This is a genomic window from Streptomyces sp. AC602_WCS936 (assembly GCF_019049125.1).
Taxonomy (GTDB): Bacteria; Actinomycetota; Actinomycetes; order Streptomycetales; family Streptomycetaceae; genus Streptomyces.
On record NZ_JAGMUF010000002.1, the window covers coordinates 1 to 55203 of the forward strand.

General features: G+C 72.2%; 54 protein-coding genes and 1 pseudogene (1 of these 55 only partly in view). 24 read left to right on the top strand and 31 right to left on the bottom strand.

Features of this window, described 5'->3' with window-relative positions:
* Positions 1-279: 279 nt before the first annotated feature.
* Positions 280-1056 (bottom strand): pentapeptide repeat-containing protein, encoded by a 777-nt coding sequence (locus KUM03_RS39150; RefSeq protein ID WP_374225241.1) that lies wholly within the window; start codon positions 1054-1056, stop codon positions 280-282.
* Positions 1057-1095: 39 nt separating this feature from the next.
* On the opposite strand from KUM03_RS39150, the gene KUM03_RS00700 reads away from it, so the two are divergent.
* Positions 1096-1401: a hypothetical protein gene (locus tag KUM03_RS00700; RefSeq protein WP_217244847.1), complete on the top strand. Its 306-nt coding sequence runs from the start codon at positions 1096-1098 to the stop codon at positions 1399-1401.
* An 878-nt stretch (positions 1402-2279) separates the two neighbouring features.
* On the opposite strand, the gene KUM03_RS00705 is transcribed toward KUM03_RS00700, so the two are convergent.
* From KUM03_RS00705 to KUM03_RS38045, 5 genes are all read right to left on the bottom strand, one after another.
* Positions 2280-2579, bottom strand: coding sequence for a hypothetical protein (locus tag KUM03_RS00705; protein ID WP_217244848.1), 300 nt, complete (start codon positions 2577-2579; stop codon positions 2280-2282).
* On the bottom strand, positions 2576-3307 hold the full coding sequence (locus KUM03_RS00710) for a GntR family transcriptional regulator (RefSeq protein ID WP_217244890.1): 732 nt from the start codon (positions 3305-3307) through the stop codon (positions 2576-2578). Before KUM03_RS00710 ends, KUM03_RS00705 begins: the two co-directional genes overlap by 4 nt.
* Positions 3308-3315: 8 nt before the next feature.
* Positions 3316-3540, bottom strand: a complete 225-nt coding sequence (locus KUM03_RS38040; RefSeq protein WP_308406217.1) for a hypothetical protein — start codon at positions 3538-3540, stop codon at positions 3316-3318.
* Positions 3541-3739: 199 nt separating this feature from the next.
* The gene (locus KUM03_RS00715) at positions 3740-4051 is read right to left on the bottom strand and encodes a hypothetical protein (RefSeq protein ID WP_217244849.1); all 312 of its coding nucleotides are present in this window, start codon (positions 4049-4051) and stop codon (positions 3740-3742) included.
* 12 nt (positions 4052-4063) lie between these two features.
* The gene (locus KUM03_RS38045; protein ID WP_224291030.1) at positions 4064-4342 is read right to left on the bottom strand and encodes a hypothetical protein; all 279 of its coding nucleotides are present in this window, start codon (positions 4340-4342) and stop codon (positions 4064-4066) included.
* Positions 4343-4421: 79 nt separating this feature from the next.
* Between KUM03_RS38045 and KUM03_RS00720 the strand changes: the two genes are divergently transcribed.
* Complete coding sequence (locus KUM03_RS00720) at positions 4422-5177, top strand: GntR family transcriptional regulator (RefSeq protein ID WP_217244850.1); 756 nt, start codon at positions 4422-4424, stop codon at positions 5175-5177.
* 531 nt (positions 5178-5708) lie between these two features.
* Here the strand turns inward: KUM03_RS00720 and KUM03_RS00725 are convergent.
* Positions 5709-6377, bottom strand: a complete 669-nt coding sequence (locus tag KUM03_RS00725; RefSeq protein WP_217244851.1) for an NAD(P)-dependent oxidoreductase — start codon at positions 6375-6377, stop codon at positions 5709-5711.
* Entirely contained in the window at positions 6268-7341 is a 1074-nt protein-coding gene (locus KUM03_RS00730; protein ID WP_254398623.1) for an EamA family transporter, read from the bottom strand. The genes KUM03_RS00725 and KUM03_RS00730 overlap by 110 nt, the downstream gene beginning before the upstream one ends.
* A gap of 80 nt (positions 7342-7421) precedes the next feature.
* On the opposite strand from KUM03_RS00730, the gene KUM03_RS00735 reads away from it, so the two are divergent.
* The gene (locus KUM03_RS00735) at positions 7422-8321 is read left to right on the top strand and encodes a LysR family transcriptional regulator (RefSeq protein ID WP_217244891.1); all 900 of its coding nucleotides are present in this window, start codon (positions 7422-7424) and stop codon (positions 8319-8321) included.
* Here KUM03_RS00735 and KUM03_RS00740 read toward each other — a convergent pair.
* Positions 8318-9961 carry an MFS transporter gene (locus KUM03_RS00740; RefSeq protein WP_217244892.1) on the bottom strand — a complete coding sequence of 548 codons (1644 nt, stop codon included), beginning with the start codon at positions 9959-9961 and terminating at the stop codon, positions 8318-8320. The two genes, KUM03_RS00735 and KUM03_RS00740, sit on opposite strands and share 4 nt — an antisense overlap.
* A 149-nt stretch (positions 9962-10110) precedes the next feature.
* Here KUM03_RS00740 and KUM03_RS00745 point away from each other — a divergent pair, with 149 nt between their 5' ends.
* Entirely contained in the window at positions 10111-11004 is an 894-nt protein-coding gene (locus tag KUM03_RS00745; protein WP_217244852.1) for a virginiamycin B lyase, read from the top strand.
* A 58-nt stretch (positions 11005-11062) separates the two neighbouring features.
* Here the strand turns inward: KUM03_RS00745 and KUM03_RS00750 are convergent, their stop codons facing one another.
* Positions 11063-12175: a PP2C family protein-serine/threonine phosphatase gene (locus KUM03_RS00750; protein WP_217244853.1), complete on the bottom strand. Its 1113-nt coding sequence runs from the start codon at positions 12173-12175 to the stop codon at positions 11063-11065.
* A 153-nt stretch (positions 12176-12328) separates the two neighbouring features.
* Positions 12329-13546 carry an MFS transporter gene (locus tag KUM03_RS00755; protein ID WP_217244854.1) on the bottom strand — a complete coding sequence of 406 codons (1218 nt, stop codon included), beginning with the start codon at positions 13544-13546 and terminating at the stop codon, positions 12329-12331.
* Positions 13547-13639: 93 nt separating this feature from the next.
* Here KUM03_RS00755 and KUM03_RS00760 point away from each other — a divergent pair, with 93 nt between their 5' ends.
* The 3 genes from KUM03_RS00760 (at position 13640) to KUM03_RS00770 (ending at position 16104) form a co-directional block, all read left to right on the top strand.
* The gene (locus KUM03_RS00760; protein ID WP_217244855.1) at positions 13640-14638 is read left to right on the top strand and encodes a helix-turn-helix transcriptional regulator; all 999 of its coding nucleotides are present in this window, start codon (positions 13640-13642) and stop codon (positions 14636-14638) included.
* A 9-nt stretch (positions 14639-14647) separates the two neighbouring features.
* Entirely contained in the window at positions 14648-15169 is a 522-nt protein-coding gene (locus tag KUM03_RS00765; protein ID WP_254398625.1) for a glutathione peroxidase, read from the top strand.
* Between the two features lie 74 nt (positions 15170-15243).
* Positions 15244-16104: a MerR family transcriptional regulator gene (locus KUM03_RS00770; RefSeq protein WP_308406218.1), complete on the top strand. Its 861-nt coding sequence runs from the start codon at positions 15244-15246 to the stop codon at positions 16102-16104.
* Positions 16105-16192: 88 nt separating this feature from the next.
* Here KUM03_RS00770 and KUM03_RS00775 read toward each other — a convergent pair whose 3' ends face one another.
* The 3 genes and pseudogenes from KUM03_RS00775 to KUM03_RS00785 form a co-directional block, all read right to left on the bottom strand.
* A complete protein-coding gene (locus KUM03_RS00775) occupies positions 16193-16384 on the bottom strand; it encodes a DUF397 domain-containing protein (RefSeq protein WP_217244857.1) in 192 nt (63 codons plus the stop codon).
* Between the two features lie 176 nt (positions 16385-16560).
* The gene (locus tag KUM03_RS00780; protein WP_217244858.1) at positions 16561-17418 is read right to left on the bottom strand and encodes a helix-turn-helix transcriptional regulator; all 858 of its coding nucleotides are present in this window, start codon (positions 17416-17418) and stop codon (positions 16561-16563) included.
* 160 nt (positions 17419-17578) lie between these two features.
* A pseudogene (locus KUM03_RS00785) lies at positions 17579-18325 on the bottom strand (GPP34 family phosphoprotein); the annotation flags it as partial.
* Between the two features lie 189 nt (positions 18326-18514).
* On the opposite strand from KUM03_RS00785, the gene KUM03_RS00790 reads away from it, so the two are divergent.
* From KUM03_RS00790 to KUM03_RS00800, 3 genes are all read left to right on the top strand, one after another.
* A complete protein-coding gene (locus tag KUM03_RS00790) occupies positions 18515-21304 on the top strand; it encodes a D-alanyl-D-alanine carboxypeptidase (protein ID WP_254398627.1) in 2790 nt (929 codons plus the stop codon).
* A 191-nt stretch (positions 21305-21495) separates the two neighbouring features.
* Positions 21496-23385, top strand: coding sequence for an MFS transporter (locus KUM03_RS00795; RefSeq protein ID WP_217244859.1), 1890 nt, complete (start codon positions 21496-21498; stop codon positions 23383-23385).
* Between the two features lie 225 nt (positions 23386-23610).
* Entirely contained in the window at positions 23611-25194 is a 1584-nt protein-coding gene (locus tag KUM03_RS00800; RefSeq protein WP_217244860.1) for a sodium:solute symporter family protein, read from the top strand.
* A 59-nt stretch (positions 25195-25253) separates the two neighbouring features.
* On the opposite strand, the gene KUM03_RS00805 is transcribed toward KUM03_RS00800, so the two are convergent.
* The 3 genes from KUM03_RS00805 to KUM03_RS00815 form a co-directional block, all read right to left on the bottom strand.
* On the bottom strand, positions 25254-25664 hold the full coding sequence (locus KUM03_RS00805) for a VOC family protein (RefSeq protein WP_217244861.1): 411 nt from the start codon (positions 25662-25664) through the stop codon (positions 25254-25256).
* Positions 25665-25729: 65 nt separating this feature from the next.
* Positions 25730-26845 (bottom strand): ADP-ribosylglycohydrolase family protein, encoded by a 1116-nt coding sequence (locus KUM03_RS00810; RefSeq protein WP_217244862.1) that lies wholly within the window; start codon positions 26843-26845, stop codon positions 25730-25732.
* 75 nt (positions 26846-26920) lie between these two features.
* Positions 26921-27820 carry a LysR family transcriptional regulator gene (locus tag KUM03_RS00815; RefSeq protein ID WP_217244863.1) on the bottom strand — a complete coding sequence of 300 codons (900 nt, stop codon included), beginning with the start codon at positions 27818-27820 and terminating at the stop codon, positions 26921-26923.
* Positions 27821-27904: 84 nt separating this feature from the next.
* Here KUM03_RS00815 and KUM03_RS00820 point away from each other — a divergent pair, with 84 nt between their 5' ends.
* Positions 27905-28252 carry a DoxX family protein gene (locus KUM03_RS00820; protein ID WP_217244864.1) on the top strand — a complete coding sequence of 116 codons (348 nt, stop codon included), beginning with the start codon at positions 27905-27907 and terminating at the stop codon, positions 28250-28252.
* 91 nt (positions 28253-28343) lie between these two features.
* On the opposite strand, the gene KUM03_RS00825 is transcribed toward KUM03_RS00820, so the two are convergent.
* Both KUM03_RS00825 and KUM03_RS00830 read right to left on the bottom strand, forming a co-directional pair.
* Positions 28344-29189: a helix-turn-helix domain-containing protein gene (locus KUM03_RS00825; protein WP_217244865.1), complete on the bottom strand. Its 846-nt coding sequence runs from the start codon at positions 29187-29189 to the stop codon at positions 28344-28346.
* Between the two features lie 225 nt (positions 29190-29414).
* Positions 29415-29855 (bottom strand): ATP-binding protein, encoded by a 441-nt coding sequence (locus KUM03_RS00830; protein WP_217244866.1) that lies wholly within the window; start codon positions 29853-29855, stop codon positions 29415-29417.
* 116 nt (positions 29856-29971) lie between these two features.
* Here KUM03_RS00830 and KUM03_RS00835 point away from each other — a divergent pair, with 116 nt between their 5' ends.
* Complete coding sequence (locus tag KUM03_RS00835) at positions 29972-30784, top strand: helix-turn-helix transcriptional regulator (protein ID WP_217244867.1); 813 nt, start codon at positions 29972-29974, stop codon at positions 30782-30784.
* Positions 30781-30972, top strand: a complete 192-nt coding sequence (locus KUM03_RS00840; RefSeq protein ID WP_217244868.1) for a DUF397 domain-containing protein — start codon at positions 30781-30783, stop codon at positions 30970-30972. The genes KUM03_RS00835 and KUM03_RS00840 overlap by 4 nt, the downstream gene beginning before the upstream one ends.
* Positions 30973-30976: 4 nt before the next feature.
* Here the strand turns inward: KUM03_RS00840 and KUM03_RS00845 are convergent, their stop codons facing one another.
* Positions 30977-31690 carry a hypothetical protein gene (locus tag KUM03_RS00845; protein ID WP_217244869.1) on the bottom strand — a complete coding sequence of 238 codons (714 nt, stop codon included), beginning with the start codon at positions 31688-31690 and terminating at the stop codon, positions 30977-30979.
* Positions 31691-31742: 52 nt separating this feature from the next.
* Here KUM03_RS00845 and KUM03_RS00850 point away from each other — a divergent pair, with 52 nt between their 5' ends.
* A complete protein-coding gene (locus tag KUM03_RS00850) occupies positions 31743-32249 on the top strand; it encodes a DUF2165 domain-containing protein (RefSeq protein ID WP_217244870.1) in 507 nt (168 codons plus the stop codon).
* Here KUM03_RS00850 and KUM03_RS00855 read toward each other — a convergent pair.
* Both KUM03_RS00855 and KUM03_RS00860 read right to left on the bottom strand, forming a co-directional pair.
* Positions 32233-32796 carry a hypothetical protein gene (locus tag KUM03_RS00855; protein WP_217244871.1) on the bottom strand — a complete coding sequence of 188 codons (564 nt, stop codon included), beginning with the start codon at positions 32794-32796 and terminating at the stop codon, positions 32233-32235. The two genes, KUM03_RS00850 and KUM03_RS00855, sit on opposite strands and share 17 nt — an antisense overlap.
* Before the next feature lie 71 nt (positions 32797-32867).
* Positions 32868-35462 carry a bifunctional FO biosynthesis protein CofGH gene (locus KUM03_RS00860; protein WP_217244872.1) on the bottom strand — a complete coding sequence of 865 codons (2595 nt, stop codon included), beginning with the start codon at positions 35460-35462 and terminating at the stop codon, positions 32868-32870.
* 186 nt (positions 35463-35648) lie between these two features.
* Between KUM03_RS00860 and KUM03_RS00865 the strand changes: the two genes are divergently transcribed.
* Positions 35649-37172 carry a CehA/McbA family metallohydrolase gene (locus KUM03_RS00865; RefSeq protein ID WP_217244873.1) on the top strand — a complete coding sequence of 508 codons (1524 nt, stop codon included), beginning with the start codon at positions 35649-35651 and terminating at the stop codon, positions 37170-37172.
* Here the strand turns inward: KUM03_RS00865 and KUM03_RS00870 are convergent.
* Complete coding sequence (locus tag KUM03_RS00870; RefSeq protein ID WP_217244874.1) at positions 37144-37971, bottom strand: endonuclease/exonuclease/phosphatase family protein; 828 nt, start codon at positions 37969-37971, stop codon at positions 37144-37146. The genes KUM03_RS00865 and KUM03_RS00870 overlap by 29 nt on opposite strands.
* Positions 37972-38068: 97 nt before the next feature.
* Here KUM03_RS00870 and KUM03_RS00875 point away from each other — a divergent pair, with 97 nt between their 5' ends.
* The 3 genes from KUM03_RS00875 (at position 38069) to KUM03_RS00885 (ending at position 41961) form a co-directional block, all read left to right on the top strand.
* A complete protein-coding gene (locus KUM03_RS00875) occupies positions 38069-38518 on the top strand; it encodes a nitroreductase/quinone reductase family protein (RefSeq protein WP_217244875.1) in 450 nt (149 codons plus the stop codon).
* 90 nt (positions 38519-38608) lie between these two features.
* Positions 38609-41581 (top strand): BTAD domain-containing putative transcriptional regulator, encoded by a 2973-nt coding sequence (locus KUM03_RS00880; protein WP_217244876.1) that lies wholly within the window; start codon positions 38609-38611, stop codon positions 41579-41581.
* 203 nt (positions 41582-41784) lie between these two features.
* Complete coding sequence (locus tag KUM03_RS00885) at positions 41785-41961, top strand: hypothetical protein (RefSeq protein WP_217244877.1); 177 nt, start codon at positions 41785-41787, stop codon at positions 41959-41961.
* A 111-nt stretch (positions 41962-42072) separates the two neighbouring features.
* Here KUM03_RS00885 and KUM03_RS00890 read toward each other — a convergent pair whose 3' ends face one another.
* Positions 42073-44502 carry a PQQ-binding-like beta-propeller repeat protein gene (locus tag KUM03_RS00890; protein WP_217244878.1) on the bottom strand — a complete coding sequence of 810 codons (2430 nt, stop codon included), beginning with the start codon at positions 44500-44502 and terminating at the stop codon, positions 42073-42075.
* Between the two features lie 192 nt (positions 44503-44694).
* A complete protein-coding gene (locus KUM03_RS00895) occupies positions 44695-45441 on the bottom strand; it encodes a VOC family protein (RefSeq protein ID WP_217244879.1) in 747 nt (248 codons plus the stop codon).
* A gap of 145 nt (positions 45442-45586) precedes the next feature.
* On the opposite strand from KUM03_RS00895, the gene KUM03_RS00900 reads away from it, so the two are divergent.
* Positions 45587-46222 carry a TetR family transcriptional regulator gene (locus KUM03_RS00900; protein WP_217244895.1) on the top strand — a complete coding sequence of 212 codons (636 nt, stop codon included), beginning with the start codon at positions 45587-45589 and terminating at the stop codon, positions 46220-46222.
* Between the two features lie 45 nt (positions 46223-46267).
* Here the strand turns inward: KUM03_RS00900 and KUM03_RS00905 are convergent, their stop codons facing one another.
* The gene (locus tag KUM03_RS00905; protein ID WP_217244880.1) at positions 46268-46720 is read right to left on the bottom strand and encodes an Lrp/AsnC family transcriptional regulator; all 453 of its coding nucleotides are present in this window, start codon (positions 46718-46720) and stop codon (positions 46268-46270) included.
* A gap of 82 nt (positions 46721-46802) precedes the next feature.
* On the opposite strand from KUM03_RS00905, the gene KUM03_RS00910 reads away from it, so the two are divergent.
* The 3 genes from KUM03_RS00910 to KUM03_RS00920 all read left to right on the top strand — a co-directional run bounded on the left by KUM03_RS00910 (position 46803) and on the right by KUM03_RS00920 (position 48717).
* Positions 46803-47477 (top strand): LysE family translocator, encoded by a 675-nt coding sequence (locus tag KUM03_RS00910; RefSeq protein ID WP_217244881.1) that lies wholly within the window; start codon positions 46803-46805, stop codon positions 47475-47477.
* A 103-nt stretch (positions 47478-47580) separates the two neighbouring features.
* Positions 47581-48006 carry a pyridoxamine 5'-phosphate oxidase family protein gene (locus tag KUM03_RS00915; protein ID WP_217244882.1) on the top strand — a complete coding sequence of 142 codons (426 nt, stop codon included), beginning with the start codon at positions 47581-47583 and terminating at the stop codon, positions 48004-48006.
* A gap of 27 nt (positions 48007-48033) precedes the next feature.
* A complete protein-coding gene (locus KUM03_RS00920) occupies positions 48034-48717 on the top strand; it encodes a pyridoxal 5'-phosphate synthase (protein WP_217244883.1) in 684 nt (227 codons plus the stop codon).
* Positions 48718-48748: 31 nt separating this feature from the next.
* Here the strand turns inward: KUM03_RS00920 and KUM03_RS00925 are convergent, their stop codons facing one another.
* Positions 48749-49354, bottom strand: coding sequence for a GNAT family N-acetyltransferase (locus tag KUM03_RS00925; RefSeq protein WP_217244884.1), 606 nt, complete (start codon positions 49352-49354; stop codon positions 48749-48751).
* A 129-nt stretch (positions 49355-49483) separates the two neighbouring features.
* Here KUM03_RS00925 and KUM03_RS00930 point away from each other — a divergent pair, with 129 nt between their 5' ends.
* On the top strand, positions 49484-50692 hold the full coding sequence (locus KUM03_RS00930; protein WP_217244885.1) for an NAD(P)/FAD-dependent oxidoreductase: 1209 nt from the start codon (positions 49484-49486) through the stop codon (positions 50690-50692).
* On the opposite strand, the gene KUM03_RS00935 is transcribed toward KUM03_RS00930, so the two are convergent.
* A complete protein-coding gene (locus KUM03_RS00935) occupies positions 50689-52023 on the bottom strand; it encodes an MFS transporter (protein WP_217244886.1) in 1335 nt (444 codons plus the stop codon). The two genes, KUM03_RS00930 and KUM03_RS00935, sit on opposite strands and share 4 nt — an antisense overlap.
* Before the next feature lie 71 nt (positions 52024-52094).
* Between KUM03_RS00935 and KUM03_RS00940 the strand changes: the two genes are divergently transcribed.
* Positions 52095-53120, top strand: coding sequence for a GlxA family transcriptional regulator (locus KUM03_RS00940; protein ID WP_217244887.1), 1026 nt, complete (start codon positions 52095-52097; stop codon positions 53118-53120).
* 313 nt (positions 53121-53433) lie between these two features.
* Here the strand turns inward: KUM03_RS00940 and KUM03_RS00945 are convergent, their stop codons facing one another.
* From KUM03_RS00945 to KUM03_RS00955, 3 genes are all read right to left on the bottom strand, one after another.
* Positions 53434-53910, bottom strand: a complete 477-nt coding sequence (locus KUM03_RS00945) for an ATP-binding protein (protein ID WP_217244896.1) — start codon at positions 53908-53910, stop codon at positions 53434-53436.
* 450 nt (positions 53911-54360) lie between these two features.
* Positions 54361-54873 (bottom strand): EF-hand domain-containing protein, encoded by a 513-nt coding sequence (locus KUM03_RS00950; RefSeq protein WP_217244888.1) that lies wholly within the window; start codon positions 54871-54873, stop codon positions 54361-54363.
* A 114-nt stretch (positions 54874-54987) separates the two neighbouring features.
* On the bottom strand, positions 54988-55203 hold the 3' portion of the coding sequence (locus KUM03_RS00955; RefSeq protein WP_217244897.1) for an STAS domain-containing protein. 165 nt of this gene lie beyond the right edge of the window; 216 of the gene's 381 nt are visible here — the last part of the coding sequence; its start codon lies off the right edge, out of view; it ends in the stop codon at positions 54988-54990.

The following is a 55203-nucleotide window of genomic DNA, read 5'->3' on the forward strand; positions in this document are numbered from 1 at the left end:
AGAGGCCCTTCTTCCATGCCTGCCGACCGGCCAACTCACCCGAATCAGCATGCTGTTCGAACCCCGCCGACCACGCGAGCGGATAGCGAACAGCCAGTTAGGCAGCCACTTTGGGGCGAGCCTCTAAGATCATGGCCCCAACGTCGTGCTTTAACGGGCAGGTCCACAGACTGCCCGACGCGCCGGAAGCTTACGGGGCCATGATCACTCGCCCCAAAGCAGCTCCAGCCCAAAGCCGCTCCGCCGACCTTGTGGAATTCTCCAGAAGGAGTCTGCGACCTAACTTGTCCAACGTGGATCAGGTGTTTGCCCCTGCCTTGGGTAAGGGGGTCGGCGATTCCGTGCAGCCCCCAAAGATGAATTGCCGTTTTCGCTCACGATTACCCGACTCGTATCTCCCTCCTCGACGGTCCACCCGGTTGGCGGCATGACCGCTTCCGAAGTATTCAACACCCTTGCATTAGTGAGATCTATTCCAGCATGAAAGATTGGCGCACTCCCAGGGAAGGCGGGATTCACGAACCGGGCATCTGCGTAAAATACGGAGTCAGTAAACCACACCTGGCCCGCGAATTCTTCTCGCGCCAAGTAGAATTGACGATGAAATGCGCCCCCTCTGAAGTCCGCTATGTCTTCATATGCTGCATCATGTGAAAACAGGTGGCCGAAAAACTCTGCGCCGTCGAATGCGGCGTAGCCGTCGAATCTGGCGCGAGCGAAACCAGCCGTTCCATGGAAGGTTGCTCCAGAAAAGCGCGCCTGTCCAGTGAATCTGGCTCCCTCGAATTCAGGCTCGATAAAGTGGCATTCTGAAAAATCTACTTCGAGTAGTACGGCGGAGCGTAGATTCACGGTGACTCCCGGCCAGTACGAGGCGAGGACGTCTGTCGGAGCGGCTGCGCTCCGGTGGAGGCGGCTGCCGGGAGGGCTCTTGCGTAGATGCTTAGCCAAGATTTCTTGTGCGGCTCGCCGAACTTGCCACTCTTGCTGGGCCTCAGGATCCGGGTGTGGTGCCGCGGAGTCGTCCCGAGTGGGCTCAGGTGGAGTATAGGGCATTCGGAGGTAAGCACAAATTACTTCAACAACTACCTGGCGATGCTCCGCATTTTGCTGAGCCAATCGCTCAAGAGAGTAAAGGCCGCCGAGTCGAACGGTCGCTTTTTCGTGCCCCAGTTGATCTACTGCCTGACTATAGAGTTCCGTCACTCTGCGTTCAGTCGCGTCATGCATGGCGGCATCGGCCACTACTTCGGCGTGTGCCTGAACTCGCTCTGCGCGCTCGCTAGCGATCTCGTCCAAGCGCTGACGCCGGTAGGCGGTGACCAATGCGACCAGGGCGCCCACGCCAGCGACTGTGGCGAATACGAGCTTCAAGAGTTCCAGCTGTGCGGCTGTGTCTAGCGGCTTTGGGTTTGCCTTAGGGGGTGAGCCCAAAAACCAAGAGATAAAAAGCCAACTGCAAGCCAGCAGTGCCGCAGAGGCGATTAGGGAAACTATCAGCGCTCGACGAATAGACCAAAGCCCCAGGGTGCGATGGGCATCTCTAGGGACAGGACTCGAAGTGAGGGGTGATCCAGACACGGTAGAGAGCGTGCCAGAGATCTTGCGGTTGGGTGGTGTCGAGCGTCGGATCGGCCAGCTTGACTTCTGCCAAGACGCCGCCCGGGCCTCTCCATCGAGAGTGCCCGTGCCTTCCTGCTGCGCCCGAACGACCGGGAACCAGGGCGCCAGACGAACAGCCAGTGATTGCCACAGCTCAGCCTCTGGGCCGTCGCTGGGCCGTCCGAGGCCGACCAACGCTGACAGTCGGCGCCAGCGGATGACCCGCTCTGACCTGGGCTCCCTGAGTTGATCTGCGGCACTGGGAGGGTTACGCCTGCACCCGGAGAACTGAGCTGAGGTGCGCTGATCCCGTGCTCCGGGTGAGTGTCTAACTGCGTGACAACGCCGGCGAACAGCGGCGGACAACCGCGGACGTCTACGGACCGGCAGCGCGAGTGAACGCTGCACCGGCCCAAGGCGGCACCACTCTCCAAGTTGCTTCGGGACGAAGAGGTCGTGGCCTTCTGGCCGGTGGAAGCCGAGGGCGGATCCTGGGCCGTCCCGGCCGTCCACGGTCACCCGACACTGGCCGGCAACGACAGCAGCCCACGGCATCTGAACTGGTCAGAGCCGTGGGCTTCTTCAGCCACGCTGGTCAGCGGAGCCGGTGATCAGTAGACGGGCTTCTGAGCACTGACAGGAGGGCCACCTCAGGGACGCCGCCTTGACCGTGCCCTTTAGGACTGGAGTTCGCTCACCGCCAGGAGGTGACTGCGGCTGGTTGCCACGCGGACCACGTCTCGTAGGGCTCGGGTCACTTCAGTCAACATGAGCCGCAGGTCATCGCGTCCAGCGTCCTGGTCGCCGAGGACTCCCGCGGCCATCTCCAGAAGATCGGTTGCCATCCCGAGCTGTACCGCTTCGATGTTGTCCGCCAGGCGGGACATGTAGCCGCCGCTGTCATCGGTGCTCAGGTAGCAGGGCTTGCCGTCCGGCCCCGACCACGGGAGGAGTCGCAGTTCGTTCTGCGGCGTCATCTGTGCGCCTGCCTTTCTTCAATCACGTGGTGGGTACTGAAGACGGCGTCGACGCGATCCCCAGGGAACACGAGTAGTGCCGCCTCAACGACTCGCCCGGTGCTGTCTGCCGCAACGCGAGTGATCGCAAGGACGGCCAAGGCTGTGTTGATCCGCAGGGTCGACGCCTCATCCGGCGTAGGGAGTCGGGCGCACACCGTCTCGTGCACCTCGGCCGGCGGCGGATCCGGCACAGAAAAGCTGGCTTCCGCCCACTCCCTTGACGGCCGGTCGCCGAGCGCTGTGGTCGGTGTCAGGTCTCGCGGTACGTAGACGCGGGCCAGGCTATGTGGGGACTCCCCCTCATAGCTGAGTAGGAGGAATTCGGTCAGTGGGCTTCCGTCATCCACCTTGAGAAGCGCTGTCAGGTGGCCCAGCGCTGGGAGTGCCGTAGTGCGGACTGTCACACGGAGGTCCACGTCTGCGGCGGTCCGAGGATCCAGCGTGCCCCACCCGCCGACGTAGGTGACCTTGCGCAGCGGGCGGCGGACGAAGTTGCCCTTGCCATGGATCTTTTCGACGAGGCCTTCTCCCTGGAGAACAGCGAGGGCGCTTCGCAGTGTGGCCGTGCTGACCTTGTACCGGTCGGCCAAGGCGGACTCAGACGGGAGCCGTTCACCGGGTCCGATGCGGCCGGTCGTGATCTGGCGTCTCAGGTCGTCAGCGACGACGAGGCGGCGAGACGTCATGGACTGCGTCACCGCCTTCTCGTCATCCGCACGGCGACGAGCCGGGTCCGCCCGTTTATGGTCAGCAGCTCTCCCGACTCGAACAGGAGTTGCTTCGCCCCCTGGGGCAGCTGGAAGAGGTCGCTCACCCGGCATGCACGACCGCCGACTTGGATGATGTCGCCCCGTAGAACGGTGGCCGCCGTGATCTCGACGTTGGATGCCAGCGCACACCCAGGGGCCCAGTGGCTCACCGCTTCACCGCCGGTCGCGTGGAGTGGTCCGGCGCGGGGTGGCAGGGGCAGGCGCACGTCTCGTAGATCACCGGCAGGTCGACCGGCGCAAGGGATGGCGACGCTTCCGTACAGATTGCGTGAGTGCCGACCCGGCAAGCGGTCGACCGGTAGGCAGCAGCCGCGGCTTCCGAAACGTGAAGGCGTTGACGAGGGGGCATCAGCGAGCACCTGCCAGGGCCGAGAACGCCTCAGCCGACAGTCGCGGCGCCACGACCACCGAGCGCTGGCGTGCACGCTGCCGCTCCCAGGCCAACACGTACGGACGGACGAGCACGTTGTCCTCGCCCAGGAGCAGGTGAAGGCGGTCAGCGGTGTCCGGCATCCAGTCCGGGACGGCCGGTGGTTCCACGGCGAGCGCGGGAGGCGTCGCCACGGCCGCCCGGGACGGCGTTAAGGCGCGGCGATGCCTGCCCTTGGGGAAGTACCGCGCTCTGGCGAGCGAGACGGCACGGCGGATACGGTTGAGCACGCTGTTCAGCTCCTATCGCTGATGGCTCGGTCCCCCGACATCGCCCGTCGTGGGGGCCGCTTTGCGTACGACCGCCCAAAGGGTGCGGCCGTTCAAGCTGGTGGCGTGGAGCCCGAATCGATCGGCCTCCGCCAGGACTTCCAGGACCTCCCGCCATGACTCGGCGGAGAGCGATTCCGGTACCTCCGCCTCGACCGACGTGCACCGGTCGTGCTCCTCCACGCGTGTGGTGAGCCCGACCGCCGATAACCGGGCGGCGATGGCCTCCGCGCTCACTCGCGAAGCGGGCACAGGGAAGCCTCCGTCACTCGGCGATCACTTTGAGTGAAGCTAGTTAACTAGATTAGAGCTAGTGGACTAGATTTTCCATATGCCTGAGCAGCCGCCCTATCTCCGCATCGCCGACGAGCTACGGCAGCGGATCGCGGAGCATGTGTGGGAACCGGGGGACCGGCTTCCCTCCCGCGCGCAGATCGGCCAGGAGTGCGGCGTAGGCGAGAACGTCGTCCGCAGGGCTCAGGAGCTGCTGATCTCCCAAGGCGTATTGGAGGGCCGAGCCGGTTCGGGCACCTACGTCGCCGAGCCCCGGCAGCGCGTACGTGTGGTGCGGTCGTCGGCGCGCGAGCAGCCCGAAGGGTCGCCGTTCCGGGCGGACATGAAGGCCGTCGGCAGGCAGGGCGACTGGGAGAGCAGGACCGACGCCAAGGTGCCGGCCCCGGCGGAAATCGCCGCCCGACTCGGGATCGCCGAGGGCGAGCTGTGTATCCGAACCGCGTACGAGTTCCTGGCCGACGGCAGGCCCGTGCAGCTCTCGACCAGTTGGGAGCCGTACGACCTCACCGCCGGCACTCTCGTCGTCCTCCCCGAGGGAGGGCCGCACGCCGGGGCGGGCGTCGTGAACCGCATGGCGGCGATCGGCATCACGGTCAGCCACGCCGTGGAGCAGCCGGAGCCGAGGCAGGCGACCGCCGAGGAGGCGTCGCTACTCGGCATCCAGAAGGCCGCACTGGTCACACACATCCGACGGACGTACTACAGCGACGACGGTAGGCCCGTCGAAACGGCGGACATCGTGGTGCCCGCGGCTCACTGCGAGATCGTCTACGAGATCCCGATCAACCGCTAGCCCGGCCTAGGGTTCGCCGTATGGCCGACGACGCCCAGCTCTGTCCCGAGTGCGGCCAGCCACTGAAGTCCGGCGGTCTCGTGCTGTCCAGGCGAGACGACGACGGCCGGAGGGCCTGCCGCTCTCTGTGGCGATGCATCGACCGGCATACCTGGTGGCAGTGGGCGGATCGGCCGGAGGAGGCATTGGAGGTCTGCCCAGTTCCGGAGCTGTGTCGCTGACATCCAACGCTGACATCAACGAGGCCGGACGGCGGCATACGGCAGCACCCCTGGACGACCGCCGGACCAGCCGCCGACGGCCCCGGGGACGGGTGTAGATCGAACTCCTAAAGCGGGTGTCGCAGGTTCGAATCCTGCCGGGGGCACAGCACTAAGGGCCGGTTCAGGGGCTTGATCCCCTCGAACTGGCCCTTTGCCGTGATCGCAGCCATGCCACACACGTGCCGCAAGGTCCGCCAAGGGAGCTACCGAGTCCGTCCAGAGCCGCATAGCGCCCGGCTGCCCGCCTGCCAGGGGCCTGCCGGGGGCACTACCGTTCGCCGTGGTGGGCGACCGTGATGAGGGGGTCGGGGCCAGGGGTCTCGAGTTCGTCGATCACGGCGGCGGCCAGGTCCTCGGCGCTGATCCAGGACTGGCCGTCGGCCCCGACGAGCAAGGTGTCGGTGCCGCGCCGGTAGCGGCCGGTTCGTACGCCGGGTTCCAGCAGGGCCGGTGGGCTCAGGTAGACGTAGTCGGCATCGGCGTGGGACTGGCAGGTTCGCAGCTGAGCGATTCCGGCGGCGGCGACGGCCTTGATGTCGGCAGGTACGTACGCCGGGTTGTCGGCGACCAGCAGCTCGGGAGCGCCGGGGCTGCGCAACGCACCGGCGCCGCCGACCACGAGGACGCGGACCCCGAGCTGGGCTGCGATGTCCAGCACCTTACGGGTGGTGCCGACCAGGAACTCCTCGTCGACCGGTACGGTCCGCACGGTCAGTACGACGGCGTCCGACGCGCCGTGGGAGGCGCAGCCCGCGAGCGCCTCGCGTACGGCGTGCGAGTCGTTCGCGTCGACCGCGACCGGCGTCACGTTCGGGTTGCCCGCATTCTCACCCGCGGGCTTGCGGGACAGGGCGATTACCTGGTGTCCGCGTGCACTGGCCTCGTTGATCACCCGGCTGCCGACCATCCCGGTGGCGCCCAGTACGGCGATCGTCATGCCTGTCTTCATCGGATCCGTCCTTCTCGTGCGGGGTGGTCAGGCCGTCCGGTCTTCCAGGACCGCGTTTCGGGGGATTGAGCTGCGCCGCGAGCAACGCGGCCAGGGCGAGGACGAAGCCGAGGGTCTGCGACGCGCTCAGTGACTCGCCCAGCGCGACGCCGATGACGGTCGCGACGAGCGGGGACAGCAGCACCAGCGGTGCGGACGCGCCGACCGACAGCTTTCCGATGCCGCGGAACCACAGCGTGGACGCGATCAGTCCGCCCACGCTGCCGAGCCACAGGTATCCGCCGGCGGCTCCGGCGTCGATGCGCGGCGGCGCCCCCTCGGCCGCGAGCGTGAGGGGCAGCAACAGCAGTCCGCCCGCCGCCAGTTGCCAACCGGTCAAGGCCAGTGGACCGACCCCCGCGGGAAGGCCCCAACGCTTGGTGAGGACGATCCCGGCGGCCATGGTGGCCGTACCGCCGAGACCGGCGAGGACGCCGACGGCGTCCAGCCGGGCCTGCGGCCCCAGTACGACGAGTCCGACGCCGACCACGCCGAGCACGCCCCAGGTCAGTCGCCAGGCCGTCGGCCGGACGCGGAGCAGGACGACGGCCAACCCCGCGACGATCAGCGGCTGGGTGGCGCCGAGGGTGGCGGCGACACCGCCGGGGAGCCGTTCGGCCGCGACGAACAAGAGGGGGTACAGGGCACCGATGTTGAGCGCGCCGAGGACGGTGGCCTTCCACCACCAGTCCCCGCGCGGGAGCACTCGGGTGAGCGCCAGCGCGAGCAGCCCGCCGGGCAGGGCGCGGAGCATCCCGGCGAACAGCGGATGCCCGGGCGGAAGCAGTTCCGTGGTGACCACGTACGTGGTGCCCCAGGATGCGGGAGCGAGTGCGGTCAGTGCGACGGTGGCCAACTGTGGCGCGTACGGGATCCGCGGCGGGCCAAGGGCCCGCTCGGTCGAGGTATCCATGTGATGAAGTCTCAGGACCGGACTCGCCATGAGTCCAACACATGCTTGTCATCGCAACCATGAATCAGAACGATGACTGTGTGGATCTCCAGCAGATGCGTTACGTCGTCGCCGTCGCCGAAACCCGCAACTTCACCCGCGCCGCGGAGCGCTGCTTCGTGGTGCAGTCGTCACTGAGCCACCGGATCGCCGGCCTGGAGCGGGAGCTCGGGGTCAAGCTGTTCGCACGGTCCAGCAGGCGCGTCGAACTGACGCCTGCGGGAACCGCGTTCGTCGCCGGCGCGCGCGAGTGTCTGGCCGCCGCCGACCGCGCGGCCGCCGATGCCGCGGCCGCGACCGGCACGGTACGCGGCCGGCTCGCCGTCGGAGTGATCGTGACGACGGCCGCCGTCGACGTACCCGAGCTGCTGCAGCGGTACCGGGCCCGGCATCCGGAGGCCCGCGTCGCCCTGCGCTCCGGACGCAGCGATGAACTGGCGGCTGCGGTCCGGAGCGGCGACCTGGACATCGCCTTCCTCGGCGTGCCGGAGAGCGAACCGCCTTTCGGTGTGGAGACCGTTGTCCTCGGTCACGACCAACACGTGCTGGTGGTGCCGACCGGGCACTGGGTGACGGGCGTTTCCCGGGTCACGCTGCAGGAGATCGCCGAAGAGACGTTCGTGGACTTCGTGAGCGGGACGCCCGCCCGGGCCCAGTCCGACCAGGCGTTCGCCGCCGCGGGCCTGATGCGCGACGTCGCCTACGAGGCCGGCGTCGTGGAGCTCATCACCCAGCTGATCGCGCGCGGGCTCGGCATCGCGCTGCTGCCGTCGGCGTTCATCCGACCGCGGGCCGCTGACAACCCCGACCTGGTGCTGGTCCCGGTGGTCGACGGACCGCGTCGGACCGAGTACCTGGTGTGGAGCCGCTTCAACCCCAGCCCGGCCACCCGGGCGATGCTCGACGTCCTCGGAGTGGGAGCACCGTCGGCAGTGTCCTAGGCGTCGTTCTCGGGCCGGGATGCTCGGGCACTGTCCGGGGGGCCGGGTGGCCCCGCCGGGGTCGTGCCGTCCTGTGGGGCCACCCGGCCCCCCGGGTGCCGCAGTGCGCAGAAGTAGCCGATGGCCAGGGCTATGGCCATGCCGTAGAAGATCCACTGGTTGGCCTCGGCGAAGTCCATGCGGATGGCGGGCATGGCCTCCCGCATCGTCGTCTCCAGGGTGCCGTCGCCGCTGGGGGTGCGGGTGTCCGCGTTGCCGGTGATCGCCTGGGTCACGTCGCGGGCGACGGAGTGGTCCGTGCCCGGGGGGACGCCGCGGGTGCTGAGGGTTTCGGTGACCCGGTCGGTCATGGTGTGGGTGAGGACGGTGCCGAAGACGGCCAGGCCCACGCTCGCCGCGTAGTTGCGGACGGTCTGGGTGATGCCCGTGACCTCGCCGTAGGACGCGTCGATCGAGCGGTTGACCGCGTCCGTCGAGGCCGGGGCCAGGATGAAGCCGATGCCCGCGCCGGCCAGTGCGGCGTAGGGCCACTGGTCGTGCATGGAGAGGTCGGTGAGTTTGCCCGCCCAGAGGGCGAAGCCCGCGGCGCCCAGTGCGCAGCCGATCTTCATCGCCGGGCGGGCGCCGCGTTTGTCCAGGATGCGGCCGCCCCACTGGGAGGCGATCGCGAAGCCGGCGAAGAAGTAGAGGAGGTAGAGGGCGGCCTGGTTGGGGGACGCGCTCAGGGAGACCTGGGCGTAGACCGAGGCGAAGAAGAAGACCGGGACGAAGGCCAGCATCGCGAAGAAGAGGACGAGTGTGTCGGTGGTGAAGCCGCGGTCGCGGAAGACGGACAGGTTGATCAGGGGGTGGGCGGGGGTTCGGAGTTCGTAGCGGGTGAAGGCGTAGAGGAGGGCCAGGCCGCCGGCTATGCAGGCCCAGGTCGCCGCGCTGTCCCAGCCCCACGCCGACGCCTGCTGGAAGCCGAGGACGCTCAGGCCCATGCCGGCGACGATCAGCAGGGCGCCCCGCACGTCCAGGGTCTCCTCGCGGCGGCGGCCGGGGACGTGGGCCAGAGCCGTGAGGATCAGGGCGATGATCGCCACGGGGACGTTGACCCAGAAGATCGCCCGCCAGGTCCAGGCCGTCAGCCAGCCGCCGAGCAGGGGACCTACGGCGGTGAGGGCGCCGGTGACGCCGAAGAAGAGGGCGAGGGCGCGTCCACGGCGCTCGACGGGGAACACCGCCACGACCACGGCGAGTGCGGCCGGGAAGAGCAGGGCGGCGCCCAGACCCTGGGTGGCGCGGAAGACGATGAGCCAGGTGAGGGCATAGTCGCCGGCCGGTACGCAGCCGCACAGTACCGAGGAGATGACGAAGATCAGGGTGCCCGCGACGACCACGCGGCGTGGGCCCCACAGGTCGGCCAGGCGGCCGCCGAGGGCGAAGAAGGCGGCCAGGGCCAGCAGGTAGGCGTTGATCACCCACTGCATGCCCGTGGTGGAGAGGCCGAGTTCGGAGACGATGTCGGGCGCCGCGATCGACACGATGGTCTGGTCGATGAAGGTCATCGCCACCGCGAACATCATGGCCGCGAGTGCCAGCGGCTGGGAGGCGGCGCGGGCCGAACCGGGGGCCGGCTCACCCCGTTTGGTGCGCATTTCGCTCACTCAGTCAGTCTGCGTCCGTCCGGGTGGCGTCGCATCCGGAGGCACCCTCGGGGCCGGGTCGTCACGCCCCGTGGGCGGTCGCACGTTTGTGGTAATTCCGCGTCGATTGGGCGAGTATGCCGGGAGTAAAGTTGCTGCCGATGAATGAGATTCGGGAAGTCTCCGCAGCCGTAAGGGAGTTCGCCGTCAGCGGCCGGGGCTCCGGCCCCTACGCCCTCGCCGAAGGGCCGGACGGCGCCCTCTGGTTCACCCTCGTCCACCAGGGCGCCGTCGCCCGCCGCGACCCGGGCGACGGGAGCGTCACCGTCCACCCGGTCGGGGCCGGACCGACCCTCGTCGCGGCGGGTCCGGACGGGGCCATGTGGTTCACCGAGTACCGGGCGCACCGCATCGGACGGATCGCGCCCGACGGCTCCTGCTCCTCCTTCACGCCGGTGACGCCGGCGGGCGGACCGTTCGGGATCGCGGCCGGGCCGGACGGGGCGATGTGGTTCACGCTCACCGCCGCCGACCGGGTCGGCCGCCTCACCATGGACGGCGAGGTCACCGAGTACCCGTCCCCCGGCGCCTTTCCGTCCGCGATCACGGCGGGCCCGGACGGGGCCCTGTGGATGACCCTCAACCAGCACGACGCGATCGGACGGATCACCACCGACGGCACCCGCACCGTCCATTCCCTGCCGACCGGAGGCGCGGCGCCAGTCGGCATCGCGGCGGGGCCGGACGGCGCGCTGTGGTTCACGGAGATCGGGGCCGGGCGGATCGGCCGGATCACCGTGGCCGGTGAGATCACCGAGTACCCGCTGCCCGACCCGGCGTGCCGGCCCCACGCCGTCGTCGCCGGGCCCGACGGGGCGATGTGGTTCACCGAGTGGGGCAGCGGCCGGGTCGGGCGGATCACCGTCGAGGGGGTCGTCACCTCGTACGCCCTGTCCCGCTCCGACAGCGAACCGCACGGCATCGCCCCGCACGACGGCGCCCTGTGGTGCGCCCTGGAATCCGGCTCCCTGGCCAGGATCGAGGTCAGCGCCTGACCCACCGGTCCGAGACCCACCGGTCCGAGACCCACCGGCCCGAGACCCACCGGTCCGTTCAGCCGGCCGGATCGGCAGCGGCCGCGACGGCGGCGGCCGGTCCGGCGCCGGCGTGGCCCTGGTAGCGCAGCAACAGCATCGCGGCGTCGTCGTGGTGCGGTCCGGCCGCGTGCCGGACCAGGTCCTCGCGCAGGGCGTCCAGCGCGCGGTGGACGTCGGCATCCTTGAGGAGGTGGGCGCGCTCGGCGAGCGGGTAGAAGCCGCCCTCCTCGTCCCGGGCCTCCGTGACACCGTCGGTGTAGAGGAGCAGCTGGTCGCCGGGGACGAAGGGCACCGGGAAGGGGTCCGGGCCGGGGCCGCCGTGGGCGGACAGGCCCAGCGGGAGGGCGTAGGCGGGCGGCTCCGGGAAGTCGGCGGTGCCGTCGGGGTGGACGACCATCGGGGCCGGGTGGCCGTAGTTGAGGAGGACGACCTGGTGGTCGTGGCCGATCTCGGCGAGGATCGCGGTCACGAACTTCTCGTCCTCCAGCTCCCGGGCGACGCTGCGCTCCAGCCGCTCGCCGAGCTTGACCAGGTCCTTCTCGTCGTACGCCGCCTCCCGGAAGGCGCCGAGGACCCGCGCCGCCGTCTCCACCGCGGCCAGACCCTTGCCCTGCACGTCGCCCACGATCACCCGGACGCCGTGCGGCGAGGCCACCACCTCGTACAGGTCACCGCCGATACGGGCCTCGGCGAGCGCCGAGGTGTACGAGACGGCCGCGTGCAGCGGGCCCGCGGTCAGCGGCACCGGGCGCAGCAGCACCCGCTGCGCCGCCTCCGCGATCGACCGGACGCTGGCCAGCTCCGCCTCCCGGCGCGAACGCGCCACGGCCGCCGCGATGCCGACGCCGGTGACGCCGGCCACCGACACCATGGCGGTGTAGCCACGAGGCTGGTCGAAGAGCCCGTTGTAGAGGCCGAGGCCCAGGCAGAGCAGCAGCGCGGCCAGCCCGATCACCGCCGTGCGCCGCCAGCCGCCGACCAGCCCGGCGAACGCCGGCCCCAGCGACACCAGCGGCAGCAGCCCCACGTCCGGACCGGCCGTGAGGTCGACTACGGCGACCACGGTCATGGCCGCCACGGGCATCCAGGCCAGCATCGTGGAACTGGACGGCGACTTCTTCACGGTCATGACTACTCCGGTGTCGCAGCGCTCAAGAGCCGCCCTCTCCTGTTCTCAGGCGTCCCTCCCCAGTCTCTTAGCCTATGCAAGGGTCTGATCGCGCAGGAGTCACCGGGCGGTCCTTAACCCAATCGAGGCCGAGCGGCCTGACGGGCCCGGCGGTCACGCCGCTTCCGGCACCCGCCTCGGCAGCAGCCCGCCGTCCGCCCCCGCGTCCCGGCGGCTCACCACCGTGAGCGTGAGGGTCACCGCGAGGGAGACGAGGGCCGTCGCCGTCATCGCCGTCGCCGGGGAGGTGAACTGGGCCACCGTGCCCGCCAGGGCCGCGGCGAGGCCCTGCGCCGTGAGCATCCCGGCCGAGTGGAGGCCGAGGGCGTGGCCGGTCAGCTCGTCCGGGGTGAGGGCGACCAGGCGCTCCTGCTGCACCAGGCTCGCGCCGAAGCCGACGGAGGCCAGGGCGACCAGTACGGCCGTCACCGGCAGCGGCGGGCGCAGGAAGAGGGCGAGGTACGGGGCGGCCAGCAGCACCAGCAGGGGGACGCCGAGGCGCGGGCGCAGCCGGGGCGGCAGCAGGCGGCCGACGGTCACGTCCCCGGCGAGCATGCCCAGCGCGGCGCAGGCGAACAGCGTGCCCGCGGCGCGGGGGTCGTAGGAGACGTACAGGGACTCGCAGCCGACGACGAGGCCGCCCGGGATCCACAGGGCCAGGTAGACGTGGCGGCGGGGGCGGGCGGACCACAGCCGGGCGTTGGCGCGCCAGGTGGCGGCCACGGAGGGGCGGCCGGCGGCGCGGGGCGGGCGGCGGGTCAGCAGGAGCGCGAGCGCGGCCGCCGCTCCGTAGAGGCCGGCCGCGAGCAGCAGGCACAGGCGCGGCGACAGCACGGTCACCAGGACTCCGCCGGCCGCGTAGCCGGCGATCTGCGTGACGCCGTTCATCATGTTGAAGAGCGAGCGTCCCGCCAGGTACCCGTCCTTGGTGAGGATCTCGTTCAGCAGGCCCCAGCGGACCCCGCCGCCGAGGGAGGCGATCAGGCCCTCGACGAGGACGACGGCGAGCATCGCCCAGATGGGCAGGCCGGGCAGCGCGAGCGCCGCGGTGGCCGCGGCGAAGGCCAGCGAGAGGCCCGCCAGCGTCGCCCGCGGGGGCAGCCGGTCCGCGCCGGAGAGGAAGAACGTGGCCCCCAGCACCTGGGCGAGCGCCGGGCCGAACATGCTCAGCGCCGACAGCAGCGGCGAGCCCGTCGCCCGGAACACGAGCGTGCCGAGCGCCAGGCCGCTCACCGTCTGGGCGGCGACGTTGGCGGAGGAGGAGAGGAAGAGGGGGCTGAACTCGGGCGTTCGGAAGAGGTCCGTGTAGCTCTTGCGGGGCGTGTCCGGCATGCGGGGAGTCTGGGGCGGGGCGCGGGACGGCCGTTAACGTTTCGCGCGGAGGCGAAACATCAGGAACGGAACAGGGAACGGAACGGGGGCCGCATGGGCTGGTGGCAGGTCAACGCCGACACGCTCGCCCGCAGCCGTTTCGTCGTCTCGCCGCTCGCCGAGACCTTCGCGTGCCTGAAACTGCTGCACGCCGGTGCGGCCGCGCACCCCGGTGAACGGGCCTGGCTCGGCACCCACCTGCCCGCGCACCGGCGCCGACTGGCGGACGACCCGGTGACCGGGCTGCTCGTCCGCTCGGGCGTCGGCCGGGAATGGATCGCCGACTTCCTCACCCCCACCCCGGCCGAGGGCGAGAGTTTCGAGGAGGGCGTCGCCCGCGTCCGGGCGACCCGTCCCGAACGGGCCCGCGCCGACCTGGCCGTCTCCCTCGGGGGCCCGCTGCCCGCCGCCCTGGACCGCGACGACCTGCCCGAGCGGGCCGCCGCGCTGCTTGAGGACGTCTGGGCCGAGGCGGTACGGCCGTACTGGGACCGGCGCCGCCGGGTCCTGGAGGCCGATGTGGTCGCGCGGACCGCGCAGGTGAGCCGGGGCGGCTGGGCGGCCGTGCTGGACGCCCTGCGGCCCGGCACCCGCTGGCTGGGCGACAGCCGGCTCCAGATCAACCCGAACCCCTACCCGCCCCGCGACGTGTCCGGCGCCGAGCTGGTCCTCGTACCGGTCACTCCGCAGCGGCACGGCTGGGTGGCGTGGGAGGAACCGGAGCGGTACGCGGTGGTCTACCCGTGCGCGGGTGCCCTCGCGGACGACGGTGCCCGGCACGTGCCGGCCGCGCTCGGCGCGCTGCTCGGACCGGCCCGCGCGGGCGTCCTGACGCTGCTCGGCTCGCCCATGAGCACCAGCCAGCTGGTCGGCCTGACCGGGCAGGGGCTCGGTTCGGTCGGGCGGCACCTGCGGGTGCTGCTGGACGCGGGGCTGGTGCGGCGACGGCGGGCGGGACGGTCGGTGCTGTACTCGCGGACGGCTGCAGGGGAGGTGCTCGTCGAGTCGAGCGGACCGCGGGCGGGCGGGGCACGGGACATGTTGCGGGGCTAGCATCCGCCCATGACGACCTCACAGAACGCGCGTGACAACGACAGTCTTCCCCTCGACGTCGAGATCGGTGCCCTCCAGGGCGGGTCCGCGGACCTCTCCCAGTACGCGGGCCGGGTGGTACTGGTGGTCAACGTGGCCTCCAAGTGCGGGCTCACTCCGCAGTACTCGGGCCTGGAGCGGCTGCACGAGCGGTACGCGGAGCAGGGGTTCACGGTGCTCGGCGTGCCGTGCAACCAGTTCATGGGGCAGGAGCCGGGCAGCGCCGACGAGATCGCCGAGTTCTGTTCGGCGACGTACGGCGTCACCTTCCCCATGACGGAGAAGGCGGAGGTCAACGGGGAGGGCCGGCATCCGCTGTACGACCGGCTGACGGGCTTCGCGGACGCCGAGGGGCACAGCGGGGACATCCGCTGGAACTTCGAGAAGTTCCTGATCGGTCGGGACGGCAAGGTCGCCGCCCGGTTCGCGCCGCAGACCGAGCCGGAGGCGGCCGAGGTCGTGGCGGCCGTGGAGGAGCGACTGGCGGGTTGACCTTGCCCCTGGGGCAGGCCCGAGCGTCTCCGTCGCCGGGCGGAACGGACCGCCCGGTGACGGAGGATGACGGCGTGGACGACGAACACGACGACGGGTTGCTGACCATCGGGGCGTTCGCCGCGCGGGCCCGGCTGTCGGCCAAGGCTCTTCGGCTGTACGACCGTATGGGCCTGCTGGTGCCCGACCACGTGGACGAGGTCACCGGCTACCGCTACTACCGACCCGGGCAGGTCGAACGCGCCCGGCTCGTGGCCCTGCTGCGCCAACTGGACATGCCGCTGGCGAAGGTCGCGGAGGTGGTGCGCGCGGACGGGCCGGGCGGCGCCGAACTGCTCGACGCCTACTGGTCCGGGGTCGAGGCCCGGGTGGCCGGGCAGCGGACGCTCGCCGACTACCTCCGTGGACGCCTTTCTGGAAGGAGTTCCGGGATGAACGGGAAGTTCGTGGTCGAGACGGTGGACGTGCCCGGGCAGGTGGTGATCAGCGAGACCCGGCACACGCTGGCGGACGAGCTGCCGGCCTGGATCGGCGCGTCGCTGGGGCGGCTGGAGGAGGCGGCGCGGAGCTGCGGGGGCGTGACGGCGGCGCCGTTCGTCGTGTACCACTCCGAGGTGTCGGAGGAGAGCGACGGTCCGGCCGAGTCGTGCGTGCCGGTCGCCGACGAGGCGGCGGCCCGGGCGTGGTGCGAGGAGCGGGGGCGGGCCTGGCAGACACGGGTGCGGGTGGAGCCGGCCCAGCGGCTGGCCTGCACCCGGATCACCAAGGCTCAGGTGGCCCATCCGCAGATCCTGGCCGCGTTCGAGGCGGTGGAGGAGTGGATCGCGGCCCAGGGGCTGACGGTGGCGGGGCCGTGCCGTGAGGTGTACTTCGCCGACTGGGAGGCGGCGGGCCCCGGGGACCCGGTGTGCGACATCGCGTTCCCCGTGAGCTGAGCCGAACTGAACAGAGCCCTCTCGGCAAGGTCGGCGAACTGGTCGAGAGGGCTCCGTCGGCGGTACTGCCGGGTGGCGCGTGGAGCCGTTACTCCTTGACCGAGGTCACGAAGGCGTTCCACGCGTCGGCGGGGAAGGCCAGCGTCGGCCCCCCGGGGACCTTGGAGTCACGGACGGCGAGTGCCGCCACGACCGGCGACTTGACCTCGACGCACGCGCCGTTTCCTCCGGAGTAGGAGGACTTGGTCCACGATTCCTGGGCGCCCTGGAGAATTGCCATGTCTGCTCCGATGGTGAGTCGCTGAGTGTGGTTCACGCCAATGACGCTTGATCTTTGGCGTGATCGACGCTACTCGCTGACCTCGCCGTACGGAGCAGCCATTCACCCGACCGGGTGGCATATTCCAGGTGACTCTTCCTGTACTGCGCACCAGGGCTGTAACATCCGCCACCGCGTCAGCGGGCGTACTCCTTCGCCACATCCTCGATGCGCCGCCGGGACTCGTCCACGTTGAGGGCCTGCGCCCGCAAGTGCTCGTACATCACCGTGTACTTCTGCACGTCCGGGGCCTTCTCCAGGTACAGGTCGCTGGTGACGCCCTCGATGTAGACGACGCTGGAATCGGCGGTGTCGGCGAACTCCAGGATCGAGTACTGACCGTTGATGCCGGGGTGCCCCCCGACGTCGAACGGCAGCACCTGCACGGTGATGTGCGGCAGCTGCGACATCTCGGCGACGTGCTCCAGCTGCTCGCGCATCACCTGCTTGCTGCCCACCACCCGGCGCAGGCTGGCCTCGTCGAGGACCACCCACAGCCGCAGCGGGTTGGTCTCCGCCGTGATGCGCTCCTGACGCCGTATCCGGACCTGTACGCGTTTCTCCACGTCGGCGACCGGCGTCTCGGGCAGGGCGCCCTGGATCAGCGCCTCGGCGTAGGACCGGGTCTGCAGCAGACCGGTGATGATCTGGGGTTCGTAGGTCCGCAGCGACTCGGCGTCGGTCTCCAGGCCGATGTAGACGCTGTACGGGATGTCGCCGAAGGCGTGCCACCAGCCCTGCTGGCGGGAGTCCTTCGCCATCTCCATCAGCGAGTCGACCATCCGCTGGTCCTCGACCTCGTACACCCCGCACAGGTCGCGGACGTCGCGCTGGCTGATGCTGCGCCGGCCGTTCTCCAGACGGCTGATCTTCGACTGCGAGACCAGCAGCCGCTCCGCCACCTCCTCTGCCGTCATGCCCTTGAGCTCACGGAGCCGGCGCAGCTCCTGGCCCAGCCGGCGCCGCCTGACGGTGGGATTGACATTGGACGCCACGGGACGTGCACCTCCGGCTGCGTGACTCATACCTGCCACTTTGCGTATCTGCTGCTGAGCAGACTGCCACCAAGGTGCTTTCCACCGCTGGGAAACGGTCGATATGCGCCGCGTACACGCCAGTTCGGGGCGCCACCCGCACACCTGGCCGCCACATGGCCGCGCGGGCCATGGTGCCGTGGCGTGGTTGCGCCGGAACACCGCGGGCGGGTTCCGGGGCCGTCCTGGCGCCCGGCCCCGCGGCCTGGCGGCCGGCCGGTGCCGGACTGCGGCGTGGCTGGGCCGCCGCGCCGTTCTGGACGTCCATCACCGCGTGCGCCACCAGGCCGCCCATGGGGTCGTGCCTGATGAGGTCCCGCAGCCGGGACCGTGACGAGCGACCTTCGTTGCCCGGGTAGAGGTGCTTGCCGAGACCGACCGCGTGGGCCAGCGCGGCGAGCGCCGCGGTCCGCGGGTCCGGCGGTACGCCGGTGCGGATCGCCGAGTCCAGCCGGGCCTTGATCTCCCTGCTGATCGCCGTGTCCGTCGCCTGGTAGCGAGTCGTCGGCAGCACCCCGCACATCTGGCCCTCCACGGCATGCACCATGCCGCATCGCTCCAGATGCGAGAGGTAGGTCTGGCGCAGCCCCAGGCGGGGTCCGCCAATCCAGTTGACCGCCCGTACGGGAGCGCCGCGCCTTCGCAGCAACTCCAACGCGCAGTCCAGTGTTGGATCTCCTGTCGGCCGTGGGGCCACCACGGCGATACGATCCCCGTCTGGGGCTATACGTCCGGCCAGCGCCAGCTCCACCAGCTGCGCTCCGGCCAGACCGAGGTCGAGCGACTGCGGCTGCGCGGTGGTACCCGTGGTCGGGTCCAACGCCAGCAGCAGAAGCTCCTCCGGAAGTGTTCTGCGGCTCCTGCCCATCCATGCCTCCCCGCGTGGATGACAGACAGGGTGACCCCTCTCACATTGGTCTGTCGAGGGTGCGTGACCGCTTCGTAGTGGAACCAGTAGGTATGTCGTTCTCGTCTACCGCGTGGGTTCCACCCGTACACAGGACACTGGTACATGGTTTCGGTACGGGTTCGGTAGCGCACACGAGGCGTGCGGCGCATGGAGGAGGCATCGGTGGCGGGCGAGTCCCCCGACAGGTCGAAGCAGCACGAGTCGTCGGAAGAACCGACGTCGGGGAGCGCGGGTCCGGTTCCCGAAGCCAGGACCGGGGCGAGCGAGACGCGTGATCCGCGGCTGTCGGTGGCGCGGGAGGCCGCGAAGCCTTCGGCGTCCGCCGGGTCCGGGAAGTCGCGCGGCGGGGTCGACACGGCCACCCGGGTGCTGTCGGTCCGCGACGCGCAGGCCGAGGACGCGGAAGCCGACGCCGACGCCGACGCGGAGAGCGCCGGGTCCTCCACCGCGTCCGAGGACTCCGACGCCGCCGAGGACGCACCCGCAGGCCCCGCCGCGAGCGACGGACGGCTGAGGGACGCCGTCGCGGCGTGGGTGGCGACCGCCGAGGAGCGGGCCGCCGCGAACGCGCGGCGCGAGGACGCGGAGGACGACGCGGAGGACGACGCGGAGAGCGACGCCGGGGACACGCCGGGCGCGGGGGCCGCAGGGGGCGTCAGGCCTGACGCCGGGACGGCCACGGACACCGACGAGGCCCCGGACGGGTCCGGTGGCACGGCTGCGGACGCCGACGCCCCCCGGGACACCGGCGCGCTCGCCACCACCGGGCAGGAGACCGACGGCGAGAACGGCGCGCCCGGCGACGGCAAGACCCCCGCAGGCGGGCGGGACACCGCCGCCACGGACGCCGACGAGGCACAGGACGGTGGCGCGGCTGCGGACGCCGGCGCACTCGTCACCGCCGGGCAGGAGAGCGGCGCGCCCGGCGACGGCAAGACCCCCGCGGGCGGGCGGAGCACCGCCGCCACGGACGACGACGAGTCCGGTGGCACGGTCGCGGACGCCGACGCGGACGCCGAGGGGCCGCAGGACGGGGCGAAGCCCTCGGCCGGCCACGGTGCCACGGCGGACGACGAGCCGGCCCCCGAGGACGACGCGGACCGCCCCGTCGGCGGGAGCGCGAAGGCGTCGCGGGACGCGGAGAGCCGCACGGACGAGCGCGCCGACTCTGACACCGACGGCGAGACGCCCGCAGGCGAGCGCACCGGCGCGGTCGCCGGCGGGGAGCCCGGCGGCGGCTCTGACGCGCCCCGTGACGGCAAGAAGCCCTCGGACGGCGAGGGTGGGGCGGGCAGCGACGGCCCCCGGGGCTCGGACGCTGACGGGGACAGCGGCACCGGCAAGGAGGCCGGTGGTGATCAGCCCACCGCCGTTTTCAAGGCGCTGCGGCCCTCCGCGCCCGAGGTCGACCAGCCGACGACCATGCTGAAGCTGGGCGACGCCGCCGCGCCGAGGAAGCCCGACGGGAGCGCCGAGAGCGACGCCGAGCGGACCAGCAAGTTCGTGGCGCTCCGGCAGTCGGACGACCCGGCGACCCGCAAGCCCCCGCAGAAGGCACCGGCCGCGCCCCCCGAGGCGCCGCGAGCCCCCCGTACCGGAACCACCACCGCCGTACCGCACGTCGGGCCCGAGCGGACCACCCAGCAGCCGCTGCCGCCGAAGCCGCCGCTGGACCTGCTGGCGGAGCTGACGAACACGCCGCCGCCACCGGAGACCCCGCTGCGCACGACGGTGCGCCGGGTCAAGATCTGGACGCCGCTGGTCCTGCTCCTGGTGGTCGTCCTCGGCGTGGTGCAGTCCATGCGCGCGCTGCCCGCGCCGGAGCTGGACCTCACGGCGCAGGAGAGCTTCACGTTCGAGGGCGGCAAGCCCGAGATCCCGTGGCCGTCCAGCGGGCAGGCGGCGCTGGACGTGCAGGGCATCGGCACCTTCGGCTCGTCCGGCGAGCAGAAGCCCGTGCCGATCGCGAGTGTCGCCAAGGTCATGACGGCGTACGTCATCCTGCGCGACCACCCGCTCAAGAGCGGCGCCGAAGGCCCGATGATCGAGATCGATCAGGCGGCCGAGGACCAGTCGGACGCCGGAGACGAGTCGACCGTGCAGGTGTACGCGGGCGACAAGATCTCCCAGCGCGAGGCCCTGGACGCCATCCTCATCGCGTCCGCGAACAACGTGGCGCGGCTGCTCGCCCGCTGGGACGCGGGGTCGGAGAAGGCGTTCGTGGAGAAGATGAACGCCGCCGCGAAGGACCTCGGCATGACCAACACCACGTACACCGACCCGTCCGGCCTGAACAACACGACGGTGAGCACGGCCGTGGACCAGGTGAAGCTGGCCAAGGCGGCGATGGAGTCGGTCGCCTTCCGCGAGGTGGCCCAGAAGATGTCGTACGACGACTACAAGGGCGTGAACCACTCCAACTGGAACCAGCTGGTCGGTCACAACGGCGTCGTCGGCATCAAGACGGGCACCACCACCTCCGCGCTCGGCAACCTCGTCTTCGCGGCGAAGAAGGAGGTCGGCGGCGAGACCCGGACCATCGTCGGGGCCGTGGTGCGCCAGCCGGCGACCGCGGACAAGGGCATCCTCGCCGCCGCGCTCGACTCCAGCGACAAGCTGATCCGGGCCGCGCAGGACGTCCTGGAGTCGTCGACGATCCTGAAGAAGGGGGACGTCGTCGGCTACGTCGACGACGGTCTCGGCGGCCGGACGCCGGTCGTCGCCACCGAGGACGTCAAGGCCGTCGGCTGGCCGGGCCTGACGGTGAAGCTGACGTTCGAGGCGGACGAGGTGCCGCACACGGCCGCCGCCGGCACGAAGGTCGGCACCCTGACCGTGGGCGACGGCGGCGCGGCGGGCGCGGTGAAGGTTCCCGTCGCCCTCCAGAAGGATCTCGTGGAGCCCGCCTTCACGGACAAGCTGACCCGGCTGGGCTGACGGCCCGCCCACCCGGGCCGTACCGATGTGACGCCCCCCGCGGCCGCCCGGCCGCGGGGGCGTTCGCTTTCCACAGGGGAACGAGCGACGGTGCGGGCCTGCGTGCTAGCGTCACGAAACGGGGCAGGTCGCCGGTCGCGGGAACGGGACACGGCCGAAATCAGAAGACGGGACACGGGGAGTGCCTTCAGGTGGCCACTGCGGAGCCGACACGCGCCGACGACGCCGATCCGGGCCCGGGAGCCGGCCCGCGCCCACGCGTACCCGCGCCCCGCGCGGACGGCGGCCGTGACGCGGACCGTACCGGTGACGGTCACGGTGGCGGGCGTCGCGAGCCGGAAGCGCCGTCCGCGGTGAAGGCGGCGTTCTGGGCCCTGCGCGAGCGCATGCTGCGCCACCCCGTGCTGTCCGTCACCGCCCTCGCCGGGGTCCTCCACATCGCCTGGTTCTTCACGTTCGCGAACAGTGGCGGCGACCTGGCGGCGCAGGACGCGTGGGCGGAGTTCGTCGGCCGGCACCCGGACTCGGCGTACAACCTCGCCTGGTACGGCGGCATGCACCCGGTGTCGTACAGCGTGGTCTCGCCGTACCTGATGTCGGTACTCGGCGTGCGTACGACGATGATGATCGCCGGGACGCTGTCGGCCGGGCTGCTGACGATGATCCTGATCCGCAGCCGGGTGGTCCGCAATCCGCTGTGGGCGTCGCTGGCGGGCCTGTTCGGGCTGATGGGCAACGCCGCGTCGGGCCGGGTGACGTTCGGGCTGGGCATGATGTTCGGGCTGGGCGCGGTCGCCGCTGTGTTCTGCTGGCCGCACCGCTGGCGGCGCAAGCGCTGGGCGAAGGGGCTGTGCGCGGCTCCGCTGGCCGCGCTGTCCACCATGGCGTCACCGGTCGCGGGCCTGTTCGTGGGCCTGGTGGCGGTCGCCCTGTTCCTGCAGAAGCGCCGTCCGGGCGCCTGGTCGCTGGGGCTGGCGCCGTCCGCGGTCGTCGCGCTGTCGGCCGTGCTGTTCCCCTTCTCCGGCACCCAGCCGATGGCCTTCGGCTCGGCGGTCCTACCGGTCCTGTACGCGGGGCTGGTGTTCTGGTTCGTGCCGAGCACCTGGACGACGGTGCGGATCACGTCCGCGGTCTACGGTCTGTCCGTGCTGCTGGTCTGGCTGATCAGCTCCCAGATCGGCTCCAACATCACGCGCCTGGCGATGCTCTTCGCCGGGGCGGCGCTGGTGGCCGCGCTGCCGTTCACGGTGCCGAAGTCCCGCAAGTGGTACGCGCTCGTGGTCTCGCTCGTCGGCTTCGTCGGCTGGATCGGCTTCAAGTCGGCCGACGACGTCATCCACACCCAGCCGACCGCTTCCTGGGCGCGCGAGCTGGCGCCGCTCCTCAACGAGCTGCAAGAGGTCGGCGCCGAGAAGGGCCGGGTGGAGGCCGTACCCGCCCGTTCCCACCGGGAGGCCTCGGCGCTCGCGCCGTACGTGAACCTGGCCCGCGGCTGGACCCGCCAGGCCGACATGGAGCGCAATCCGCTCTTCTACGACGACACGCTCAACTCGGCGAACTACCACGAGTGGCTCAAGCGCTGGGCCGTGCACTACGTGGTGCTGCCCAAGGGCGAGCCGGACGGTGACGGCGGCAAGCGCGAGCGGGAGCTGCTGCAGCGGGGCCTGCCGTACCTGAAGCAGGTCTGGGGCGACGCCAACTGGCAGCTGTTCCAGGTGCTCGACCCGACGCCGCTGGCCGAGCCCCACGCCGTCGTCCAGAGCACCGGGCAGGACAAGTGGACGATCGACGTGAAGGAGCCGGGCCGCATCCTGGTCCGGATGCCGTACTCGCCGTGGCTGAGCCTCGTCGACGACGAGGGCAACAAGCTGGAGCCGCCCCAGGAGACCGAGGCCTCCAAGAACGCTCCGGAGGGCACGCCGAAGACGTACGACAACGTGAACGGCTGTCTGATGGAGACGGAGGAGACCGCCGAGGGCGACAAGTGGACGACGCTGATCGCTCCCGAGGCGGGCACCTACCGGCTGGCTTCGCCGTACGGGCTCAAGCGCGGCACGCCCTGCCCCGACGAGCTGAAGTAGCCCGCCGCGCCCGCCGCGCCCGCCACGCCAGTCGTTCATGTAGGTGAACCGAGGTCAGCAAGCCGAACCTTTTTACTCGCTCTTGACCTTCCCCTTCCTTGTCGTGCCCGCGTCGTCGCACCCACGATGAGCGGGCACTTCGCGGCCTGCCACGCCCCTACCCCGCTCGTGCGAAGTGCCAACCGGCTGAGCGGCGTTCACAAGGCGGACCCCGGAAGGGGGCACATGAACGGTCTCGACTGGTCCGTGCTCATCGGCTACTTCGCCGTGATGGTGGCCATCGGCGTCTGGTCGCACAAACGCGTGGACAACGTCAGCGACTTCTTCACGGCCGGCGGCAAGATGCCCTGGTGGCTCTCCGGCATCTCGCACCACATGTCGGGCTACAGCGCGGTGATGTTCACCGGGTACGCGGGCATCGCCTACACCTACGGCGTGACGTCGTTCGTGACGTGGTCCTTCCCGATCGCCCTCGGCATCGCCATCGGCTCCACCCTGTTCGCGCCGCGCATCAACCGGCTGCGCTCCCGGCTGCACGTGGCCTCCCCCCTGGAGTACCTGAAGAACCGGTACAACCTGCCCACCCAGCAGGCCCTGGCCTGGTCCGGGATGCTGCTGAAGATCGTGGACGTGGCCGCGAAGTGGGCGGCCATCGCCACCCTGCTGTCGGTCTTCACCGGCATCTCCCTCAACCAGGGCATCCTGATCACCGGCATCGTCACGGGCGTCTACTGCACGATCGGCGGCCTGTGGGCGGACGCGCTGACCGAGCTGGGCCAGTTCGTCATCCAGTTGCTGGCCGGCATCGCGATGTTCGTCGCCGTCGTCGCGAAGCTCGGCGACCACGGCGGCTTCTTCGGCGTCTGGGACGAACCCGAACTCCAGGGCCACGCCGAACCGCTGGTCGGCCCGTACGGGGCGGTGTTCCTGCTCGCCTACCTCTTCATCAAGCTCTTCGAGTACAACGGCGGCATGCTCAACCAGGCCCAGCGCTACATGGCCACGAGCAACGCCCGCGAGGCCACCCGCTCCGCGCGGCTGTCGGCGGTGCTGTGGCTGGTCTGGCCGCTGGTGCTGTTCTTCCCGATGTGGATGTCGCCGCTGCTGGTGGAGTCGCAGAAACCGGACGGCTCCGACTCCTACGCCCTGATGACCGAGCAGCTGCTGCCGCACGGACTGCTGGGCCTGGTCATCGTCGGCTTCTTCTCGCACACCATGGCCATGTGCTCCTCGGACGCCAACGCCATCGCCGCCGTCTTCACCCGTGACGTGGCGCCGGTGCTGTCGGCGCGGGCGCGGGCCTGGGGCACCCGGTCCGGGCTGCTGGCGGCCCGCCTGACCACGGTGGTCTTCCTCGGACTGTCCATGGCGGTGGCCACGCAGGTCGACTCGCCGACGTTCAAGGACATCATCACCGTCGTGATCAAGTGGGTGGCCGGGCTGATGGGCCCGATCGCGATCCCGATGATGCTCGGTCTGCTGCGGCCCTTCCGCCGCTCCGGCCCGACGGCGGCGCTCACCAGCTGGGCGGCCGGTCTGCTCGCCTTCTGGCTGGTCAACTACCCGATCCACTGGAACGTGGAGGGCGGGGTGCCGCTGGAGTACCAGGTGTCGATCCCGCTGGCCGTGTCGCTTGTCCTGTACGTCCTGATCGGCTACCTCAAGCCGGAGGACACGCCGGAACGGCTCGCGATCATCGAGCGGGTCAACACCGACGGCGACGACGACGCCTCGGGCGCGGCGGCCGCGATCCCGACGCCGGCGGGCGGCGCGGAGGAGTCGGTGGCGCGGTCCCGGGTGGGTGATTAGGGGATCGCGGTTTGTGGGTGCGGACGGTGTCCCGGGCGAGGCCGGGGCACCGTCCGGGCTCAGCGCAGTTCCTGGATGCGGATCTGGTTGCCGGCGGGGTCGCGGAAGGCGCAGTCGCGGACGCCGTACGGCTGCTCGGTCGGCTCCTGGACGATCTCGGCGTCGTGACCCCGCACCTTCTCGAAGGTGCCGTCGAGGTCCTCGGTGGCGAGCAGGATCCACCCGTAGGTGCCCTTGGCCATCATCTCGGTGATGGTGCGGCGCTCGGCGTCGGTGATGCCGGGGTCCACGGCCGGCGGCGCCAGGAGCAGGCAGACGTCGGGCTGGTCGGCGGGCCCGACCGTGATCCAGCGCATCTTGCCCTGCCCGACGTCCTTGCGTACCTCGAAACCGAGGACGTCCCGGTAGAAGGTGACCGCCGCGTCCGGGTCGTCGTGCGGGAGGACGGTGGTGTGAATGCTGAGGTCCATGGCCTTCACGCTAGCGGCGGCCGTCGGCCGGTGCTTCTCGATTCCTGACCTGTCTTCAGCCGCGTTCAGCCGCGCGGGTAGCGGGCCAGCCACCCCGGGGACGATCCCGCCGGGCCGTGCAGGGCGGGGCCCTGGGTCATCTCCATGGCGAAGTCGTCGGCCAGTTCCAGCATGGTCGGGCGGCCCTCCAGCTCGGCCAGCCAGGCGGGCGGGAGCGCCGTCTCGCCGTGCAGGGCACCGAGCAGCCCGCCGGTCAGGGCGCCGACCGCGGCGGAGGGACCGCCGTGGTTGACGGCGAGCCGCAGCCCGTGCCGTACGTCCTCGCCGACGAGAGAGCAGTACACGGCGGCCGCGACGAGGCCTTCCGCGGTCCCCTCGCCGATCAGCTCGGTCACCCGCTCCGCCGTCGGCAGCCCTTGCCTGACCGCGCCCAGCGCGTGCTGGAGGGCGGCCGCCACCGGCTCGTGTCCGGGCCGGGCGGCGAGCAGGGCGAGCGCCCGCTGCACCGCCGCGTCCAGGCTGTCGCCGCGCGCCAGCCCGTGCACGATCACGGCGTACGCGCCTGCCGCCAGGTAACCGACGGGGTGGCCGTGGGTCTGCGCCGCGCACTCCACGGCGAGCTGGTCGACCAGCTGCGGCTCCCAGCCGACCAGCAGCCCGAACGGCGCCGAGCGGGCGGCGGCCTCGGCACCGCGCTCACCTGGGTTCTTCGGCGCCTGGGGCGTGCCCATCGTCTCGTCGCCGAGTCCGAGCAGCAGGGCCCGGGGCGCGTCCCGGCGGGCGTACAGCCACTCCTCGCGGGCCAGCCAGCCGTCGTCCTTGCGCCGCAGGTCGGGGCCCCAGTCGCGCTGGGTGGCGGCCCAGCGCCGGTACGCCCGGTGCAGGTCGGTCGGCGGGTGCCAGGCGCCGGTGTCCCGGCGTACCTGGGCGCGGATCAGCCCGTCCACGGAGAACAGGGTGAGCTGGGTGAGGTGGGTGACCGCGCCGCGCCGGCCGTGGGCGGGGGCCGGGTCGGTCAGGCCCTCCGCGCCGTGCTCCTGACGGATGCCGTCGAGGTCCAGCCCGTCGACGGGGGCGCCGAAGGCGTCGCCGACGGCCACGCCGAGCAGTGTCCCGCGCACCCGGCTGCGGAAGTCCTGCTGCTCGGCACGTCCCCAGACGGCACCGGTTGTCGCGCCCACCCGGACCCTCCCTTCGGCACCGACACGGTCCGTACGTACGACGCCCAGCACTGTATTCGAACGAGGTCGGTCGGATCAGGGCCGGGCGGGGTGTGCTTCGCGACAGCAGCGGACGAAGTCCTGGACGACGGGATCGTCGTCGTCGGCAGGGGCCCAGGCGACCGCGACCTCACTCGGGCCGACTCCGGTGACGGGGCGGTAGACGACGCCGGGACGGGTGTAGAAGCGGGCGGCGGACTCGGGCGCGAGGGCGACGCCGTAGCCGTTGGCGATCGCGGTGAGCCAGTCGTCCGGGTGCTCGGTGACGGCGCCGACACGGGCCGGGTGGCCGTCGCGCTCGTCGGCGGCCAGCCAGTACTCCCGCCAGCGGCCCGTCTCGGGCGGTGCGGCCACGAAGGGCTCGTCGCACAGTTCGTGGAAGGCGATCGTCCCGCGGGCCGCCAGAGGATGGGACTCGGCCAGCGCCACGCAGCGCGGTTCGCTGAACAGCGGCAGCACCCGCAGTGCCTCCTGGCCGGGGAACGGCAGCCGCACCAGGGCGACGTCGACGTCCGAGTCGGCGAGTCCGGCGGACGGGTTCGACCAGGCGGCCTGCCGCATCTCGGCCCGCCACCCTGGCCGGCGCCGGGAGAACTCGGCGATGATCGGCTGCGTCGCCTCGTTGGCGGCGCTGGCGAGGAAGCCGACCCGCAGGACGCGGGCCGCCCGGCTCGCCACGGCTCTCGTCTCCCGCAGCGCCGCCTCCCACCCGGCCAGCAGAGCGGGGACCCGTTCCGCCAGCGCCCGGCCCGGCCCGGTGAGCGTCATACCGTTGCGCGAGCGGACGAACAGGTCCGTGCCCAGCACGGTCTCCAGCTGCCGGATCTGCTTGGTCAGCGCGGGCTGGGACACGTACAGCCTCTGTGCGGCCCGGGTGACGCTGCCTTCCTCCGCCACGGCCGCGAAGTACCGCAGCAGACGCGTGTCGACATCCATGCCGCCAGGTTATGGGTGCAGGTATTGGACGGCGCGGTGCGGTACGGCGAGGCTGAGTGCAGGGGACGGCCGGAAGGAGAGCCCGTGTACACCGCTTACGTGATCGTCACCGTCGCCGCGATCGTCGCCGATGCCGGGATCGCCGTCGCGGACCTGCTGCGGGCCCGGTTCGTCCTCGCCAACTCGGCCGAGGTGGCGGTCCCCGAGTCGTGGCTGCCGGGGCTCGCGGCGCTGAAGGCCGCCGGGGCGGCCGGGCTCCTCATCGGCCTCCTGGGCTTCCGGCCCCTCGGCATCGCCGCCGCGGCCGGCCTGGTCCTCTTCTTCGTCGGCGCGGTCGCCGCGCACGTCCGCGCGCGGGTCTTCCACAACATCGCGTTCCCCGCCGGGTACCTGGCTCTGAACTCGGCCGCGCTCGCCCTGGTGGCCGGGTGAGTGGAAAAGCGTGAGCAGTTGGACCGGATCTGTCATCCGGGCGCTCATGTGAGGGGGCGGAGGACAGTTTCCGGCCGAGTGTTCGCGCTTTTTAGGCGGCAATGTGTGCCGAGGGGGGCAGCTCGCGGCAGTCACGGCAGCGGCCCGGACCGGGGGCCCGGAAGGCACGTTCGCAGCCGTCGCAGGTCTGGAGGGGATCGGGGCGGCGCGGGGCGGGGGCCGACGGGCGGGGAACGGCGGGGAGGGCCGGAGGGAGGTCGGCGGTGAGCCGGCGTTCCAGGAAGGCGGCGGGGTGACGGATGGGTTCCTGGGGCAGTCCGGCCGTCAGGGTCCGCTCCACGGCCGTCGCGGGTACACCGCGCTCCAGCCACTCCGTGACCGCCGGGGCCAGGCGCCGGACATCGCGCTCGGTCAGCAGCAGCCGGGAGTCCTGCACGCGGAGTCGGGCGAGCAGGACCGCCGCCGGGCCGACCGGGTCCGTCACCGCAACAGGGTCGACGCGTCCGGTCGTGGTCGGGGCCGGGGCCGGGGAGACCGGCTCGTCGGCGGCCGGGCGGGCGGCTTCCGCCACGGCCGCGAACGCCGCGCGCGGCTTGTTGCGGAAGACCGTCCGGGTCACGACTCGGCCCGATTGAAGACGCTCCTTGGTGCGTACGAGGTAGCCGTGCTCCTCCAGCTCCCGCAGGGCGGCGGCGATCCGGATCTCGCCCTCGGGGAACTTGCCCGCCAGCGTCTTGATCCCGACCGGGGCCCCCGCGGGCAGCGACTGGATGTGCACGGCCAGACCGATCGCCGTCAGGGACAGCTCGGAGTGCTGGAGGAGGTGGTTGCCGACCACGGTGAAGTTGTCGTGGTGGGGGTGGTTCTCGTGCTCGACGCCGCCGGGGCGACGGCCGGACGCGGAGCGCGCGTGCGCGCTAGGGTTCTGCTCAGTCATCAGGAAGCCTCACTTCCTCGGTGATCAGGCCCTCGCAGTGGGATCGCACTCCCGGCGGGGGCCGAATCATGTCTGGGGTTTGCTGCGGCTGACGCTGCACCATGAACGCCTCGCCGCGCCAGCCGAGTTGGCGATGTTCACTCCGGAGGGTGACCGACGGGGGCGGCGGGGGCTGGTCCGGTTCTTTCCCCGGTTCTTTGGTCTTTGGCGTCGCGTCCGACCGGGTCACGTCCGGCCACGACCCGGTGACAGTTCGGCCCAGACGGTCTTGGTCGGAGCCGGCCCCGCGTCCACGCCCCAACGGTCCGCATACGCCGCCACGATGACCAGTCCACGTCCGTCCTCCGCACCCTCCGCGCCTTCGGTGACCGGGGCGTGGGCGCGCGGGACCCGGTCACCCCGGGCGTCGGTCACCTCGACCCGGAGGACACCGCCGGGCAACAGCCGCAGGGCCAGCCGGAAGTCCCGCCCCGGCACCCGGCCGTGCAGCACCGCGTTCGCCGCCAGTTCGGCGACGACCTGGACCGCCTCGCCGGACGGCACGCCCCAGTCGTCGAGTTGCCGCTCGGTGAGCAACCGCGCGAGCCGGGCGCCCCGTCGCGTCGCGGACAACTGGACCGCGAAATGCGGTGCGTTCGGAGGGGCCGATGGGTCCAATTTCTGCATCACGTCACCCAGAGTGGCCGCCCGTCCCTACCCTGAACAGCGACGAACACGGTACCGAGGGTGACTGTCCGGATGCCCGCCGTGGTCGTACGGGTCGCACACCGGGAGGGGAAGACGTGGAGGACGAGGAGACCACGGCCGTGCTCAAGACGGTCGGGCGGCAGATCAAGGTGTGGCGCGAAGCGGCCGGGATGCGCCAGGCGGAACTGGGCGCCGCCATCGGGTACGGCGAGGACATGGTCTCGTCGGTCGAGCGCGGACGGCGCGTACCCAAGCCGGACTTCCTGGACAAGGCCGACGAGGTACTGGGCGCGGGCGGCAAGCTCTCCACCATGAAGGAGGACGTGGAGAAGGCCCGCTACCCGAAGAAGGTCCGCGACCTGGCCAAGCTGGAGGAGGAGGCGGTCGAGCTGGGTGCCTACGCCAGCCTCCAGATTCACGGGTTGCTGCAGACGCCGGAGTACGCACAGGCCCTGTACGAGACTCAGCAACCCGCATACTCAGAGGACGAGATCGAGCGCCACGTCGCCGCCCGGATGGCTCGCAAGGCCGTCTTCGAACGGTCGCCGCGCCCGATGATCACCTTCGTACAGGAGGAGGTGGCTCTGCGGCGGCCAGTAGGCGGCAGAAGGGTGCTGCGCGACCAACTCGAACACCTCCTGGAGGTCAGCCAGTTGCGGCACGTCGAGCTTCAGGTCATGCCGACAGACCGGGAAGACCACACGGGTCTGAGCGGTTCGTTCCGAGTGCTGAAGCTTCGGAACGGCACGACGGTCGGATACACGGCAGCCCAACTGCACAGCCGGGTGATCAGCGATCCCAAGGACGTGCTGACCTTGGAGATGCGCTATGGCAGGATCCGGGCACAGGCGCTCTCGCCCCGCGAGTCACGGGACTTCATCGAGAAGGTATGGAGAGAACAGGCATGACCTCTGCGCTGAAATGGTTCAAGAGCAGCTACAGCGGCAGCGACGAGCCCGACTGCGTCGAAGTCGCCATAACCCCCGCCGACGCCACCGTCCACGTCCGCGACTCCAAGAACCCCGAGGCCGCGCGCCTCTCCTTCACCGACGGGTCCTGGACCTCGTTCCTGGCGTTCACCGGCAGGCAGGCATAAGGGCTCAGCGGCGGAGCGACTCGCGCCACGCGTCGGCCAGCGCGTCGAGGTCCCTGCGTCGCTCGTTCCTCAGCTCACGCGCCTCGTCCGTCCTGGGATCCAGGAGGTGGCCGAGCGGCCTGGCACGCCGCCGGAATCCGACGCTCTCCCACAGCGCCGCGATCTTCTCTTCTGCCCGCCGATACTCGGCCTCGGGCCTGGGACGGTCCGGGAACTCCGTGGGGTGGGTGTCCGTGATGACGGCACTGCAGCCGTCGGCCAGGGTCCAGACCGCCTCGGAGACGAGGACCGGCCCCAGTCCGAAGCCCCGCCACGCCTCGTCGAGGCGTACGTCGAAGAGGACCAGGAGGTCCCCGTCGGCGGACGTCATCGCGTCGCGGAACTCCTGGCGGTAGCCGCCCCTGCCGAGGTCGTAGACGCCCAGGACCATGTTGGACAGGCCCGTGTCATAGCTCTCGGCGTCGGCGAACGGGAAGGGGCTGAACCTGTCGTCCATCCGCAGGCGGAACAACCGCATCGAACCGATGTCGTCCTGGACGGTCTTCGCCGCGGACCACTTGGGCCGGTCCAGGAACCGGTTCGACCAGATCGACACGTGCCATTCGTCGAAGCCGTTCTCGTCGCCCTCCGAGCTGACGAAGTGCCAGGTGCGGTACTCCAGGTTCAAGCGGCGCGGGTCGCCGGGCAGCTCGTCGGCGGAACGCTTCGAAGTGATCACGTTCCCGGACCCTACCCGCCCCGGGCGCACCGCACTTCGCCATAGTGCTCCCATGGCCAACACCCAACGCACCCTGCCCCTCGCAGCCACCGCCCTCACCGCGGTCCTCGCCCTCTACATCGCCCTCGTCGCCTTCGGCAACATCACCGACTTCGGCACCAACCAGCAGTTCGTGAGGCACGTCCTCGCGATGGACACGACGTTCAAGGACGACGACCTGATGTGGCGGGCGATCACGAACGAGGGCGTGCAGGACGCCGCGTACGTCGCGATCATCGTGTGGGAGACGGTGGCCGCGCTCGTGCTGATCTACGCGACGTGGCTGTGGATACGCCGGGACCACGCGGCCGGGCGGCGCATGACCACGTACGGCGCCCTCATGCTGATGCTGCTCTTCGGGGCCGGGTTCATCGGGATCGGCGGCGAGTGGTTCTCGATGTGGCAGTCGGAGGACTGGAACGGGCTGGACGCCGCCACCCGGATGTTCCTGATCAGCGGTGTCGTGCTGATCGTCGCCCAGCTCACGCCCGGTGACGCGGACGCTACCCGACGACCGTGACCTTCGTGCCGGACTCGGCGAACGCCCAGACCGCCGCGCCGTCCGCCTTGGTCAGCCGTATGCCGCCCGTCTTCGCACCGGAGGCGGGCGGAGGGGGCGAGGAGCCGTCGACGGCGTTGGAGAAGGCGACGGAGACGCCGTCCTCCAGGGCGAAGTAGACGATCTGCTCGATCTGCACGCCGTCGGAGCCGGTCGTGGCCCCCTTGCTGCGGCTGCCGACCGTGTAGGTGCCCGGGTCGGGGTCGACCGTGCCCGGCCACACCTCGAACGTCCGCCGCGCCGCGTCGCTCGCGTCGACCAGCCAGACCCGCTGCTGGTCGAGGGAGTAGACGATGCGCCGGCCGGTGCCGGAGCCGTCCGGCACCGGGGCCGGTGCGGTCTCCTTCGGCGTCGGCTTCGCGTCGGCCGACGCCGAGGGACGGGGTTTCGTGGCCGCGGCGGTGGGACGGGGGCCCTGGTCCGCCTGGACGGTCAGGACGCTCACCGCCGCGATCGCCCCCACGGTCAGACCGGAGACCCAGGCCCATGAGGGAAGTCGGGCTGGCACGGGCACGCATCTCCTCAGCTACGAGAACCCCGAACACACCGGGGGCCCGATCATCGTACTGCGCAGGTGCGTCAGTCCAGGACCGGCAGCAGCTCGGGCAGGTGGCCGTCGGAGGCCGTCGCCGAGCGCTGCCGTTCCTCCGGTACCGGGCCGTACAGCGTCGTGCGGGGCTTCGCGGGGCGGCCGGCCGCGTCGGCGACCGCGATCAGGTCCTTGACCGACTTGTACGAGCCGTACGACGAGCCCGCCATCCGCGAGATCGTCTCCTCCATCAGGGTCCCGCCGAGGTCGTTCGCGCCGGAGCGGAGCATTTCCGCCGCACCCTCCGTGCCCAGTTTCACCCAGCTCGTCTGGATGTTGGGGATGTGGGGGTGGAGGAGGAGACGGGCCATCGCCGTCACCGCGCGGTTGTCCCGAAGGGTGGGGCCCGGCCGGGCGATGCCGGCCAGGTACACCGGCGCGTTGGTGTGGATGAAGGGCAGCGTCACGAACTCGGTGAAGCCGCCGGTGCGCTGCTGGATGCCGACGAGGGTGCGCAGGTGGCCCAGCCAGTGGCGGGGCTGGTCGACGTGGCCGTACATCATCGTGGACGAGGAGCGGATGCCCAGTTCGTGGGCCGTCTCGATGACCTCGATCCAGGTCGCCGCGGGCAGCTTGCCCTTGGTGAGAATCCAGCGGACCTCGTCGTCGAGGATCTCCGCCGCGGTGCCGGGGACGGAGTCGAGGCCCGCCTCCTTGGCTGCGCTCAGCCACTCGCGGATCGACATGCCGGTGCGGGTCGCGCCGTTGACGACCTCCATCGGCGAGAAGGCGTGCACGTGCATGCCGGGGACGCGGGCCTTGACCGCCTTCGCGATGTCGAAGTACGCCGTGCCCGGCAGGTCCGGGTGGATGCCGCCCTGCATGCAGACCTCCACCGCGCCCACCTCCCACGCCTGCTGCGCGCGGTCGGCGACCTGGTCGAGGGAGAGGGTGTAGGCGTCGGCGTCGGTGCGGCGCTGGGCGAAGGCGCAGAAGCGGCAGCCGGTGTAGCAGACGTTGGTGAAGTTGATGTTGCGGGTGACGATGTAGGTGACGTCGTCGCCGACGGCCGACCTGCGTACGTCGTCGGCGACCTGGCACAGGGCGTCCAGGGCCGGGCCGTCGGCGTGCAGCAGGGCCAGGGCTTCGTCGTCGGTCAGTTTCGTCGGGTCGTCGGCGGCCGTCGTCAGTGCGGCGCGTACGTCGGTGTCGATGCGCTCGGGGGCCATGCCGGGTGCCGCGGCCTCGCGCAGGGCGCCCCAGTCGCCGTACACCTCGTCGAAGTCGTCGCGGCGGTCCGACGTACGGCCCTCGGTGTCGATGGCGGTGTGGAGGTCGGTGCGGCCGGTGGCGGTGAAGACCTCGTCCGGTTCCTGCCACGGGTGGCCCTCGACCGTCGCGTCCTCGCGGGCCAGGCCCGTTGCCGGGTCGGCGAGGGCCGTCACGTGCGGGCGCAGGCGCGGGTCCAGCCAGGGCTCGCCGCGGCGGACGAACTCCGGGTAGACGCAGAGCCGTTCGCGCAGTTCGAAGCCGACGGCGCGGGACTTGGCGGCGAGTTCGTCGATCTGCGGCCAGGGGCGTTCCGGGTTGACGTGGTCGATGGTGAGCGGGGAGACGCCGCCCCAGTCGTCGATGCCGGCGCCGATCAGCCGCTCGTACTCGGCGTCCACCAGGTTGGGCGGGGCCTGGAGGCAGGCGGCGGGGCCCATGATGTGCCGGGCGACGGCGACCGTGGCGACCAGTTCGTCCAGTTCCGCGTCCGGCATGCCGCGCATCGCGGTGTCGGGTTTGGCGCGGAAGTTCTGGATGATCAGTTCCTGGATGCCGTGGTAGGCGCGGGAGACCTTGCGGAGGGCGAACAGTGACTCCGCGCGCTCCTCGTAGGTCTCGCCGATGCCGATCAGCAGGCCCGAGGTGAAGGGGACGGAGGAGCGGCCGGCGTCCTCCAGGACGCGCAGGCGGACGGCGGGTTCCTTGTCCGGGGAGCCGTGGTGGGGGCCGCCGGGCTCGGACCACAGGCGGGTGGCGGTGGTCTCCAGCATCATGCCCATGGAGGGCGCGACGGGCTTGAGCCGCTGGAAGTCCGTCCAGGTCATGACGCCCGGGTTGAGGTGAGGCAGCAGGCCCGTCTCCTCCAGGATGCGGATGGAGATGGCGCGGACGTAGGCGATCGTGTCGTCGTAGCCGTGCGCGTCGAGCCACTCCCTGGCCTCCGGCCAGCGGTCCTCGGGCTTGTCGCCGAGGGTGATGAGGGCTTCCTTGCAGCCGAGGGCGGCGCCCTTGCGCGCGATGTCGAGGACCTCGTCCGGCGACATGAACATCCCGTGGCCGGCGCGGCGCAGCTTGCCGGGGACGGTGACGAAGGTGCAGTAGTGGCACTTGTCCCGGCACAGGCGGGTCAGCGGGACGAAGACGCTCTTCGAGTATGTGATGACGCCGGGGCGCCCGGCGGCCTGAAGGCCCGCGTCCCGGACCCGGGCGGCGGACGCGGTGAGGTCGGCCAGGTGCTCGCCGTGCGCCTGGAGCAGCACGGCGGCCTCGGAGACGTCGAGGGCGACGCCGTCCCGGGCGCGTTTGAGGGCGCGACGCAGGGCGTTCTCGGTGGGGCCCGTCGAGCCGGTTCCGGGGGTCGCGGAAGTCGTCATCCTTCGAGCATACGAGCGGCATGATCGAAGCGCGGGGGCCGTCCCGCTCCCCCACCGGCCGGTTTCCGGCCCGCTATGTGCGTACCCCCTTCTCTTGCACGGCAGTTCACGGCTCAATACGAGGGTTGCACGCACCACCCCTGCACCGCCCGTGCCAGTCACCGACGACACCTTGGGAGCAGCAGCATGTGCGAGGACGACCACGCAGGAATCGGCAGACGCGCGGTGTTCGTGACGGGAGCCGCCGCCGCGCTTACGTTGGGAACCGTGAGCTTCGCATCGGCGGCCCCGCAGGAGCGGCGCACCAGGACGGTGCGGGGGATGCTGCCCACCGGCTCCCCCGATTTCGTGTACGTCCCCGTCGAGGTCCCCTCCGGGGTCCGGGAACTCCACGTCTCCTACACCTACGACCGGCCCGCCGTCCCGGCCGGTACCGCGGGCAACGCCCTCGACATCGGCCTCTTCGACGAGCGCGGCACCGAGCTGGGCGGCCGGGGCTTTAGGGGCTGGTCGGGCGGGGCGCGCACCGAGTTCTTCGTGCGGGCGGACGACGCGACGCCCGGGTACCTGCCGGGTCCGGTGCGGCCGGGCACGTGGCACATCGCGCTCGGCCCGTACACCGTGGCGCCGCAGGGCCTGTCGTACGAGATCACGATCACGCTGACGTACGGGGAGCAGGGGGAGACCCCGCGGCCGGTGTATCCGCCGGAGCGGGCGAAGGGGCGGGGCCGCGCCTGGTACCGGGGCGACTGCCACCTGCACTCGGTGTACTCCGACGGCCGCTACACCCTCGCCGAGATCGCTCGGCTGGCGCGGGCGGCGGGCCTGGACTTCATCAACTCCTCCGAGCACAACACGCATTCGGCGCACGCGCACTGGGCGCCGGAGGCCGGGGACGACCTGCTGATCATGCTGGGTGAGGAGGTGACGACCCGCAACGGGCACGTCGTCGCCCTGGGCACCGATCCCGGCACCTTCGTCGACTGGCGCTACCGGGCGCGGGACAACCGTTTCGGGCGGTTCGCGCGCCATATCCGCCGCGCCGGGGGCCTGGTCGTCCCGGCCCACCCGCACGCCACCTGCATCGGCTGCAACTGGAAGTTCGGGTTCGGGGAGGCGGACGCGGTCGAGGTGTGGAACGGGGCGTACACGCCGGACGACGAGGTGGCGCTGGCCGACTGGGACGGCATGCTGGTCGCCGCCGTCCGGGAGGGGCGCGGCGGGCGGCACGGCGGGGACTGGATTCCGGCGATGGGCAGCAGCGACTCCCACCGCTCCCCCGACGTGATCGGGCGGCCGCAGACCGTCGTCCTCGCCGACGACCTGTCCCGGGAGGCGATCCAGGAGGGCATCCGGGCCGGGCGGTCGTACGTCGCCGAGTCGGCGAAGCTGTCGCTGGCCTTCACCGCCTCCGGTGGGCGGGGCGAGCACGCCGGCATCGGTGAGCGGCTGCGGGTGGACGACGACACGCCGGTCACCGTGCGGCTGGAGGTGACGGGCGCCCCGCGCTGCACGGTGCGGTTCGTCACGGACCAGGGAGTGCTGTTCACCGGCGGCCCGCTGCCGGTGTCCGGTGCGGGCGTCGTGGAGTGGCGGACGACCGCGTCCTACGCGGCGTACGTGCGGGCGGAGCTGCGGCACGAGGCTGCGGCGGGGCCGTTGCCGGGTGCGTTGGCGGCGTTCACGAACCCGGTCTTCCTGGGGCGCTGACCGCCGGGCCGTCGTCCAGGTCGGCGACGACCGCCGCGTGGTCGGAGGGCCACACGCCGTCCACGGGGCCGTCGCCGGCCCGCCGCACGGCACGTACCCGGCCGAGGCCGCCCGGCCCCGGCGGCCCCACGTGGACGTAGTCGATCCGGGCACCCGGCACCGGTGGGTCCGGGATGTACGGGTTGGCCGGGTCCCAGGTGGCGGCCTGGGCCGCCGGGTCGGCGTGCTCCCAGGCGTCGTGCAGCCGCCCCGCGCGCAGGAGGCGGACCTCCGGCGACTCGGGGCGGGCGTTGAGGTCGCCGGTGACGACGGGCGGGAAGGCGGTGCCGTGCCGGTGCGCGGCGACGAAGGCCGCGAGGGCGGCGGCCTGGTCGCGGCGTACGTCGGCCGCGTGGTCTCCGGAGTTCAGGTGGGCGGTGAAGAACGGGACCGGATGGCCGGGCGCGTCCAGGCGGGCGTACAGCGCGAGCCGTCCGTCGTCGAGGTCCGTCGGGGCGGGCAGCCGCAGCGCCGCCCGCTCGGTCACCGGCCAGCGGCTGAGCACCGCGTTGCCGATGCCGACCGTGTCGTCGCCGATCCGCCGCTGCCACCGGCCGGGCGCCTCGCTGGCGGCGAAGGCGCAGTGCAGGCCGAGTTCGCCGGCCAGCCATGCGGCGAGATCGCCGCCGTCGTCGGTGGACCAGACCTCCTGGAGGCCCACGACGTCGGGCCGCAACTCCCGCAGCACGGCGAGGATCGCCTTCTGCCGGTCGGCCCACGGCCCGAACCGCCACCACAGATTCCACGTCACGACCCGCACGACCGCACCACCCGCCTCTCCACCCGTCCGCCCACGCTTCCTCCGTGAGGTTTTCCAGGGAACATGGAGACATACGAGACGGGAGTGTGAACGAACGATGTCGATGCCGCCCAGCCCCGGGGAGCCGCCCGCCGGGAAGCCGTCCGCCGCCGAGCGCAAGTACCGGGCCGTCACGGCCTTCCAGCGCCGGCTGAACGCGGTGATGCGCCGCCTGCCCGCCCAGACCCTGCTGGAGACCACCGGCCGGGTCTCCGGCCTGCCCCGCCGCACGCCGGTGGGCGGGCGCCGGGTCGGGGACTCCTTCTGGCTGGTGTCGGAGTTCGGCGAGCGCTCCCAGTACGTCCGCAACATCCGCGCCGACCCGCGGGTACGGGTGCGCGTGCGCGGCCGCTGGCACACGGGCACGGCCCACCTCCTGGCCGACGACGACCCGATCGCACGCCTGCGGCGCCTGCCCCGGCTCAACAGCCTGGCGGTGCGGGCCATGGGCGTCGGGACGGGGCACCTGACGGTGCGGGTGGACCTGGAGGGGGGAGGAAGCAGGTGAGGGACCTGTGATCGGCGTCTCCCACGGCTGACGCGGTCGGCATGAACAAGGCAAACTGGCCTGGTTGCTCAGGATGTCTAGGGGGACGGCATGGACGGTGTACCGCGGGTTCCGGAGCAGCGGCATCCGGGAAGCCCGGCGGAACCCGAACAGTCGGCCGCGCTGCGCTTCGGCGTGCTCGGGCCGGTACGAGCCTGGCGCGGCGAGGAACCGCTGGCCACCGGCTCCCCCCAGCAACGGGCCCTGCTGGCGGCCCTGTTGCTCCGTGAGGGCCGGACGGCCACCGCGGCCGAGCTGATCGACGCCCTGTGGGGCGAGGAACCGCCGTCGCAGGCACTGGCGGCGGTACGGACGTACGCGTCGCGGCTGCGGAAGATCCTTGACCCGGGCGTGCTGGTGAGCGAGTCGGGCGGGTACGCGGTGCGCCTGCCGGGCGAGGGCGCCCTGGACCTGGGGACGGCCCAGGACCTGGCCGCCGAGGCGGAGAAGGCCCGGGGCGCCGGGGACCTGTGCCACGCCCGTGACGTACTGCGCCGGGCGCTGGCACTGTGGGACGGCGAGGTGCTGGCGGGCGTACCGGGCCCGTACGCGGAGGGGCAGCGCGTACGCCTGGAGGAGTGGCGGCTCCAGCTCCTGGAGACCTGCCTCGACATGGACCTGGAGCAGGGCTGCCACGCCGAGGCGGTCTCGGAACTGACGGCGCTCACCGCGGCCCACCCGCTGCGCGAACGCCTGCGCGAGCTGCTGATGCTGGCCCTGTACCGCAGCGGACGCCAGGCGGAGGCGCTGGCCGTCTACGCGGACACGCGCCGCCTGCTGGCCGACGAACTCGGCGTCGACCCGCGCCCCGGCCTCCAGGAACTCCAGCAGCGCATCCTGCGCGCGGACCCGGGCCTCGCCGAACCGTCGGCGCCGGTGGCGGAGACGGCGACCGCTCCGGTCCGTCCGGCCCAGCTCCCCGCCACGGTGCCCGACTTCACCGGCCGTGCGGCCTTCGTCCGCGAGCTGAGCGACGTACTGGCCTCGGCGTCCGGGCACGGACCGTCGGGCCGGGTCATGGCGGTCTCCGCGCTGGCCGGGATCGGCGGCGTCGGCAAGACCACCCTCGCGGTGCACGTCGCCCACCGGGCGCGGGCCGCCTTCCCCGACGGGCAGCTCTACGTCGACCTCCAGGGCGCCGGCGCGCGGCCCGCGGAGCCGGAGACGGTACTGGGCTCCTTCCTCCGCGCCCTGGGCACGGCCGACTCGGCCGTCCCCGACTCCCTGGAGGAGCGCGCCGCGCTCTACCGCTCCGTCCTGGACGGCCGCCGCGTCCTCGTCCTCCTCGACAACGCCCGCGACGCCGCGCAGGTGCGGCCACTGCTGCCCGGCACGGACGGGTGCGCCGCGCTGGTGACGGCGCGGGTGCGGATGGTGGACCTCGCCGGGGCGCACCTGGTCGACCTGGACGTGATGTCGCCGGAGGAGGCGCTGGCGCTCTTCACCAGGATCGTGGGCGAGGAGCGGGTGGCCTCGGAGCGGGAGGCGGCCCTGGACGTGGTCGGCGCGTGCGGCTTCCTGCCCCTCGCCATCCGCATCGCGGCCTCCCGCCTCGCGGCCCGCCGCACGTGGACGGTGTCGGTCCTCGCCGCGAAACTGGCGGACGAGCGCCGCAGGCTGGACGAGCTCCAGGCCGGTGACCTGGCCGTCAAGGCGACCTTCGAGCTGGGCTACGGCCAGCTGGACCCGCCCCAGGCCCGTGCCTTCCGGCTGCTGGGCCTGGCGGACGGCCCGGACATCTCCCTGGCGGCGGCAGCGGCGGTCCTGGACCTCCCCACGGAGGACACGGAGGACCTGCTGGAGTCCCTGGTCGACACGTCCCTGCTGGAGTCGGCGGCGCCCGGCCGCTACCGGTTCCACGACCTCGTCCGCCTCTACGCGCGTGCGTGCGCGGAACGGGACGAGCATCCGCCGGGCGAGCGGGGGGCGGCGCTGTCGCGGTTGCTGGACTTCTATCTGGCCACGGCGGCGGGGGTGTACGCGATCGAGCGGCCCGGGGACCGGCTGGTGGACGGCCTGGAGCCGACGGAGTACCCGGGGCTGTCGTTCACCGAGGGCTCGGCCGCGCTGGACTGGCTGTACACCGAGGCGGCGCCGCTGCTGGCCTGCGTGCGGCAGGCGTCCGCGTCGTCCCGGCTGCGGCGGGCCGTGGACCTCCTGTGGGCCGCCAAGGACCTGACCGAGTCGGGTGCCGACTCCCACCAGTACGAGGCCACCGCCAGAGGGATGTGCGAGGCCACGCGCACGGCCGGCGACACACTGGCCGAGGGACGGGCGCGGACGGTGCTCACGGACGTGCTGCTGGTGACCGGCCGCATCCCGCAGGCGGAGGAGGAGTCGCGGCTCGCCATGCGGCTCGCGGAGTCCGTCCAGGACGGTCCGGCGGTGAGCTGGGTCGCCAACAGTCTCGGGCTCATCTGCTTGCACCAGGGGCGGCACACCGACAGCAAGCCGTTCTTCGAGCGGGCCATCGACGGTTTCCGCGCCCTGAACAACCGTCCTCCCGAGGCGACGGCCCTGTGCAACCTCTCGCGGGCCCACCTGGGAGCCGGCGACGTCGCCCAGGCCGTGGACTTCGCGAGGCGGGGGCTGGACGCGCACGCCGAGTTCGGCAGGACCGTGCGCCTCGCCAACAGTCACTACGCGCTGGGCATCGCCCTCAATCGCGCCGACCGGCACACGGAGGCACTCGGACACTTCTCCGAGGCCCTGACGATCTTCACCGCGCACCGGCAACGGCTGTGGGAGGGCACGACGAACTACCGCATCGCCGAGGTCCACCTCGCGGCTCAGCGCCCCGCCCAGGCGGCCCAGCACGCCGAACAGGCCCTCGCGCTCGGCTGCATCGGTGGTGACCGCATGGAGGGCAACGTCCTGACCCTGTTGGGCCGTGCCCTGTCCGGCCTGGAGCAGACGGACCGGGCCAAGGCCTGCTGGAGCAAGGCCCTGCGGCTCTACGAGCAGGAGGGCGCCGAGGAAGCGCGCGAGGCGAGGGCACTGCTCAGGCCCGCCTCGGCCGCCTGAACCGCGCCCGCGCGAGGGGCGTTCAGCATTCGTTTATCGCCGCCCGACATCGTCGTACCCGTCACACCGTCGCGTCGGGGGGCAGACGGGGTGACCGCGGAACCGACCAGTTATGGTGCGGCTCCGAACGCCCGTCCGGCGGCCCACGGGGGAGCCCCCGGGCGGGCGTTGGCCACATTCGTCACAGCGGAGGGACCAAGCCCATGAGCGAGAACGAGAAGAACACGGAAGCGACGGCCACGGGCGAGGCGGCTGCCGACGAGACCATCACGACGCTCGAGAACCCCATGCCCGCGCCGCCGAAGGACGGGGGTATCACCACCCTGGAGAACCCCATGCCGGCCCCGCCCGCCCTGGACCTGGACGGCGACGGCAAGTAGACCTTCCTCCACACGGGGATCGGCCGCGGCGGCGCGGAGGGGAGCCGCCGCGGCCGACGTGTGTCCGGGCGCCGGCGACGATGCCGCCGGCGCCCGCACTCATGTCGGCACTCATGTCGTACGGGCCGTCCCCGTGCCCTTCTCCGCGTCCAGCGCGTACACGCAGCGGTCCTTGCTGCACGCGTACACGATGCCGTCCCGCACCACCGGCGAGCCGGTGATCTCGCCGCCGGTGGCGAGCTTCCAGCGGAGGCGGCCGTCGTCGGACTTGAGGGTGTAGAGGAGGTGGTCCGTGGAGCCGAAGTGGATCCGCCCCTCGGCGACCGCCGGGGCGCCCACGATGTCGCCGCCCGCCTGGAAGCGCCACTTGGGCGTGCCGGTGACCGCGTCCAGGGTGTAGAGGCCCTTGCCGCTGCCGACGTGGACGTGGCCGGCGGCGACCAGGACCGGGTCGGTCGAGGAGCGGGCCTCGGTGGCGATGCGCCAGCGGTCGCGGCCGTCGGTGGCGTCGAGGGCGTAGACGGTGCCGAGGTAGTCGGCGAGGTAGACGCCGCCGCCGGTCACCGCGGGGCCCGGCACGAAGGTGGGCGGGGCGAGGAAGACCGCCGGGGCCTCGAAGTGCCAGCGGACGTGGCCGGAGGCGACCTCCAGGGCGAGGACCCGGGTGCCGGCCGAGACGTAGACGTAGCCGTCGGGGGCGGGGGCGACGCGGACCGGGACCCCGCCGCAGGAGGCGGCGTCGCCGATCGGGTACGACCAGCGCTCGTCGCCGGTGCGGGCGTCCAGGGCGCGCAGCCGGGCGTCCTGCCAGACGTACACCGTCCCGTCGTGGAGCGCGGCGCCCGCCTCCGGGGACTCGAAGTCGGTCTGGCAGCCGGTGATCTCCCACAGCTTCTGCCCGCCCGAGGCCTCCCAGCCCTGCATGCCGCCACCTCGGGTGGCGGTGACGACGGTGCCCCGCTCGGCCTGGAGCGAGTACACCCAGGCGTCGGTCTGGACGCGCCACAGGTCGGTGCCCTCGCGGGCGTCGAGGGCGAAGAGGGTCGGGCCGTCGGAGGCGTGGACACGGCCGTCCGCGACCGCCATCGACCAGGCGACGTCGCGGGTCTTGAAGCGGCGGCGGCCGGTGGCGACGTCCAGGGCGTGCACCTCGAAGGAGGTGACGTAGACCAGGTCCTCGGCGACGGCGGGGGTGCCCCACACGTCGTTGGACATGCGGAAGCGCCAGGGCCGCCAGCCGGCCGGGGACGCCTCCGGGGGCGCGGCGGGGGCGGGCGGCGCGGCCGGTGCGGCGAGGTCGGCGCCGTTGACGCCGGGGCGGGGGCGGGACCAGGACGCGGCGAGGGCGGACTCCGGCGGGGGCGCGGCGACGGCGGCGGCGCGCATGTCGGCGACGCGCGGACCGGGGCCGATGGGCACGGAGACGCCGGCCAGCCGGACCGGGCCGGAGTCGGGGGCGCCGACGGGCACGGGCACGGGCACCGGCACCGGCGGCGCGTGCCCGGGCGGTGCCGGTACGACGGGGTCGTGGGAGGGCGGGGGCGGGGGCGCGGGTACGGCTGGGGCGGGGCCCGCGGAGCCGCCGTGCGCTCCGCCTCCGGCACCGCCCCGGCCGCCGGCGGTCGTGGCGAGCTTGGGCGCGGGGCGGCCGCCCCGGCGGCTCTCGATCAGGCCCACCGCCCGTTCCGGCAGCCACGCCGACGCCGTACCGCTGTCGTCCGAGCCGGAGCCGAACAGGTGCGGGGCGAGCTGGGCCTGGAGGTCGGCCGGGTTGGGGCGGGCCGTGGCCTCCATCTGCATGCAGGACTCGATGAGCGGGCGCAGCTCGTCGGGGAGGCCTTCGAGGTCGGGGCCCTCGCGCAGCAGCATGAAGACCGTCTCGACCGGGTTGGCGCCGTGGAAGGGCGGGTGCCCGGTGGCGGCGAAGACCAGCATCGAGCCGAGCGAGAAGACGTCGCTGGCGCCGGTGACGCTGCGGGAGTCCTTGGCCTGCTCCGGGGACATGTAGGCGGGCGTGCCGACGGCGACGTTGGTCATCGTCAGCCGGGTGTTCGAGACGCCGGACGCGATGCCGAAGTCGATCACCCGGGGGCCGTCCTCGACGACGAGGACGTTGGACGGCTTCAGGTCGCGGTGGACCAGGCCCGCGCCGTGGATCGAATGGAGCGCCTCCGCGACGCCCGCCGCCAGCCAGCGCACCGCCTGCGCCGGGAGCGGCCCGCACTCGTTCACTATCTCCTCGAGGGAGGGAGCGGGCACGTAGGCCGTGGCCAGCCACGGCACCGCGGCGCGCGGGTCGGCGTCGACCACGGCGGCGGTGTAGAAGCCGGAGACCGCGCGGGCCGCCTCCACCTCCCGCGTGAAGCGGACGCGGAACAGCTGGTCCTCCGCCAGCTCCGTGCGGACCGTCTTGATCGCCACGCGCCGCCCGGACGCCGAGCGCGCGAGATAGACCAGCCCCATGCCGCCGGCGCCGAGCCGCCCCAGCACCTCGAACGGCCCGATCCGCCGCGGATCGTGCTGCGTCAGCTGATCCACCACTTGCCTGCCACCTCCCCGTACGAGCCGCGCCACCCACATATGTACGCGACCGAAGTGCAGCGTCTCACCACCGCACCCGAGTGGCGGCACGCACCCCGATTCTTCCTGTCCGAAGCGCTGGTGGCGAACCTGGGGACAATCGGGGCGTGTCATGCCGATCCCGGACAAAGGCGCGCGGGCGAAGGCTCCCGCTCAGCGCTGCAGCAGCGCGAACGACGCCCCCTGGTCGTCGGAGACCACGGCTACCCCTCCGTACGACGTCTCGAACGGGGGCACCCGCACCCGCCCGCCGAGCCGGGCCACCCTGCCGAGCGCGGCCTCGACGTCCCCGGTCAGGAAGTGCACGAGGAAGTGCGGCGGCATCTCGGCCGGGAAGACGGAGGAGACCGGGGCGCGGCCGAAGTCGGGAGCGGCGTCCGGCCCGAAGAGGGCGTCGTGGAACAGGTCGCCGTAGAAGGCGTTGGCGGCCTCGGTGTCCCGGGTGTACAGCTCGGCCCAGGTGAAGGTGCCCGGCTCGTGCCGGCGTCCGAAGCCGCGGTGGCCCTCCGGCTGCCAGAGGGCGAAGACGGCGCCGTCCGGGTCGGCGGCGAGCGCGGTGGTGCCCTGGTCGCCGACCGGGTGGGGCGGGGTGACGATCTGGCCGCCGCCCGCCCTGATGCGCCCGGCCAGCGCGGCGGCGTCCGGGGTGTGGAAGTACACGGACCACACGGTGGGCATCCGGCCGTCCGTCTTGCGGACCAGCGCGGCGACGGGCTCGCCGTCCAGCCGAGCCCGTACGGTCTCCCCCTCCGGCGCGTCGAAGGTCCACCCGAAGAGCTCCCCGTAGAAGCGCTTGCCGGCCTCCACGTCCGGCAGCTGGGCGTCGACCCAGCAGGGTGCGCCCTGAGGGAGTTCCGGACGAGCGGACGTCGTCTTCTCTGATGCCCCGTTTTCGGCCATGCCGTCAAAGTAACCGCGCCGCCCCCACCGCGCAGACCAGGCACACCAGCCTCTCGGCGCCCGAAGGGCCTGTCCGGCCCCCATTTGCAGTCGGCCGAATCGCGCTCGGATCACCCGTCGGTAAGCTGACGGCATGACAGGACAAGTGCGTACCGTCGACGGCCGCGTGGCCGGTCGACGTGGGCAGGCGACCCGGCAGAAACTGCTCGACTGCCTCAGCGACATGCTCAGCTCCTCCCCCTATCGCGATGTCAAAGTCATCGATGTCGCCCGCAAGGCCGGCACCTCGCCCGCGACCTTCTACCAGTACTTCCCGGACGTCGAGGGCGCCGTCCTGGAGCTCGCCGACCACATGGCCGCCGAGAGCTCCGGGTTGGCCGAGCTGACGGCGGGCCGCTCGTGGACCGGCAAGGCGGGCTGGCAGACGGCGCAGGAACTGGTCGACGGGTTCCTGGACTTCTGGCGGAAGAACGACGCGATCCTCCGGGTCGTCGACCTGGGTGCGGCCGAGGGGGACAAACGGTTCTCCAAGATCCGCATGAAGGTCCTGAACTCGGTGAACTCCTCCCTCACGGACTCCGTCGCCGAGCTGCAGGCCAAGGGCAAGGTCGACAAGGACGTGAACCCCGCGGCGATCGCCGGTTCCCTGGTCGTCATGCTGGCCGCCGCCGCGTCGCACCAGAAGGGCTTCTCCTCCTGGGGCGTCAAGCAGGCCGAACTCAAGCCCACCCTCTCGCTGTTGATGTACCTCGGCGTCACCGGCAAGAAGCCCGCCAAGTAGCCCGGCGCCGGACGCGGCAGCCTGTCATCTCCGTCGCGCCCCGCACTACGCCGGCAGCGGCCGGTCCCGCACCACGTGCTTCATCACCAGCGTCGACGTCAGCCGCAGCACCCCGGGCAGGGTGGCGAGCCGCTCGTCGTAGAGCCGCTGGTAGGCCGCCAGGTCGGCGGCGACCACGCGCAGCAGGTAGTCCGGCTCCCCGAACAGCCGCTGCGCATCCACCACTTCCCCCACCTCGCTGACCGCCCGCTCGAACTCGGCGACCGTCTCCCGGTCCTCCTGCCGCATCGACACGAAGACCAGCGCCTCGAAGTTCAGGCCCACCGCGGCCGGGTCCACCACCGCCCGGTAGCCGCCGATCGCCCCCGACCGCTCCAGCTCGCGCAGCCGCCGGTGACACGGCGAGACACTCAGCCGCACGCGCGCGGCCAGTTCGGTCACGGTCAGCCGCCCGTCCTGCTGCACCTCGGCAAGAATCTTCCGGTCCATGTCGTCCATGAAGGAAATTCTTCCACTCAGAGCGCCGTACGGGGAAAAGTTCGGAAACACTTTCGGGGCATCTGCTCCTAATCTCCCCGGTATGGACTCGGCACTGCTCTTCTCCTTCCTCGCCCTGGACCTGCTGCTGGTGTGCGTGCCGGGCGCGGACTGGGCGTACGCCATCGCGGCGGGACTGCGCGAACGGTCGGTGACGTGGGCGGTGGGCGGCCTGGTCGCCGGGTACGCGCTGCATACGCTGCTGGCGGCGGCGGGGCTGGCGGTCCTGGTCGCCGGTTCGCCGGGGCTGCTCACGGCGCTGACGGTGGCGGGCGCGGCGTACCTGGTGTGGCTGGGGTGGGGGGTGCTGCGGCGGCCGGGCGCTCCCGGCGCCGCGCGGGAGGAAGACCCGGCCACCGCGGGGGGTTCAGCCACCGCTGGGGGTTCCGCCGCCGCGGAGGGCGGTTCCCGCGCGCGGGTCTTCCTGCGCGGTGCGACGATCAGCGGGCTCAATCCCAAGGGTCTGTTGCTCTACCTGTCCGTGCTGCCGCAGTTCCTGGTCACCCGGGGTGCGCACCTGCCGGTGCCCGTGCAGACTGTCGTCCTGGGGCTGCTGCACATGGCGTGCTGTGCCGCCGTGTACCTGACGGTGGGGCTCGCCGCCCGTGCCGTCCTGGGCGCCCGGCCGGCCGCCGCGCGTGCCGTCACCCGTACGTCGGGCGCCGCGATGCTGGGCATCGGCGCGTTCCTGCTGGTGCAGCGCCTGGCGCTGTCCTGATCCCGTCGGCCGCCCGGCGCCGGGGGAACAGCCGCCGTGCCGACCGGTGTTGACGCGGTACCGAGGAAGCGACCGACGCCCGTACCCGCTGGAGGAGACCGGAATGGCCCTGACCCGCGAAGAGCGTGAGAAGTTCCTGGCCGAGCCCCACATCGCCGCGCTCGCGGTGGACGCGGGAGCGGGCCGCGCACCGCTGACCGTGCCGATCTGGTACCAGTACGAGCCGGGCGGCGACGTCTGGATCATGACCGGCCTGGACAGCCGCAAGAACCAACTGATCAAGGCAGCCGGGCGGTTCTCGCTGATGGTCGACCGACTGGAGCCCACCATCCGGTACGTGTCGGTGGAGGGGCCGGTCGTCGAGACGGTCACCGCCACGGAGGAGGACCTGCGGGAGATCTCCGCCCGCTACCTCCCGGCCGACAAGGTCGACGGCTACGTCGCCTTCGCCTCCGCCGACCACGGCGACCAGGTCATCGTCCGGATGCGTCCCGAGCGCTGGGTGTCCTCGGACCTCGGCTCGGTGTGAGCGCCCGGCGCACGTGACAATCGGGGCATGGAAACCGAGCCGGCCGATCTTCACGAGCTGCTGAGGTCGCTGCGGGTGTGGGACCCCGCGGTCACAGAGCTGCCGCCCTTCGACCCGGCCGACGCGCCCGGCGACCCGCTGGACCTGTTCACGCGGTGGTTCGCCGAGGCGGTGGCGGCCGGGCAGCGCGAACCCCACACGGTGTCGCTGGCGACGGCGGACGCGGAGGGGCTGCCGGACGTACGGATCGTCATGCTGCACGGGGCCGACGAGGCCGGCTGGTCCTTCGCCACGCACGCCGGCAGCCGCAAGGGCCGGCACCTCGCGGCCCGCCCGTACGCCGCGCTCGTCTTCCACTGGCCGGTGCTGGGCCGCCAGGTGCGGGTGCGCGGCCCGGTCGCCGTCGCCCCGGCCGAACAGGCGCGGGCCGACCTGCACGCTCGGTCGACCGGCGCCCTGGCCGCCGCGCTCACCGGGCGGCAGAGCGAGGACCTGGGGTCGTTGGAGGAACTGGCCCGCGCCTCCGAGGCGGCCTGGGAGCGGGCCGGCCGGGAGCCGGACGCCCAGGCCTCGTCCTGGACGCTCTACCGGCTGCTCCCCGACGAGGTGGAGTTCTTCCAGGGCGACGCCCACCGCCGCCACGTACGGCTCGCCTACCGGCGGACGGAAGACGCCGGGGGCACCTGGCACACCGGGCTGCTGTGGCCGTGAGCGACGGCCACTGGGTGCCGGGGACGCCGACTCAGGGGCGCGGGGCCGGCTCCGTGTCCGTCGCCAGCCGGGCGTGCAGGTGGGCGTCGCGGAACGCGTCGTGCCGGCCGGCCTCGAACATCGCGCCGCGCATCGTGCCCTCGTGGGCGTACCCGCATCGTTCGGCGACGCGGCAGGAGGCGCCGTGGCCCAGCGCGTGGCCCAGTTCCAGGCGGTGCAGGCCGAGTTCCGCGAAGGCCCAGCGCGAGGCGAGGAGCAGGGCGCGGGTGGCGACGCCCCGGCCGCGGGCCTCGGGGAGCACCCAGTAGCCGACCCTCGCCAGCCGCAGCGGCAGGTTGATCTCGTTGACGCCGATGTGACCCAGCGTCGTACCGCTCTCCCCGTCCGTGATCCGGAACGACGCGGCCCGGCCCTCCCCGGCCTCCCGGGCCCGTGCGCGCAGCGACTCGCGGGCGCCGGCGAGGTCGGTCCACAGCTTGAGCGGGGTGTTCCAGCGCTGGAACTCGGGGTCCAGGCAGCCGCGCAGCCAGCTTTCCGCGTCGGCGTCGGACCCGGCGTCCCAGGGACGCAAGTGCAGGCCGTGTCCGCGGGGTTCGGTCAGGGACGGGGGCAGGGTGGGCATGCGTGTGGAGGCCATCGGGCCATTGAAGCCGACCCGCCGCGGGCACGGCCCACGAAGGTACCCCCGTCGCGGTCGTGACCGTTCCGCAACCGATTCCGGTCTTGACCGAGACCCATCAAGCCGAGCCTTGATTACGCTCGCGGCATGGCCGACTCCACAGCGTCCGCTCAGCCGCAGCCCGCCCACCCCGCGGAGCGCCCCGTGTACGTCATCGGCGCCGGCCCCGGCGGCCTCGCCGTCGCCCACGCGCTGCGCGCCCGCGGCGTACGGGCCGTCGTCCTGGAGCGCGCCGACCACGTCGGAGCCTCCTGGCGGCGCCACTACGACCGGCTGCGCCTGCACACCACCCGCCGTCTGTCGGCGCTGCCCGGCCTGCCGATGCCGCGCCGCTTCGGACGGTGGGTCGCCCGGGACGACGTGGTGCGGTACCTCGAGAAGTACGCCGACGTCCACCAGTTGGAGATCGTCACCGGCGTCGAGGTCTTCCGCGTGGAGCGCGCGCCCGACGGCGCCGGCTGGACGCTGCACGCCTCCGGGGGCCGTGAGCTGACCGGCGCCGCGGTGGTGGTCGCCACCGGCTACAACCACACCCCGCGCGTGCCGGACTGGCCCGGGCGTCAGACGTACACCGGCGAGTTCCGGCACGCCGCCGAGTACCGGAACGCGGCCCCCTACGCGGGCCGCGACGTCCTGGTCGTCGGCGTCGGCAACACGGGCGCCGAGATCGCCGTGGACCTGGTGGAGGGCGGGGCCGCCCGGGTCCGGCTGTCGGTGCGCACCGCGCCGCACATCGTCCGCCGCTCCACCGCGGGCTGGCCCGCCCAGTACAACGGCGTCCTGGCCCGCCGTCTGCCCGCCCGCCTCGTCGACCGGCTCGCCCGGCCGCTGGCCCGGATCAGCACGCCCGACCTGTCGGCACACGGGCTGCCCCGCCCGAAGACCGGCCTGCTCACCCGGGCCGCCGAGGGCGCGATACCGGTGCAGGACGTCGGCCTGATCGACGCGGTGCGGGGCGGGCGGGTGGAGATCGTGGCCGCCGTGGACGGCTTCGAGGACGGCAAGGTGGTCCTCGCCGACGGCACCCGCACCGCCCCGGACGCGGTGCTCGCCGCCACCGGCTACCGCCGGGGCCTGGAGGGCCTGGTCGGCCACCTCGGCGTACTCGACGCGCACGGCAGACCGTCCGCACGCGGCGCCCACACCCCGCCGAACGCCCCCGGCCTGTACTTCACCGGCTTCACCAACCCGATCAGCGGCATGCTCCGCGAGCTGGGCCTCGACGCCGGCCGCATCGCCGGGGCGGTGGCGAAGAGGGAGGCGGGGCGGGTGTCGCGGCTGCCGGGCAGGGCCTAGGCGATGCCGCCGGGCGCCGGAGCCGTCCGCCGCCGGATCACCAGGGCCATCAGGGCCGCCGCCGCGCACAGGGCGCCGGAGGCGACCCAGACGACGTCGTAGGAGCCGAGCCTGTCGCGGGCGACGCCGCCGAGGAAGGCGACGAGGGCGGCGCCGACCTGGTGGGAGGCGAGGACCCAGCCGAAGACGATGGCGCTGTCCTCGCCGTACTGCTCGCGGCACAGGGCGAGGGTGGGCGGGACGGTGGCGACCCAGTCGAGGCCGTAGAAGACGATGAAGAAGACCATCGGAGGGTGGACGCTGGGCGCCAGGAGGAGAGGGAGGAAGAGGAGGGAGATGCCGCGCAGGGCGTAGTAGACGGCGAGCAGGCGGCGCGGTTCGAAGCGGTCGGTGAACCAGCCGGAGGCGATCGTGCCGACCACGTCGAAGATCCCGATGACGGCGAGCAGCGTGGAGGCGGTCGTCAGCGGCATGTGGTGGTCGTGGGCGGCGGGGATGAAGTGGGTCTGGATCAGGCCGTTGGTGGAGGCGCCGCAGATCGCGAAGGTGCCGGCGAGCAGCCAGAAGGGGCCGGTGCGGGCGGCGGAGAAGAGGACCGCGAGGGCGCGGCGAGCGGCGCCCGGCACGGGGGCGGGCTTGGGGATGAACTCGTCGGCGCCGTACGGCTTGAGGCCGACGTCGGCGGGGTGGTCGTGCAGGAGGAGCCAGACGAAGGGGACGACGGCGAGGGCGGCCAGGGCGACCGTGACGGCGGCGGGGCGCCAGTCGTACGTCTCGACGATCCAGGACAGCAGCGGCAGGAAGATCAGCTGCCCGGAGGCGGAGGCGGCGGTGAGGACGCCGGTGACCAGGCCCCGGCGTTCGGTGAACCAGCGGTTGGTGACGGTGGCGGCGAAGGCCAGCGCCATGGAGCCGGAGCCCAGGCCGACCAGCAGGCCCCAGCAGAGGATCAGCTGCCAGGCCGACTCCATCCAGACCGTCGCGCCCGAGCCGACCGCGATGACGGTCAGGGCGACGGCGACCACGCGGCGGATGCCGAAGCGGTCCATGAGCGCGGCGGCGAACGGCGCGGTCAGCCCGTAGAGCGCGAGGTTGACGGAGACGGCGGCGCCGATCGTGCCGCGCGACCAGCCGAAGTCCTGGTGGAGCGGGTCGATGAGGATGCCGGGCAGGGAGCGGAAGGCCGCCGCGCCGATGATCGTCACGAAGGTGACGGCGGCGACCCACCAGGCGCGGTGCACACGGGGGCGATGCACGCGGGGGCGGCGGCGCGGGCGGTCGGGCTCCGGCTGGTGTACGGCTGCTGCGGCGTCGTCGGTTGTCTGGGTCACGTCATTGAGCTTCGGGGACGGGCCCCGGCCGATCGAGTGGCCCGAGGGACAGCGTTCGCTAGGATCGGGCCATGGCGTCCGACCGTACGTCCCCAGCCCTTCCCGACCTCCGGCCGCACCGCGTCGTCGTGCTCGCCCTCGACGGTCTGCTCCCCTTCGAACTCGGCATCCCGCAGCGAATCTTCCGGCTCGCCCGCGACGAGCGGCGGCGCCGCCTGTACGAGGTCGTCACGTGCTCCGTCCGCCCTCCGGGGCCCGTCGAGACCGACGCGGACTTCGCGATCATGGTGGAGAACGGCCCCGAGGCCCTGGCCACCGCCGACACGGTCGTCGTCCCGGCCTCCTACGAGCTCGGCCCGGTCCATGACGAGGGCGTGCTGACGGAGGAGTTGGCCGCCGCGCTCGCCCGCGTCCGGCCCGGCACCCGGCTGGTGGCGATCTGCACGGGCGGGTACGTGCTGGCCGCCGCCGGCCTCCTCGACGGGCGCCCGGCGACCACGCACTGGGCCTCCGCCGAGCACTTCCAGCGGCTCTTCCCCAAGGTGCGGGTGGACGCCGACGTGCTGTTCGTGGACGACGGCGACGTCCTCACCTCGGCCGGCGTCGCGGCCGGCATCGACCTGTGCGTGCACATCGTGCGCCGGGACCACGGCACGGCGGTCGCCAACGAGGTGGCCCGCCGCACGGTCGTACCGCCGCACCGCGACGGCGGGCAGGCGCAGTACATCGAGCGGCCGGTGCCCGATCCGCAGCAGTCCTCCACGACCAACGCCCGCGCCTGGGCACTCGCCCGTCTCCAGGAGCCGATCCAGCTGCGGGACATGGCCGCGCAGGAGTCGATGTCGGTGCGCACCTTCACCCGCCGCTTCCGCGAGGAGGTCGGCGTCAGCCCGGGTCAGTGGCTCACCGGGCAGCGCGTCGAACGGGCCCGCCACCTGCTGGAGTCCACCGCCCTCTCCGTCGACCAGGTGGCCCACGACGCGGGCTTCGGTACGGCCCAGTCGATGCGGCAGCATCTGCAGGCGGCGCTCGGGGTCACCCCGACCGCGTACCGGCGGACCTTCCGGCCCGACTTGTCCACAGCCTGTGGAGAGTGAGGGGCGGCGGACGGAACTCGTCGGCCGGCGGCGCGGCGCCGACCGCCCCGAGCATGGCATCGCGCGCCGCCACCCGACTCCGGCGCTCCCGCCCGGCTCCCGTCGCCCCCGGGGGAACCGCCGCCGAAACACGACCCACACTCGTCGAGGGCTCCGTCACCGAGCCCTCGTCGTCCCCTCGCGGCGAATCGTCGCCTACAAGCGTGAGGAAACGGTCACGATCCGTCAACCGGCAGAGGACCGTTCATCACTTACACCCCGTTTGTACGGGACGCGCACGGAAGCACACCCCGGCGCACTGCCGCGCCGGCCGCTACACCACTTCGTACGCGTACCCCTCGTACGCGACCGTGCCGTCACCGCTGCCGCAGACCGGCGCGCTGTCCTCCCGTCCGGCACAGCGGTCCAGTTCGCACCAGATGCGCTTGCCCGTACCCTCCCGGCTCCAGCCCCAGCGGTCGGCGAGGCCGTCGACCAGGGCGAGACCCCGGCCGCCCGTCTCCTCGCCGTCCACGCAGCGGGGCACCGGGGCCCGGTCGCTCGCGTCGTCCACCTCGAGGCGGACGGTGGCCTCCCCGGCCTCCTCCGTCACCGCCGGCGGGAGCACCAGCCGCAGTACGGCCGAACGGCCGGTGTGCACCACGGCGTTGGTGACGAGCTCGGAGACGAGGAGCACCAGCGTCTCGGCGAGTGGTTCGTCGGCCTGTATCCCGGACCCGGCGAGCCGTGAGCGCGCCCACCGCCGGGCCCGCCCCACTTCCGAGGGGTCGGGCCGGACCTCCAGCTGCACTTGAAGCACCTGCACCGCTCACACCATCCGAACCGGCGGACACAAAGGCTCACGCCTCATGAGGGCCACGATCGTAGCCATTCTCTGCATGGCCAGAACAACGGCCGGGGCCAGGGATCACGGAACGTGAATCCCTTGTGGGACAGCATGGTTGACGTACAGTCACGCCAACAAGCGCTTCGGGCATATTCCAGCGCGAAGGAGTACCCCTGCGGCATACTGTGCGACGCCCGCTCCGGGGAGTCGAACAGGCGGCGGCCGACGGCCGTTCCACCACTGCCGGCACTCAGGACCACTCGCATCCCACACAAGGTACCGGAGTGTGGCGCCGACTCCGGGCCGTGACGGGTCACACGGCGGACACAACCGGATATCAACGCTCCGTGACGCCGCCGTGCCACGATCCGTGACATCCCGCGCGGGTGCGGATGCGAGCGGGCCGGGGTGGCGCTACTCCGGGACCGTGAAGTAGCGGGCGAAGGCCGGGACGATCTCCGCCTCCCCCACCTTGCCGTCGCCGTCCGTGTCGAGGGCGGCGGCGACCGACCGCGCGGTCTCCTCCGGCACGCCGAGCACGGTGAGGACCCGCGCGAGATCCTCCGCGCCGACCGCTCCGCCACCGTCGGCGCCGGCGACGTCCAGGGCCGCGTGCAGGAAGGGGCGGGCGATCTCGGCGAAGCGGTCCGGGTTGTCCCGCAGTCGCTTGACCGCCGCGGTGACGAACTCCTCACGGGTGATGCGCTGGTCGCCGTCGCGGTCGGCGATGCCCGCCATGCCCTGCCAGAGCGCCTCCGCGCCGCCGTACAGGGACTGCCCCTTCTCGGAACGGGCGGCGGCGTCGAACTCGGCGAGCAGCGCCTTGGCCGCCGCGTTGAAGTCCGCACGGTCGATGTAACCGTTGCCGTCCTGGTCGAAGGTGGCGAAGCGTGCGGCGATCCTGCGCTCGTACTCGCTGTTGACCATGGTTCTCTCCGGCCGCCTCACGTCGGTGTCGGTGTCTGCGTCTCGCTCGGAGAGTACGACGCCGGCCGCGGCCGCGGGCGGCATACGGGCGGACGGGCCGGGCGGGACCGGGGTTCAGGCGGACAGCGGGCGGGGCCTGTCGCCGGTCGCCGAGGCGAGGTCGGGGTGGACGTCGAAGAGGCGGCGCACCCCGAGCGCGCCGAGGACGCGGTTGACGTGGGAGCCGTCGACGGCTCCCTGGGCGGGCAGTATCAGACGCAGCCGGCCCTGGCAGGAGCGGATGAGCCGCCGGGAGGCGATGAGCACGCCGACCCCGCTGGAATCGCAGAA

What these genes read in the sequence shown, in the direction of transcription:
- KUM03_RS39150 (WP_374225241.1), bottom strand. Translation starts at nt 1,056, where the DNA reads ATGCCCTATACTCCACCTGAGCCCACTCGGGACGACTCCGCGGCACCA.
- KUM03_RS00700 (WP_217244847.1), top strand. Translation starts at nt 1,096, where the DNA reads ATGCTCCGCATTTTGCTGAGCCAATCGCTCAAGAGAGTAAAGGCCGCC.
- KUM03_RS00705 (WP_217244848.1), bottom strand. Translation starts at nt 2,579, where the DNA reads ATGACGCCGCAGAACGAACTGCGACTCCTCCCGTGGTCGGGGCCGGAC.
- KUM03_RS00710 (WP_217244890.1), bottom strand. Translation starts at nt 3,307, where the DNA reads ATGACGTCTCGCCGCCTCGTCGTCGCTGACGACCTGAGACGCCAGATC.
- KUM03_RS00720 (WP_217244850.1), top strand. Translation starts at nt 4,422, where the DNA reads ATGCCTGAGCAGCCGCCCTATCTCCGCATCGCCGACGAGCTACGGCAG.
- KUM03_RS00725 (WP_217244851.1), bottom strand. Translation starts at nt 6,377, where the DNA reads ATGACGATCGCCGTACTGGGCGCCACCGGGATGGTCGGCAGCCGGGTG.
- KUM03_RS00730 (WP_254398623.1), bottom strand. Translation starts at nt 7,341, where the DNA reads ATGGATACCTCGACCGAGCGGGCCCTTGGCCCGCCGCGGATCCCGTAC.
- KUM03_RS00740 (WP_217244892.1), bottom strand. Translation starts at nt 9,961, where the DNA reads ATGCGCACCAAACGGGGTGAGCCGGCCCCCGGTTCGGCCCGCGCCGCC.
- KUM03_RS00745 (WP_217244852.1), top strand. Translation starts at nt 10,111, where the DNA reads ATGAATGAGATTCGGGAAGTCTCCGCAGCCGTAAGGGAGTTCGCCGTC.
- KUM03_RS00750 (WP_217244853.1), bottom strand. Translation starts at nt 12,175, where the DNA reads ATGACCGTGAAGAAGTCGCCGTCCAGTTCCACGATGCTGGCCTGGATG.
- KUM03_RS00755 (WP_217244854.1), bottom strand. Translation starts at nt 13,546, where the DNA reads ATGCCGGACACGCCCCGCAAGAGCTACACGGACCTCTTCCGAACGCCC.
- KUM03_RS00760 (WP_217244855.1), top strand. Translation starts at nt 13,640, where the DNA reads ATGGGCTGGTGGCAGGTCAACGCCGACACGCTCGCCCGCAGCCGTTTC.
- KUM03_RS00765 (WP_254398625.1), top strand. Translation starts at nt 14,648, where the DNA reads ATGACGACCTCACAGAACGCGCGTGACAACGACAGTCTTCCCCTCGAC.
- KUM03_RS00775 (WP_217244857.1), bottom strand. Translation starts at nt 16,384, where the DNA reads ATGGCAATTCTCCAGGGCGCCCAGGAATCGTGGACCAAGTCCTCCTAC.
- KUM03_RS00790 (WP_254398627.1), top strand. Translation starts at nt 18,515, where the DNA reads ATGGAGGAGGCATCGGTGGCGGGCGAGTCCCCCGACAGGTCGAAGCAG.
- KUM03_RS00800 (WP_217244860.1), top strand. Translation starts at nt 23,611, where the DNA reads ATGAACGGTCTCGACTGGTCCGTGCTCATCGGCTACTTCGCCGTGATG.
- KUM03_RS00805 (WP_217244861.1), bottom strand. Translation starts at nt 25,664, where the DNA reads ATGGACCTCAGCATTCACACCACCGTCCTCCCGCACGACGACCCGGAC.
- KUM03_RS00815 (WP_217244863.1), bottom strand. Translation starts at nt 27,820, where the DNA reads ATGGATGTCGACACGCGTCTGCTGCGGTACTTCGCGGCCGTGGCGGAG.
- KUM03_RS00825 (WP_217244865.1), bottom strand. Translation starts at nt 29,189, where the DNA reads ATGACTGAGCAGAACCCTAGCGCGCACGCGCGCTCCGCGTCCGGCCGT.
- KUM03_RS00830 (WP_217244866.1), bottom strand. Translation starts at nt 29,855, where the DNA reads ATGCAGAAATTGGACCCATCGGCCCCTCCGAACGCACCGCATTTCGCG.
- KUM03_RS00840 (WP_217244868.1), top strand. Translation starts at nt 30,781, where the DNA reads ATGACCTCTGCGCTGAAATGGTTCAAGAGCAGCTACAGCGGCAGCGAC.
- KUM03_RS00850 (WP_217244870.1), top strand. Translation starts at nt 31,743, where the DNA reads ATGGCCAACACCCAACGCACCCTGCCCCTCGCAGCCACCGCCCTCACC.
- KUM03_RS00860 (WP_217244872.1), bottom strand. Translation starts at nt 35,462, where the DNA reads ATGACGACTTCCGCGACCCCCGGAACCGGCTCGACGGGCCCCACCGAG.
- KUM03_RS00865 (WP_217244873.1), top strand. Translation starts at nt 35,649, where the DNA reads ATGTGCGAGGACGACCACGCAGGAATCGGCAGACGCGCGGTGTTCGTG.
- KUM03_RS00875 (WP_217244875.1), top strand. Translation starts at nt 38,069, where the DNA reads ATGTCGATGCCGCCCAGCCCCGGGGAGCCGCCCGCCGGGAAGCCGTCC.
- KUM03_RS00880 (WP_217244876.1), top strand. Translation starts at nt 38,609, where the DNA reads ATGGACGGTGTACCGCGGGTTCCGGAGCAGCGGCATCCGGGAAGCCCG.
- KUM03_RS00885 (WP_217244877.1), top strand. Translation starts at nt 41,785, where the DNA reads ATGAGCGAGAACGAGAAGAACACGGAAGCGACGGCCACGGGCGAGGCG.
- KUM03_RS00895 (WP_217244879.1), bottom strand. Translation starts at nt 45,441, where the DNA reads ATGGCCGAAAACGGGGCATCAGAGAAGACGACGTCCGCTCGTCCGGAA.
- KUM03_RS00905 (WP_217244880.1), bottom strand. Translation starts at nt 46,720, where the DNA reads ATGGACGACATGGACCGGAAGATTCTTGCCGAGGTGCAGCAGGACGGG.
- KUM03_RS00910 (WP_217244881.1), top strand. Translation starts at nt 46,803, where the DNA reads ATGGACTCGGCACTGCTCTTCTCCTTCCTCGCCCTGGACCTGCTGCTG.
- KUM03_RS00915 (WP_217244882.1), top strand. Translation starts at nt 47,581, where the DNA reads ATGGCCCTGACCCGCGAAGAGCGTGAGAAGTTCCTGGCCGAGCCCCAC.
- KUM03_RS00920 (WP_217244883.1), top strand. Translation starts at nt 48,034, where the DNA reads ATGGAAACCGAGCCGGCCGATCTTCACGAGCTGCTGAGGTCGCTGCGG.
- KUM03_RS00925 (WP_217244884.1), bottom strand. Translation starts at nt 49,354, where the DNA reads ATGGCCTCCACACGCATGCCCACCCTGCCCCCGTCCCTGACCGAACCC.
- KUM03_RS00930 (WP_217244885.1), top strand. Translation starts at nt 49,484, where the DNA reads ATGGCCGACTCCACAGCGTCCGCTCAGCCGCAGCCCGCCCACCCCGCG.
- KUM03_RS00940 (WP_217244887.1), top strand. Translation starts at nt 52,095, where the DNA reads ATGGCGTCCGACCGTACGTCCCCAGCCCTTCCCGACCTCCGGCCGCAC.
- KUM03_RS00950 (WP_217244888.1), bottom strand. Translation starts at nt 54,873, where the DNA reads ATGGTCAACAGCGAGTACGAGCGCAGGATCGCCGCACGCTTCGCCACC.